This is a genomic window from Imperialibacter sp., assembly GCF_040222385.1.
Classification (GTDB): domain Bacteria; phylum Bacteroidota; class Bacteroidia; order Cytophagales; family Cyclobacteriaceae; genus Imperialibacter.
This window is the reverse complement of the sequence record NZ_JAVKDF010000033.1, coordinates 56,730-114,400: the sequence shown is the minus strand read 5'-3', so window position 1 is coordinate 114,400 and position 57,671 is coordinate 56,730. Positions and strand designations below refer to the sequence as shown.

General features: G+C 46.4%; 56 protein-coding genes (2 of these 56 cut by a window edge). 31 read left to right on the top strand and 25 right to left on the bottom strand.

The annotated features are described in order from the left end of the window. On the bottom strand, positions 1 to 945 hold the beginning of the coding sequence (locus tag RIG68_RS15720; RefSeq protein ID WP_350124142.1) for a zinc-dependent metalloprotease. It extends 1,605 nt beyond the left edge of the window; only the first 945 of its 2,550 coding nucleotides appear in the window; its start codon is at positions 943 to 945; its stop codon lies off the left edge, out of view. A gap of 187 nt (positions 946 to 1,132) precedes the next feature. Here RIG68_RS15720 and yiaK point away from each other — a divergent pair, with 187 nt between their 5' ends. The 4 genes from yiaK (at position 1,133) to RIG68_RS15700 (ending at position 6,044) form a co-directional block, all read left to right on the top strand. Then, on the top strand, positions 1,133 to 2,137 hold the full coding sequence (gene yiaK / locus RIG68_RS15715; RefSeq protein WP_350124139.1) for a 3-dehydro-L-gulonate 2-dehydrogenase: 1,005 nt from the start codon (positions 1,133 to 1,135) through the stop codon (positions 2,135 to 2,137). Positions 2,138 to 2,417: 280 nt separating this feature from the next. Beyond that, complete coding sequence (locus RIG68_RS15710; RefSeq protein ID WP_350124136.1) at positions 2,418 to 3,737, top strand: hypothetical protein; 1,320 nt, start codon at positions 2,418 to 2,420, stop codon at positions 3,735 to 3,737. 182 nt (positions 3,738 to 3,919) lie between these two features. Continuing rightward, positions 3,920 to 5,407 carry a hypothetical protein gene (locus RIG68_RS15705; protein WP_350124133.1) on the top strand — a complete coding sequence of 496 codons (1,488 nt, stop codon included), beginning with the start codon at positions 3,920 to 3,922 and terminating at the stop codon, positions 5,405 to 5,407. An 88-nt stretch (positions 5,408 to 5,495) separates the two neighbouring features. Next, positions 5,496 to 6,044 (top strand): GNAT family N-acetyltransferase, encoded by a 549-nt coding sequence (locus tag RIG68_RS15700; RefSeq protein WP_350124130.1) that lies wholly within the window; start codon positions 5,496 to 5,498, stop codon positions 6,042 to 6,044. A 241-nt stretch (positions 6,045 to 6,285) separates the two neighbouring features. Here RIG68_RS15700 and RIG68_RS15695 read toward each other — a convergent pair whose 3' ends face one another. Then, a complete protein-coding gene (locus RIG68_RS15695; RefSeq protein WP_350124127.1) occupies positions 6,286 to 7,185 on the bottom strand; it encodes a helix-turn-helix domain-containing protein in 900 nt (299 codons plus the stop codon). A 232-nt stretch (positions 7,186 to 7,417) separates the two neighbouring features. On the opposite strand from RIG68_RS15695, the gene RIG68_RS15690 reads away from it, so the two are divergent. From RIG68_RS15690 to RIG68_RS15650, 9 genes are all read left to right on the top strand, one after another. Next, a complete protein-coding gene (locus RIG68_RS15690; RefSeq protein WP_350124124.1) occupies positions 7,418 to 7,870 on the top strand; it encodes a nuclear transport factor 2 family protein in 453 nt (150 codons plus the stop codon). A 48-nt stretch (positions 7,871 to 7,918) separates the two neighbouring features. Then, positions 7,919 to 8,365 carry a nuclear transport factor 2 family protein gene (locus tag RIG68_RS15685; RefSeq protein WP_350124121.1) on the top strand — a complete coding sequence of 149 codons (447 nt, stop codon included), beginning with the start codon at positions 7,919 to 7,921 and terminating at the stop codon, positions 8,363 to 8,365. A 171-nt stretch (positions 8,366 to 8,536) separates the two neighbouring features. After that, positions 8,537 to 8,995, top strand: a complete 459-nt coding sequence (locus tag RIG68_RS15680; protein ID WP_350124118.1) for a (2Fe-2S)-binding protein — start codon at positions 8,537 to 8,539, stop codon at positions 8,993 to 8,995. Positions 8,996 to 9,016: 21 nt separating this feature from the next. Then, on the top strand, positions 9,017 to 11,278 hold the full coding sequence (locus RIG68_RS15675) for a xanthine dehydrogenase family protein molybdopterin-binding subunit (RefSeq protein ID WP_350124115.1): 2,262 nt from the start codon (positions 9,017 to 9,019) through the stop codon (positions 11,276 to 11,278). A 236-nt stretch (positions 11,279 to 11,514) separates the two neighbouring features. Beyond that, on the top strand, positions 11,515 to 12,147 hold the full coding sequence (locus tag RIG68_RS15670) for a hypothetical protein (protein WP_350124113.1): 633 nt from the start codon (positions 11,515 to 11,517) through the stop codon (positions 12,145 to 12,147). Between the two features lie 154 nt (positions 12,148 to 12,301). Continuing rightward, positions 12,302 to 12,604: a nucleotidyltransferase family protein gene (locus RIG68_RS15665; protein ID WP_350124110.1), complete on the top strand. Its 303-nt coding sequence runs from the start codon at positions 12,302 to 12,304 to the stop codon at positions 12,602 to 12,604. 191 nt (positions 12,605 to 12,795) lie between these two features. Next, positions 12,796 to 15,048, top strand: a complete 2,253-nt coding sequence (locus RIG68_RS15660; RefSeq protein ID WP_350124107.1) for a xanthine dehydrogenase family protein molybdopterin-binding subunit — start codon at positions 12,796 to 12,798, stop codon at positions 15,046 to 15,048. Between the two features lie 111 nt (positions 15,049 to 15,159). After that, positions 15,160 to 16,146, top strand: coding sequence for an aldo/keto reductase (locus RIG68_RS15655; RefSeq protein WP_350124165.1), 987 nt, complete (start codon positions 15,160 to 15,162; stop codon positions 16,144 to 16,146). A 163-nt stretch (positions 16,147 to 16,309) separates the two neighbouring features. Then, complete coding sequence (locus tag RIG68_RS15650) at positions 16,310 to 16,651, top strand: hypothetical protein (RefSeq protein WP_350124104.1); 342 nt, start codon at positions 16,310 to 16,312, stop codon at positions 16,649 to 16,651. A 12-nt stretch (positions 16,652 to 16,663) separates the two neighbouring features. Here RIG68_RS15650 and RIG68_RS15645 read toward each other — a convergent pair whose 3' ends face one another. The 8 genes from RIG68_RS15645 to RIG68_RS15610 form a co-directional block, all read right to left on the bottom strand. Then, on the bottom strand, positions 16,664 to 17,302 hold the full coding sequence (locus RIG68_RS15645) for an acyltransferase (protein WP_350124101.1): 639 nt from the start codon (positions 17,300 to 17,302) through the stop codon (positions 16,664 to 16,666). Beyond that, the gene (locus tag RIG68_RS15640) at positions 17,262 to 18,515 is read right to left on the bottom strand and encodes a glycosyltransferase (RefSeq protein ID WP_350124098.1); all 1,254 of its coding nucleotides are present in this window, start codon (positions 18,513 to 18,515) and stop codon (positions 17,262 to 17,264) included. Before RIG68_RS15640 ends, RIG68_RS15645 begins: the two co-directional genes overlap by 41 nt. After that, positions 18,515 to 19,450, bottom strand: coding sequence for a hypothetical protein (locus RIG68_RS15635; protein WP_350124095.1), 936 nt, complete (start codon positions 19,448 to 19,450; stop codon positions 18,515 to 18,517). The genes RIG68_RS15640 and RIG68_RS15635 overlap by 1 nt, the downstream gene beginning before the upstream one ends. Before the next feature lie 4 nt (positions 19,451 to 19,454). Then, the gene (locus RIG68_RS15630) at positions 19,455 to 20,375 is read right to left on the bottom strand and encodes a glycosyltransferase family 2 protein (RefSeq protein WP_350124092.1); all 921 of its coding nucleotides are present in this window, start codon (positions 20,373 to 20,375) and stop codon (positions 19,455 to 19,457) included. Then, a complete protein-coding gene (locus RIG68_RS15625; protein ID WP_350124089.1) occupies positions 20,372 to 21,283 on the bottom strand; it encodes a glycosyltransferase family 2 protein in 912 nt (303 codons plus the stop codon). Before RIG68_RS15625 ends, RIG68_RS15630 begins: the two co-directional genes overlap by 4 nt. A gap of 2 nt (positions 21,284 to 21,285) precedes the next feature. Beyond that, positions 21,286 to 22,464, bottom strand: a complete 1,179-nt coding sequence (locus RIG68_RS15620; protein ID WP_350124086.1) for a glycosyltransferase family 2 protein — start codon at positions 22,462 to 22,464, stop codon at positions 21,286 to 21,288. A gap of 107 nt (positions 22,465 to 22,571) precedes the next feature. After that, positions 22,572 to 23,255, bottom strand: coding sequence for a LytR/AlgR family response regulator transcription factor (locus RIG68_RS15615; RefSeq protein ID WP_350124083.1), 684 nt, complete (start codon positions 23,253 to 23,255; stop codon positions 22,572 to 22,574). After that, positions 23,252 to 26,143, bottom strand: a complete 2,892-nt coding sequence (locus RIG68_RS15610; protein WP_350124080.1) for a PAS domain S-box protein — start codon at positions 26,141 to 26,143, stop codon at positions 23,252 to 23,254. Before RIG68_RS15610 ends, RIG68_RS15615 begins: the two co-directional genes overlap by 4 nt. Before the next feature lie 274 nt (positions 26,144 to 26,417). Here RIG68_RS15610 and RIG68_RS15605 point away from each other — a divergent pair, with 274 nt between their 5' ends. Further along, the gene (locus RIG68_RS15605; RefSeq protein WP_350124078.1) at positions 26,418 to 28,847 is read left to right on the top strand and encodes an ABC transporter permease; all 2,430 of its coding nucleotides are present in this window, start codon (positions 26,418 to 26,420) and stop codon (positions 28,845 to 28,847) included. A gap of 69 nt (positions 28,848 to 28,916) precedes the next feature. Here the strand turns inward: RIG68_RS15605 and RIG68_RS15600 are convergent, their stop codons facing one another. The 4 genes from RIG68_RS15600 to RIG68_RS15585 all read right to left on the bottom strand — a co-directional run bounded on the left by RIG68_RS15600 (position 28,917) and on the right by RIG68_RS15585 (position 33,813). Further along, the gene (locus tag RIG68_RS15600; protein ID WP_350075517.1) at positions 28,917 to 29,330 is read right to left on the bottom strand and encodes a DUF1573 domain-containing protein; all 414 of its coding nucleotides are present in this window, start codon (positions 29,328 to 29,330) and stop codon (positions 28,917 to 28,919) included. A gap of 140 nt (positions 29,331 to 29,470) precedes the next feature. Next, positions 29,471 to 30,568, bottom strand: a complete 1,098-nt coding sequence (locus RIG68_RS15595; protein ID WP_350124074.1) for a mannonate dehydratase — start codon at positions 30,566 to 30,568, stop codon at positions 29,471 to 29,473. Positions 30,569 to 30,646: 78 nt separating this feature from the next. Further along, positions 30,647 to 32,320 carry a sensor histidine kinase gene (locus RIG68_RS15590; RefSeq protein ID WP_350124071.1) on the bottom strand — a complete coding sequence of 558 codons (1,674 nt, stop codon included), beginning with the start codon at positions 32,318 to 32,320 and terminating at the stop codon, positions 30,647 to 30,649. Positions 32,321 to 32,406: 86 nt separating this feature from the next. Then, positions 32,407 to 33,813: an ATP-dependent DNA helicase gene (locus RIG68_RS15585; protein ID WP_350124068.1), complete on the bottom strand. Its 1,407-nt coding sequence runs from the start codon at positions 33,811 to 33,813 to the stop codon at positions 32,407 to 32,409. 97 nt (positions 33,814 to 33,910) lie between these two features. Between RIG68_RS15585 and RIG68_RS15580 the strand changes: the two genes are divergently transcribed. The 4 genes from RIG68_RS15580 (at position 33,911) to coaD (ending at position 36,471) form a co-directional block, all read left to right on the top strand. Next, a complete protein-coding gene (locus tag RIG68_RS15580) occupies positions 33,911 to 34,429 on the top strand; it encodes an NUDIX domain-containing protein (protein WP_350124065.1) in 519 nt (172 codons plus the stop codon). A gap of 71 nt (positions 34,430 to 34,500) precedes the next feature. Beyond that, positions 34,501 to 35,091: a hypothetical protein gene (locus RIG68_RS15575; RefSeq protein WP_350093691.1), complete on the top strand. Its 591-nt coding sequence runs from the start codon at positions 34,501 to 34,503 to the stop codon at positions 35,089 to 35,091. A 6-nt stretch (positions 35,092 to 35,097) separates the two neighbouring features. Then, positions 35,098 to 35,985 carry a DUF3822 family protein gene (locus tag RIG68_RS15570; protein ID WP_350075527.1) on the top strand — a complete coding sequence of 296 codons (888 nt, stop codon included), beginning with the start codon at positions 35,098 to 35,100 and terminating at the stop codon, positions 35,983 to 35,985. 30 nt (positions 35,986 to 36,015) lie between these two features. Next, positions 36,016 to 36,471 (top strand): pantetheine-phosphate adenylyltransferase, encoded by a 456-nt coding sequence (coaD, locus tag RIG68_RS15565; RefSeq protein WP_350124061.1) that lies wholly within the window; start codon positions 36,016 to 36,018, stop codon positions 36,469 to 36,471. Here the strand turns inward: coaD and RIG68_RS15560 are convergent. Further along, on the bottom strand, positions 36,459 to 37,145 hold the full coding sequence (locus RIG68_RS15560) for an NUDIX hydrolase (protein ID WP_350093696.1): 687 nt from the start codon (positions 37,143 to 37,145) through the stop codon (positions 36,459 to 36,461). The genes coaD and RIG68_RS15560 overlap by 13 nt on opposite strands. 204 nt (positions 37,146 to 37,349) lie before the next feature. On the opposite strand from RIG68_RS15560, the gene pyrE reads away from it, so the two are divergent. From pyrE to RIG68_RS15535, 5 genes are all read left to right on the top strand, one after another. Further along, on the top strand, positions 37,350 to 37,994 hold the full coding sequence (gene pyrE / locus RIG68_RS15555; RefSeq protein ID WP_502880651.1) for an orotate phosphoribosyltransferase: 645 nt from the start codon (positions 37,350 to 37,352) through the stop codon (positions 37,992 to 37,994). Positions 37,995 to 37,998: 4 nt separating this feature from the next. Continuing rightward, positions 37,999 to 38,871, top strand: a complete 873-nt coding sequence (locus tag RIG68_RS15550) for an aldose 1-epimerase family protein (RefSeq protein WP_350124058.1) — start codon at positions 37,999 to 38,001, stop codon at positions 38,869 to 38,871. 90 nt (positions 38,872 to 38,961) lie between these two features. Continuing rightward, entirely contained in the window at positions 38,962 to 39,426 is a 465-nt protein-coding gene (locus tag RIG68_RS15545; RefSeq protein WP_350124055.1) for a YHS domain-containing (seleno)protein, read from the top strand. Between the two features lie 231 nt (positions 39,427 to 39,657). After that, positions 39,658 to 40,059 carry a response regulator gene (locus tag RIG68_RS15540; RefSeq protein ID WP_152000997.1) on the top strand — a complete coding sequence of 134 codons (402 nt, stop codon included), beginning with the start codon at positions 39,658 to 39,660 and terminating at the stop codon, positions 40,057 to 40,059. Positions 40,060 to 40,182: 123 nt separating this feature from the next. Continuing rightward, positions 40,183 to 41,160 (top strand): calcium/sodium antiporter, encoded by a 978-nt coding sequence (locus RIG68_RS15535; RefSeq protein WP_350075539.1) that lies wholly within the window; start codon positions 40,183 to 40,185, stop codon positions 41,158 to 41,160. Between the two features lie 219 nt (positions 41,161 to 41,379). Here RIG68_RS15535 and RIG68_RS15530 read toward each other — a convergent pair whose 3' ends face one another. Both RIG68_RS15530 and RIG68_RS15525 read right to left on the bottom strand, forming a co-directional pair. Further along, positions 41,380 to 42,345 (bottom strand): calcium/sodium antiporter, encoded by a 966-nt coding sequence (locus RIG68_RS15530; protein ID WP_350124050.1) that lies wholly within the window; start codon positions 42,343 to 42,345, stop codon positions 41,380 to 41,382. A gap of 92 nt (positions 42,346 to 42,437) precedes the next feature. Continuing rightward, positions 42,438 to 42,770: a hypothetical protein gene (locus RIG68_RS15525; protein ID WP_350124047.1), complete on the bottom strand. Its 333-nt coding sequence runs from the start codon at positions 42,768 to 42,770 to the stop codon at positions 42,438 to 42,440. Between the two features lie 116 nt (positions 42,771 to 42,886). On the opposite strand from RIG68_RS15525, the gene RIG68_RS15520 reads away from it, so the two are divergent. The 4 genes from RIG68_RS15520 (at position 42,887) to RIG68_RS15505 (ending at position 45,440) form a co-directional block, all read left to right on the top strand. Continuing rightward, on the top strand, positions 42,887 to 43,477 hold the full coding sequence (locus RIG68_RS15520; RefSeq protein ID WP_350124044.1) for a TetR/AcrR family transcriptional regulator: 591 nt from the start codon (positions 42,887 to 42,889) through the stop codon (positions 43,475 to 43,477). A 66-nt stretch (positions 43,478 to 43,543) separates the two neighbouring features. Further along, entirely contained in the window at positions 43,544 to 43,777 is a 234-nt protein-coding gene (locus RIG68_RS15515) for a hypothetical protein (protein WP_152000992.1), read from the top strand. Positions 43,778 to 43,795: 18 nt separating this feature from the next. Continuing rightward, the gene (locus RIG68_RS15510) at positions 43,796 to 45,049 is read left to right on the top strand and encodes an MFS transporter (protein ID WP_350124041.1); all 1,254 of its coding nucleotides are present in this window, start codon (positions 43,796 to 43,798) and stop codon (positions 45,047 to 45,049) included. A 76-nt stretch (positions 45,050 to 45,125) separates the two neighbouring features. Then, positions 45,126 to 45,440 carry an antibiotic biosynthesis monooxygenase family protein gene (locus RIG68_RS15505; protein WP_350124039.1) on the top strand — a complete coding sequence of 105 codons (315 nt, stop codon included), beginning with the start codon at positions 45,126 to 45,128 and terminating at the stop codon, positions 45,438 to 45,440. Between the two features lie 36 nt (positions 45,441 to 45,476). On the opposite strand, the gene RIG68_RS15500 is transcribed toward RIG68_RS15505, so the two are convergent. The 5 genes from RIG68_RS15500 to RIG68_RS15480 form a co-directional block, all read right to left on the bottom strand. Then, positions 45,477 to 46,253, bottom strand: coding sequence for a TIGR02757 family protein (locus tag RIG68_RS15500; RefSeq protein WP_350124036.1), 777 nt, complete (start codon positions 46,251 to 46,253; stop codon positions 45,477 to 45,479). Further along, positions 46,250 to 46,561 (bottom strand): PIN domain-containing protein, encoded by a 312-nt coding sequence (locus RIG68_RS15495; protein ID WP_350124033.1) that lies wholly within the window; start codon positions 46,559 to 46,561, stop codon positions 46,250 to 46,252. Before RIG68_RS15495 ends, RIG68_RS15500 begins: the two co-directional genes overlap by 4 nt. Continuing rightward, positions 46,545 to 46,760 (bottom strand): hypothetical protein, encoded by a 216-nt coding sequence (locus RIG68_RS15490; RefSeq protein ID WP_350124030.1) that lies wholly within the window; start codon positions 46,758 to 46,760, stop codon positions 46,545 to 46,547. The genes RIG68_RS15495 and RIG68_RS15490 overlap by 17 nt, the downstream gene beginning before the upstream one ends. Before the next feature lie 82 nt (positions 46,761 to 46,842). Then, positions 46,843 to 47,910, bottom strand: a complete 1,068-nt coding sequence (locus RIG68_RS15485) for a LysM peptidoglycan-binding domain-containing protein (protein WP_350124027.1) — start codon at positions 47,908 to 47,910, stop codon at positions 46,843 to 46,845. Then, positions 47,888 to 48,694 carry a DUF4905 domain-containing protein gene (locus tag RIG68_RS15480; RefSeq protein WP_350124024.1) on the bottom strand — a complete coding sequence of 269 codons (807 nt, stop codon included), beginning with the start codon at positions 48,692 to 48,694 and terminating at the stop codon, positions 47,888 to 47,890. The genes RIG68_RS15485 and RIG68_RS15480 overlap by 23 nt, the downstream gene beginning before the upstream one ends. Before the next feature lie 37 nt (positions 48,695 to 48,731). On the opposite strand from RIG68_RS15480, the gene RIG68_RS15475 reads away from it, so the two are divergent. The 4 genes from RIG68_RS15475 (at position 48,732) to RIG68_RS15460 (ending at position 53,710) form a co-directional block, all read left to right on the top strand. Continuing rightward, positions 48,732 to 50,084 (top strand): NfeD family protein, encoded by a 1,353-nt coding sequence (locus RIG68_RS15475; RefSeq protein WP_350124021.1) that lies wholly within the window; start codon positions 48,732 to 48,734, stop codon positions 50,082 to 50,084. Positions 50,085 to 50,113: 29 nt separating this feature from the next. Next, positions 50,114 to 50,857 carry a 3-deoxy-manno-octulosonate cytidylyltransferase gene (gene kdsB / locus RIG68_RS15470; RefSeq protein ID WP_350124018.1) on the top strand — a complete coding sequence of 248 codons (744 nt, stop codon included), beginning with the start codon at positions 50,114 to 50,116 and terminating at the stop codon, positions 50,855 to 50,857. 84 nt (positions 50,858 to 50,941) lie between these two features. Beyond that, positions 50,942 to 52,072, top strand: a complete 1,131-nt coding sequence (locus RIG68_RS15465; protein WP_350124015.1) for a DUF3667 domain-containing protein — start codon at positions 50,942 to 50,944, stop codon at positions 52,070 to 52,072. A gap of 63 nt (positions 52,073 to 52,135) precedes the next feature. Next, positions 52,136 to 53,710: a serine hydrolase domain-containing protein gene (locus RIG68_RS15460; RefSeq protein ID WP_350124012.1), complete on the top strand. Its 1,575-nt coding sequence runs from the start codon at positions 52,136 to 52,138 to the stop codon at positions 53,708 to 53,710. 45 nt (positions 53,711 to 53,755) lie between these two features. Here the strand turns inward: RIG68_RS15460 and hemL are convergent, their stop codons facing one another. The 3 genes in view from hemL to guaA are tightly spaced (at most 4 nt apart) and all read right to left on the bottom strand, a layout consistent with a single transcriptional unit that may run on beyond the window. Next, positions 53,756 to 55,054, bottom strand: coding sequence for a glutamate-1-semialdehyde 2,1-aminomutase (hemL, locus tag RIG68_RS15455; RefSeq protein WP_350124009.1), 1,299 nt, complete (start codon positions 55,052 to 55,054; stop codon positions 53,756 to 53,758). A gap of 4 nt (positions 55,055 to 55,058) precedes the next feature. Next, positions 55,059 to 56,903, bottom strand: coding sequence for an ABC transporter substrate-binding protein (locus tag RIG68_RS15450; protein WP_350124006.1), 1,845 nt, complete (start codon positions 56,901 to 56,903; stop codon positions 55,059 to 55,061). Beyond that, positions 56,894 to 57,671, bottom strand: partial view of a glutamine-hydrolyzing GMP synthase gene (guaA, locus tag RIG68_RS15445; RefSeq protein WP_350124003.1) — the 3' portion only. It continues 752 nt past the right edge of the window; 778 of the gene's 1,530 nt are visible here — the last part of the coding sequence; its start codon lies beyond the right edge, outside the window — the gene reads right to left on this strand; the stop codon is at positions 56,894 to 56,896. The genes RIG68_RS15450 and guaA overlap by 10 nt, the downstream gene beginning before the upstream one ends.

Here is a 57,671-nt window from a genome sequence, read left to right as displayed (position 1 = left end):
ATCGGCAGCATTTTTTGGTTCCAATCTCCAGCGAACTGCGAAAATATCCTCATCGGCCTTTTGCGACTCCTCTTCAAACAGCGAGTACTGGTTGTAGAAATAACCCACCCTGTAATCGAATGGTCGCTTACGCATAGGATTGGAAGGAAGCAGTACAAACGAGGTGTTCAATTCAAGCGTGACCACTCCTACCCCTACCGAGGCCGGGAAATAGGTGGTGCGTGGCCCTGTCGACGGCCCTGACTCCCGCTTGGGTGGATTAACGCCAAAGGTCTTTATCGTGCGAATTTCTGTATTAGTCGGGTAAGTCGATATTCTTTCAATGAACGAGGCTTCCTTTTTGATGCTGGAAATATTGTATTCCTGCTTCGTTCTCGGGTCGACCGAAAAGGCTTGATTGTCGCCATCGAAAGTCGAGGTCACGTCAATCACGTAAACCGAGTCTTTCTTCAGCGCTTCTATCTTGAATGCCCCAATGATGGGTGCTGCATTGGAGTTGTCAACCGCCCGAAACATCGGACTTAAGCTGTCGGGGCTCATCATCACATAAGTAATGGAGCGCAGCAGAATGTTGTCGTCGGGGCCTTTCTCCCACCTCACTACCTGCTCGTTTACCTCTTCGCCGCCGAACACATCGCCACCAGCGGCAGTCTTTGTGTAGCGGGTAATCGCCATCAGCTCCTTACCGAAAAGTGCCTCAGGAATTTCGAAGTAATACTTGTCTTTCTTCTGATGCACCGTCATCAAACCTTTACTTGTCGTAAAAGTGCTGTCGATGAACTTTGCATAAGGCTTAGGGCCCTTGTCTTTGTCATCGTCCTTTTTGGCAGGCGTCACCTTTTCTGTGTCTTTGCCCTTGTTTTTTTTCTTGGATTTCTGAGCGTTGGCGGTGCCAAAGCCTATGGCAAGCACAGCTGCCAGCATGAGCGGGAGTAATCGTTTCATTTTGGGTTAATTAGATTAGTCTTATTTTGAAGAGGGGAAGATAGCGACAAAAGTCTTTTTGTCGCTACTATATTTTACTAAAAGGGGCCAGGAGTTGTATCTTGGGGACTGCAATCTCAGTGTTTTCTCAGTGTTTTCAGATGTCTCAAAGCCCTGGATTCACCGCTAACAAAAGTCAGAAAAAGCTATGCGAATACCATCAGGGCAAATGCAGGAAGTGCTCCACAAGCTGTTCATCAAATACCAATTTTCAGAAGAAAAAGCCCACATCTTGGCAAAAGCCCATACCGACAGCACACTCTGCGGCGTCAATTCACATGGCATCAACCGGGTGCCGCTGTTCATTAGCTACGTTGAAAAAGGATTGGTAAAAGTGGGCACCGAAGCCGAAAAAGCAGAAACTTTTGGCAGCATCGAAAGGTGGGATGGCCACTTTGGCTCCGGCGTCATTAATGCGGCAAGGTGCACCAACCGGGCCATTGAGTTGGCCAAACTTCATGGCATGGGGCTGGTGGCGTTGCGCAACACCAATCACTGGATGCGAGGCGGCACGTACGGCTGGCAGGCTGCGGAAGCCGGCTGCATTTCTATTCTCTTTACCAATACCCAGCCCAATATGCCACCCTGGGGCGGTAAAGACAGCCGAACCGGTAACAATCCCTTCGTTGTATCCATACCAAGACAGCAGGGGCACGTGGTGCTGGACATGGCGCTGTCTCAGTTTGCCTTTGGTAAGATCAACGACTACAAACTCAAAGGCGAAAAGCTTCCTTTTCCCGGAGGCTGGGACGACAACGACGAGCTATCGAACGACCCGGAAAAAATCCTGGCAAAGGAACGTGGACTGCCCATAGGCTACTGGAAGGGGTCGGCGCTCTCCATGGTTTTAGATATGCTGGCCACGCTGCTATCGGCAGGAGATTCTACCTGCAGGGTAAGCCAGAGGGACTATGAAACCGGAATTTCGCAGGTGTTTCTGTGCATCTACCCTGAAGTGTTCAATGACAAAAGCCTACAGGAAAAGCTCCTCAACGAGATCATTGATTACACCCATGATGTGGAGCCTATGCATACCGGAGATAAGATCTACTACCCAGGGGAACGGGCCTTACAAACCCGAGCCAGCAATTCCAAAGATGGGATACCCGTCAGCGACGAAGTTTGGCAAACTGTGCTGGAGCTGTTGGGGTAGACAAGGCTCTTAGCGGATGAACACTGTCGGCAAAAGGTAAGTGAAAGCTAATCGGCAGTCGCACCATGATCGAACAACTTTGGCAATCCATGCGAAATCCACTGCCTATGCCAAATAGCGAAAACTAATAAGGGTAAAAAACCTTCTCGCTTGTTTGCTACTAACCTACTTCTTTTAATTCAACCTTTGATGGAATGCAAATAACTAATTTTTCTCCCAAAAATAGCATTTGCGATCACTACTTATTAGAGAATCCTCTACCGACTAACTTTAACAGAGAATGGCGATAAAAACCAATCCACTTTCGACGGTCTTCAGTATCGTTTTTTTATTTCAGCTTACAATGTCGAGCTGCTCAAGTGATGATCCGGGCCCGGAAAATATCACTCCTCTGAAAAGCATTTTTACATTAACTATCAAAAACGGAGGCATATCCCTTCCTGCAGGGGCGACAGAATGGATAATAGCATCGGATGTAAGCGGCAAATTACTAGACTACGAGAAACTGGAAACAACTGGCAAGTTCAATCTGGCAGCTCCTGAATCATTCGATGAAGAAAAAATCAGAATCTCTTTTCTTAGAATCGTTGAAGGCACAGACACCTATCAATATTATTTGAGGTCCTACAATCATATTGGCGTCAACAGTTCGTGGAATTTTGTGGCTAGTCAGATGCCGGCAACAGACCCTGAACTTCCCTTCAAGGTAAATATTAGCCACTATCCAAAAACGGCTTCTCATAATATATCCATTTCACAAAGAGGTGGGGAAATAACCTCATTTACCACTCAGCGAGACCAGGAGGTACTTTCATTGGATTTCCATTTGTTCAAAAGTAGTAAAGACCTTATCATAAGTTTAACACAACCGGGTTCGGAACCACTTTTCTATAAAATAGACTCCCCCTCGGGCGAGACTATTGATTTGGACTTTGCTGCAGACTTCAAAAGCTTCGACAATGCATTCAACGTTCCCCTGCCAGGCAACAATTCCTACCTGGCCTCCATAAGAGGCGTCGACGATCTGAACGATGAGGTTATAGAGGCCTTTTCCGGCAACTCATTTGTCACTACCAGCGGAGGCGGCGCAGACAATTTTGTGACCCTTGGCTACTTGGATGGCTATAATTACTACTACTCTCTACTTCTCGGCACCAAAAACTCTACTCCCTTCAACCAAAGCTTTCACTATGAAAAAATGGGGGCAAAACCAACCTTTGAAGACTTTCAAATTCCCGACTCAAAGGTGGCCATTTCCAATTTCTCAATCGACAATTTTCAGGCTTCCTTGCTCACTGAATTTCAGTATTATGGCATTACATGGGCGTTATCGTTGGCAAAGCCGGGAATTAGCCATGAATTTATTGTCAGAAACTATGGCCCGGCCGACGCTGAATTTGTCGGCGTGATAGAGCTGCCAGAGACAATCACCGAAATGTACGTTGACCTTGGCCGTATTTTCGAGGCGGAGTTCCTGAGCGGAACCTTCACCAAAAGGCTCGACGGCAAGGGCTTCGGCGACTATATCGGGGAGCAGTTTGGGCATGAGAACTACACGAAGCTTGAAAAGGAGTTGTACTCCTACACGCTGTCCAAATAAGGTTGGTTAGTTTATTAATTTGGGAGTTGTGAACACGCATGCGCTAACGAAATATGAACAGGTAATGTCAGCTTCACCACCTTCCAAGAAAGCTTCAAAACAAAGCTTGACTTTTATTACATTTTGAGTGAACTTATTAAATGGAACAGTCCCTCCAACCGGCCAACAAAAGTCCGCAGTAGATGAATAAACTAGCACCGCTTGTTTTGTTTTGCCTGCTCCCGCTCAGCGGCGCAATGGCGCAGCTTTTTCCCCTAAAAAAAGAAAAACGAACCAGCACCCGAATTGAACAGCCCGGAAGAATTGAATTCGAAATTACCAACGCCAACTACCAGAACTACATCGTAACAGGATGCGAAAAAGAAGGGCTTTTCATTTGTCACAAAACAGAGCATAAAGACAAGGACGGTTACAATTGGGAGTTCATACGGCTCGACACCACACTAGGTACTGTTTGGCAAAAAGACATGCATTTGCCCTTCGGTAGCCGCATTACCGACTACGACTACCAGCCGGGATTTATCAATTACCTGATCAGAGAAAAAGAATACAAGCAGGAGGAGCTGGTGTTGTTGAGAATCAACCTGGAAAATGGCGACACGTCCCGGTTCTACATCAATACTTTGATACCAATGGTTCCCACGCAATTTCATGTGGTAGGCAACACACTGTTAATGGGTGTGTACACTGACTACAAACCATTTATTTTCAGGTATAACCTTATTGATAAGTTACCACAGATCATTCCGGGCCTTTATAACGACTACGGCGAGATTCTAAGAATTACTACCGACGACAGGCTAAGGATTTTCACGGTGACCATGAGCGAGCGCATGCCAGATTTTCGAACGACGGTCTCTGTCAGGTCTTTTTCCGAGGGCGGCGACATGATGCGCAATATTCACCTGGAACCAGATGAATCGAAGAGCTTGCTAAACGGAGCACCCACCAACCCAGAGCTGGATCGCCAGTTTGTGGCCGGCACCTATGCACATCAACGACTAACCTATTCGAGCGGCCTTTACATCGCCAGGTTGAGCAACAGCAGCCAGCAGCACATCGACTATTTCGATTACAGCGAGCTTGATCACTTTTTTTCCTATTTGTCGGCTGGAAGAGAAAGGCGCATCAGACAGAGGGCCAACCAGAAAAAAGCCCTGGGCCAGCAACCACGATTCCACTATCGACTACTCTTGCATGATATTATCCCAAATGGCAACTACTACACCGTCTTTGGTGAAGCCTACTACCCCAGCTACTCCTTCGGATACCACTACACCCATGCTGTGGTGATGACATTTGATCGCCTGGGCAATTTCCTCTGGGACAGCTCGTTCGAGATCAACGATGTCACCACCTTTGGAGCCAGAGACCTGGTGCACGTAGGCATCAAGGGCGACGAAACAGTGCTCTTGTACCTTTACGACAATACCATCCGCTCAAAAGTGCTAAAAGAAGACAAAATCATTGAGGGCAAAACCTTCAACGACATCTCCCTGACCTTCGAAGATGATGAATCGTGGGGCGGCAGGAATCAAGTAGGAAACCTGAGCAGGTGGTTTGGCACGACCTTTTACACTTATGGGATTCGGGACATTGAAAACCTGCATAGCGAAGAAGCAGGCTACTACCGGCAGGTGTTTTACATCAATAAAGTTGCTTACAGATAATATGCTCAAAGTTGCCTGCCCTGGGCACATTGAGTGAACACCACATGAAGCCCCGCCGGATCAACCCATTCTTCAACCAAAAGTATAGATGTCCGCAAGAATACAGAAAAATCACTATCGAATGACTGAAAGAGGCCACCTAAAGCTCAGAATCGCCACCATACAAGACCTCCCTCTCCTGCTCCACTGGGATGAACAACCGCACGTAATAGCCTCCGACCCCGACGATGACTGGGCGTGGGAAAACGAGTTGCAGAACTACCCTTCCTGGCGGGAACAGCTCGTTGCCGAACTGGATGGCAGACCCATTGGCTTTGTTCAAATCATCGATCCTGAGAAGGAAGAATCACACTATTGGGGCGATGTGCCACCCAACCTTCGAGCCATTGACATTTGGATCGGTGAGCAAGACGATTTGGGAAAAGGACACGGCACCGAAATGATGAAGCAGGCTATTGATCGCTGTTTCAATGATCCGGAGGTAACGGCTATTCTAATAGACCCTCTGGCGTCCAATGTTGCCGCCATTCGCTTTTATGAACGCCTCGGCTTTCAGTTTGTGGAAGAACGAGTCTTTGACACCAGCCACTGTAAGGTATATCAGCTAACGAGGGAGCATTGGCCAGCAATATCTTGATCAGCCTCCCGGTAAGAAACCGTCTGCCATCTTAGCTTTGTTGTTTGATTTTCGTAACTATTGCTTTAATTTGTATTATCCGGTGTTCCTGGTTCGAAGTACCTTTGCATCAGACAATTCCCAACACCCCTATCCTACCAATGAATTCTATCTACTTGAGGAAACATCAACGGATCGGTGGTTAACACACGCAAACCAGCCAATTGAATTATCGGAATTTTTGAATGACGGATGTATACGGCTAATTCACCGACGCCCGATACTCCTGCGGCGTCACCCCTACCTGCTGTTTGAATACACGGGTAAAGTGCTGAGGATACTTGAATCCCAGTTCATAGGCGATTTCGCTCACTGACTTACTGGGGTCGAATATTTTCCCCTTGGCCACATCGATCAATTTCAACTGGATGAATTCGTGTGCCGATTTGCCAGTCTCCTTTTTGATCAGGTCACCAAAATAGTTAGGAGACAGGTTTAGTTCATCGGCACAGTACGCTACCGAAGGTAAGCCCAGCTCTGCCGGTTTACCTGACGAAAAGAAGTCACCAAGGAGCTTTTCAAACCTTTCCAAAATCCCCTTGTGAACATTGTCACGTGTAATGAACTGCCGGTCGTAGAATCGCAGGCAATAGTTAAGAAGTAATTCGATGTTGGTAGCGATCAATGATTTGCTGTGCTTGTCGACGGCGTGCTCCAGCTCGTATTTAATTTTCGACAGGCTGTCCATCACGAGTTGCCGCTCCCGCTCCGAAATATGGAGGGCTTCATTCACATGATAGCTAAAAAAGGTATACTCGTCAATATGGCGACCCAACGAGGTTCCCCTGATCAAATCCGGGTGAAAAACAACGCCGTACCCTTTCGGTTGGTAAAGTTCGTCACCAGCATCGCTGCCAAACACCTGACCTGGACCGATGAACACAAGCGTTCCTTCCTGATAATCGTAGGTGTTTTTGCCGTAACGCATGTCTCCACATTCCACATCCTTCAGCAACACCAGATAGAACCCAAAATAAGTTCTTCTCAATCGTCTGGGGGAGGCCTTTGAAAAATCTATCACGCTCACCAGCGGATGCAATGTCTCGTGGTTGTTGAAAGCATTGTATTGGCTAATGGTCTCAAATCTCGATATCTCTTCCATGACATTTTTCATTTCCAGTTAAAAGTACAGTGTTACATCATCGGTTCCTTATCCGAAAAGCCAAATCGTTGAATTTGGTAGGTGAAACAGTAATCTGTATAAGCTAAACTCAAAAACGCAGGATCATCTTTGTATCGCAAGCCCAAAGCGAAAAGTCAATTTGAACTCTGGATCCACATTGCTGCCGGCTTCGCCGACAATCACAAGAAAGTATGACTAAACAATTTCTAAAATGAAAAGATTAATTATTGCCCTGTTTATCACCCTGTTTACCGCACAAATCTCCTTTGCACAAAATGCGGCAACTGAAAAGGAACTCAAGGAACTATCACAGTTGAAATGGCAGTGGATGGCAGACAAAAGCGTGGACAAGCTGGCCGGGCTTTTCGACGACAGGGCAAAATTTGTCCACATGAGCGGAAGCTGGAAGAAAGCAAGGGAATTGGAAATCATTGAAACCGGAAGTATCTGGTACAAGAATGCCAAAGTGCATGATGTGGCGGTAGAGGTTTTTGGGAATACAGCCATCGTGTGGAGCAGAATTACGCTTGATGCCGTGGTGCGAACCAACGAGGTATCGACTGAATTTACCGTGACCGAAATTTTTCAGAAACAAAGTAGCGACTGGAAACTCCTCGACCTGACCTTCAGCAGCGTGCGGGATACGCATGAAATTGAGAAGTAGGAAGCATAGGTATATTGACTGGAACGTAAAATCTTACTTATCAATAATATGAAAAAGACACTTCTTGGACTGATAATGCTTCTTATAGGTGCGCAAAGCTCCTTGGCTCAAAACACTCCTGCCGAACAGGAAGTCATTGACCTATCGAAAGACAAATGGCAGTGGATGACCGACAAAAATGCGGACAAGCTGGCAGCCCTGTTTGATGAAAAGGCAGTTTTCGTTCATATGGGTGGAAGCTGGGGAACGGAGCAGGAGCTTAACATCATCAAAAGTGGTGGCATTTGGTACAAGCAAGCCGATATTCATGAGGTATCCGTGAAGATCATCGACAATACCGCTATCCTGCTTAACAGGATCACCCTGATAGCTGCGGTAGGAGGCAATGAAGTGACCAACCCCTTCATTGTGACTGAGGTGTATGTGAAGCAAAATAGCGACTGGAAATTGGGCTCGCTATCATTTACTAAATTGCTGACACCGGGGGGCCGTTGATCCCCTCTGGCAACACAGCAGACCCAATCAGGGTAATTTGGCGCAAGTAGCACCGGGTAAATAACTACTGATTATCAAAATGTTATATTGTTTGAAGCTTGTAACCAATTGCTTGGATTTCGTAACTTTAAGATAGAGGAAAACCCGAAATTGTAAAAAAACTTCAAAATCATGGCAGTATTCAATTTAAGCGTAAATGGAAAGAAACAGCAGGTAGATGTTGATCCGGCTACTCCCATGCTGTGGGTGCTGAGGGATCACCTCGACCTGGTAGGCACGAAATTCGGCTGCGGTATTGCCCAGTGTGGCGCCTGCACCATTCACCTCGACGGCACGGCGATTCGCTCTTGCCAAATGCCGATATCAGCGGTGGGTGACAAAGCAATTACCACCATAGAAGGTCTGTCTGAAAACGGCGACCACCCTGTGCAAAAAGCCTGGCTGGAGCACGACGTGCCTCAGTGCGGCTACTGCCAGGCTGGGCAAATTATGACGGCATCGGCGCTGCTTGCCAGTAATCCCCAGCCCAGCGACGACGAGATAGAAGCAGCTATGAACGGCAACATCTGCCGTTGTGGCACCTATCTGAGGATAAAAGCAGCAGTTAAGACGGCCGCCGCTAACGCTTAAGGAACCTAAACCATCATCAAAATGACACTTATCAAGAAAAATATAGATAGACGTTCCTTCATGAAAGTTTCCGCCCTTGCGGGTGGTGGCATGATGCTGAGCTTTAGCTGGCTGGCTGGGTGCAAGCCTGAAACCCAGGCCGAAGCCATGGCCCTACCCGAAGAGTGGTTTGAAATGAACGCTTATATCAAGATCGGCGACAACGGACTAGTGACCCTCATGTCACCTAATCCCGAATTTGGTTCCAATGTCAAAACCTCTATGCCGATGATCCTGGCTGAGGAGCTGGATGTGAACTGGAAAAACGTCATGGTGGAGCAGGCCAACTTTGTCATAGGTCGATACGACAGGCAGTTTAGTGGTGGCAGCCAGGGCATACGCATGGGCTGGAAGCCGCTGAGAACGGCCGGTGCCACAGCCAGAAAAATGCTGATAGAGGCGGCGGCGAAAAGCTGGCAGGTTCCAGCCTCGGAAATTACTACTGAAGCAGGTTTGCTTGTTCACACCTCCACAGGCAAAAAAGCCGGCTATGGCGAAATGGCCTCCCTGGCCGCCACGCTGGAGGTACCCGGCGAAGTGGAAATGAAGAAAGTAAACGACTTCAAGATCATAGGCCACTCCAAAAAGAATGTAGATGGCAATAAGATTGTCACCGGCAAGCCCATGTTCGGGATTGACCATAAGGTGGACGGCATGCTGTATGCCATGATTGTGCATCCACCTGCCTTTGGTATGAGGGTGAAGTCGGTGGACGAGGCCTCAGTGAAGTCAATGCCCGGTATTCAGCAGGTATTTAAGTTTGAGACCCTGAAGGACGACTACGAACGGGGCGCCTTTGACGTCACCACCTTCACAGAGCTAGTGGCCATCGTTGGCAACTCTACCTGGGAGGTGCTTCAGGCCAAAAAAGCCATCAAGGTGGATTGGGAGGAAGCCACTGATAAGACAGTCGTGGTGCAGAACTGGGGCGGTGGCACGCAAAATGTAACCATACCAGCCGGACTAGAAAGCACAGAAGGCCACAAGGCACGGATGGCTGAAATGACCGGCAAAAAGGTGGATGTGCTACGAAAAGACGGCGATCCTGAAGCTGCCTTCAAAAAGGCCGCCAAGGTGCTCGAACGCACTTACAATGCCCCTTACCTGGCGCACAACTGCATGGAACCCATGAACTGCTTTGCCAACGTAACGGCCGACGGCGTGGAGATATACGGGCCAATCCAGGGCCCTGAGGTAATCCAGACCACCATCGCCTCTACCCTGGGCATTCCCAAAGAAAAAGTGCAGATAAATTTGGCCAGAATGGGTGGTGGCTTCGGCCAAAGGGCCTATGGGCACCACCTGGTGGAGGCGGCTGTGATTTCGCAGATAGCGAAAGCCCCTATTAAGATGGTCTATACCCGGGAGGATGACATGACCTACGGCATTTATCGCCCTACCTATACTGCCACCTACAAAGCTGGTCTGGATGAAGACAACAACCTCATCGCCTTCCACGTGCGTGGTGGTGGTATCCCTGAGCATCCGGTAGCAGCCAACCGTTTCCCGGCAGGTGCAGTGGACAATTACCTGGCCGAAGGCTGGTCGCTGGCTTCTAACATTACCATCGGCGCTTTCCGGGCGCCCCGTTCTAACTTCATTGCCGGTGCCGAGCAGTCGTTTCTTGATGAATTGGCAGAGCTCGCAGGCAAAGACCCCATCGATTTTCGTCTCGAGTTGCTGGAGCGGGCCAAGACCAATCCTGTAGGTGAGCGCAACGACTACGAAGCTGACCGGTATGCTGGCGTGTTGAAACTGGTCAGAGAGAAATCGAACTGGGATGAGTCTACCGCCCCCAACAAAGGGGTGTCGGCCTATTTCTGCCACAACTCTTATGTAGCAGAAGTTATAGAAGTGGATATGCAGAACAATATGCCTGTGTTCCAAAAAGTGTTTGCAGCTGTAGACTGCGGCATTGTTATTAACCCAGATGCAGCGGCCAATATGGGTGAAGGTGCCATTGTGGATGGTATCGGTAATGCCTTGTTTGGGGAAATGGATTTAGTCGATGGTGTGCCTCAGAAGAACAACTTCCACCAGTACCGCATGATTCGCCAGAAAGAAGCTCCGAGACAAGTAGAAGTACATTTCGTGAAAAACGACATTGATCCAACAGGGCTGGGTGAGCCACTCTTTCCGCCAACCTTCGCTGCTGTGGCCAATGCCATGTACAAGGCAACAGGGCAACGGTTTTACAACCAACCTTATATGAAGGAACTGGAGGTGTCAAGGTCGAGGATTTAATAAGAATAGTGTGAAAGTTTAAAGGCTTCAGGGAGTATTCTCTGAAGCCTTTTTTTGTAGTGGAAAAACAAGCGAAAATTCACCCCTAAACAAATGAATCTGGCACATTTTATGCTTGGAATTATTAATCCATTGCATAACTTCAAAATATCACTATTGAAATAGGCGCAATAAAAATAAAATAAATTCACAATCAGGTATTTTTCCATTCTTAAACACCTCGCAACCAACTAACTATGAAAAGACTAACCTCACTATTAACCCTGCTGTTATTGGGCGTTCCTCTCTTGCATGCGCAAGACACTATTACAACGGTGGACGGTCAAACCATCAGTGCCTACATACTTAAGGAAGGCGTTAATTTCATTTACCTGGGTAATTCCCAGTATGCCGATCAGTCGAACCTTCGACTCAGAAAGAGCGAAATCGACAGCATTCAATATCAAAACGGGTATGCAAGAAAATTTGGCAATGCCGACGATATAAGAATTTTGAGGCCCTACGGCGTATCCGCCGGGTTAGACGTGACAAGTAAAAATAAGTATGGAAATCTCTATGCGAAATTTGACTACTTCATCACCCCCAGGATAAACTATGAAATACATGCCGGTGTATCCTGGGCGGCTACTGGCATCAATTACTATTTCCACAAACCCAATAAAGATGGAAGTGTATTTCCGTACGTGGGTCTGCTTGGCGGGTATGACTACAGCGACTATGGCTCTCCGATGGCATTAATCCCGGTGGGGGTTTCCAAAATATTCTCCAACGGGCTCAATATTAGACTAGGCATTAACGGCGCATTGTTCTTTGACCATCTGGAAAGCGATGTTTTTGGGCAGGTCATGCTGGGGTACAGGTTCAAGTAAACAGTGATGAGCAAATTGGGAAATGGAGCTCCCCCAATCTCCCTCGTTTGCAACGAGGGTGCCTGAGAAATGCGTTTGCAACGCATCGAAAAACAAGGCTTCATCAGAAAACTACCGAAACACTTTAAAACCCGGAAATATGTATATTTGAATAATGGGACTTATTGATATTCACAAAAACCAGATTCAGCAGCTTTGTCAGGATCACAAAGTCAGGACGCTCTATTCTTTTGGGTCGGTGAACACGGCAAGGTTTACACAAGAAAGCGACGTCGATCTGGTGGTAGATTTGAAAACTGATGACCCACTCGAATACACGGACAACTACTTCGACTTGAAATTCGAACTTGAGAAAATCTTCAACCGACCAGTTGACTTACTCGAAAGCAAAGCGATTAAGAATCCCTGCCTGAAAGATAGTATCGACAAAACCAAGGTGCTGGTGTATGGATATTGATAACAAAATCAGGGCCTGACCAACGCCCCGGTTCGTGTCTCAGGAACAGATTTATTAATTTCACCCGACCTCCCTGGTTCGCAACGGGGCAAACAACAGATGCGTTTCTAACGTATCATCAGTCCACCAACAAAAGGTTGCCGATCCGGCCATTATTGGGTATCTTAAAGTCTATTCCAAACCCCCATCAAATGGCTAAAATACGGACATCCCTCAACAGACGTTCCTTCCTCAAAACCTCCGCCCTGGCAGGCGGCGGCCTCATGCTCAGCTTCAGTTGGCTGGCTTCTTCCTGTGAGTCGGGCTCCAAAGCAGCCCTAGGCATTCCCGAAGAGTGGTTCGACCTGAACGGCTTCATCAAAATCGCTAACAACGGACTCATCACCATCATGTCGCCCAACCCAGAAGGCGGCCAGAACATCAAAACTGCCTTCCCCATGATCGTAGCCGATGAGCTGGATGTAGATTGGGAAAAAGTAATAGTGGAGCAGGCGCCGCTGGATACGGAAAAGTACACCCGCCAATTTATTGGTGGCAGCCAGGCCATCCGCCAGGGTTGGAAAAGCCTTCGCATGGCCGGTGCAACGGCAAGGTACATACTGAAAGAAGCCGCAGCCAAAGCCTGGGAAGTTCCTTCAGGAGAAATCACCACTGAAGCAGGGGTGATTTACCATAAAGCCAGCGGCAAACAAGCTGGCTATGGAGAGATGGCAGCCGCTGCAGTGTCCATTCCAGTTCCTGAAGAAGTGCCACTCAAACCCATCAAAGACTTTAGCATTATTGGCACCTCCCGCAAAAATGTGGATGCCAAAAAGATCGTCACCGGCCAGCCACTCTTCGGCATCGACCACAAAAAAGAAGGCATGCTCATCGCCATGGTGGTACACCCACCAGCATTTGGTTTGAAACTAAAATCAGTAGATGATAGTGCTACTAAAGCCATGCCGGGCATCGTCGACGTGTTCCCCATCAAAAACATGCAGGACGACTACCAACGACAGTTTTTTGATACCTGCGCTTTTACCGAGCTGGTGGCAGTAGTGGGCAAGTCTACCTGGGAGGTGATGAATGCCAGAAAGGCCCTCAGAGTGGAATGGGAGCCATTCTCCGATTATTCCGAAACCAGGGACAATGGCACAAGACTTTTCCCGGCCGGACTGGAAAGCACGGAAGGTCACAGAGAACAAATGGCAAATAAAACAGGAAAAAAGGTTAGCGTGCTTCGCAAAGATGGAGATCCGGAAAAGGCATTTAAGACTGCTGCAAAAGTAATCGAGCGCACCTACACCGCTCCCTTTTTGGCACACAACTGCATGGAACCGATGAACTTCTTTGCTGATGTAACCGCTGATGGCGCAGTGTTGGTTGGGCCACTCCAAAAACCGGAGTTTACAGAAAAAACAGTGTCGGCCCGCTTGGGCATTCCGCTCGAAAAAATCGACATACAAATGACCCGCCTGGGCGGTGGCTTCGGTCGCAGGTCTTATGCGCACTGGCTGGTGGAGGCTGCTGTGATTTCTGATCAGGTCAAAGCACCGGTGAAGCTGGTCTACAGCCGGGAAGATGACATGACGTCGGGCATCTACCGCCCTACCTATCAGGCAACCTATCGGGCAGCCCTGGATGCTGAGAACAACCTGATTGCCTTCCATGTGAATGGCGGTGGCATTCCCGAAAGCTGCATTTATGCCAACCGTTTTCCGGCTGGTGCGGTCGACAACTACCTCGCCGAAGACTGGGTGCTTGACTCCAACATCACCACCGGTTCTTTCAGAGCACCACGGTCCAATTTTATCGCCGCAGCCGAACAATCATTCCTCGACGAAGTGGCGGAAACGGCAGGTAAGGATCCTATTGATTTCAGACTGGAGCTGTTGGAACGAGCAAAGAACACCCCGGTCGGCGACAACAATGACTATGATGCTGACCGGTATGCTGGTGTGCTCCAACTGGTGAAAGAAAAATCAAACTGGGGTGAGAAGAAAGCGGGCGTGCACCGGGGTGTTTCTGCTTATTTCTGCCACAACAGTTACGCTGCCAATGTGTTAGACCTTGTATTGGAGAATGGCAATGCTAGGGTAGAAAAAGTCACTTGCGCCATCGACTGTGGCATAGTCGTGAATCCTGATGCAGCCTCTAACCTGGCGGAGGGTGCCACAGTGGATGGCATCGGCACTGCCATGTTTGGCGCTTATACTTTCAAAGATGGTGTGCCTGAAAAGTCCAACTTCGACAAGTACCGGATGATCCGTACAAAAGAAGCACCCAAGACTATCGATGTCCATTTCGTCAAGAATGACATTGACCCAACTGGCATGGGAGAACCGGCTTACCCCCCTGTTTTTGCCGCCCTGGCCAATGCTTTATATCAGGCTACTGGCAAACGACTGTACGATCAGCCATTTGCGCCGGCGCTGGAGGAGTTGTCGAGGTCAAGGATTTAAAGTTGTTTGATTTTCGTAGCTCTTTATTTGTTTTTCATTACTCAAACAGCCTCCATAACCCTACCTTTGATTTGTTAAACGTAATAAACGTAAACAATCATGAGTATTACTTTGCCAACACGCACCCTAGGAAAAAACGGGCTGGAAGTATCTGCCCTTGGCCTTGGCTGCATGGGTATGAGTTTTGGCCTTGGTCCTGCCGGAGAGAAAAGCGAAATGATCAAAGTGATACGATCTGCTATAGAGCAGGGCGTCACTTTCTTTGATACTGCGGAGGTCTACGGGCCCTACACAAATGAAAGTCTTGTGGGGGAAGCCCTTCAGCCTTTTAGAAACCAGGTAACTATTGCCACCAAGTTTGGCTTCAATATCGTCGACAGAAAAATGGCTGGTGTCAATAGCCAGCCGGAAAATATAAGGAAGGCGGTTGAAGCATCGCTCAAGCGACTGCGGGTAGACTCAATAGATTTGCTTTACCAGCACAGGGTAGACCCCAATGTGCCCATTGAAGATGTAGCCGGCACCGTGAAGGATCTCATCCGGGAGGGAAAGGCCAAACACTTCGGCCTCTCAGAAGCCGGAGCCACCACGATCAGGAAAGCACATGCCGTGCAACCAGTTGCTGCCTTGCAAAGCGAGTACTCTTTGTGGACAAGACAACACGAAAAGGAAATCATTCCTGCCATTGAAGAATTAGGGATAGGACTGGTGGCATTCAGCCCCCTGGGAAAAGGTTTTTTGGCAGGCAAAATTGATGAAAACACGAAGTTTGGCGAAGGCGACATCCGCAATATGCTGCCAAGGTACGCCGAAGAAGCACGGATGGCTAACAAAGCACTGTTGGACATGATTGCAGCGTTTGCCGAAAGAAAAAATGCCACCAATGCCCAAATTGCTCTGGCCTGGGGGCTTGCACAAAAACCATGGATCGTGCCGATTCCAGGCACCACTAAACTCCACCGCTTGACTGAAAACATTGGCGCCGCCACTATTAAGCTAACAACTGATGAGTTGCAGGAAATGGAAGCAGCATCGGCTAAGATTGAAGTAGTTGGCAGCCGCTATACAGAAGCGATGGAGAAAGCGACGGGGTTGTAAAACACGAGACTTTGCGAAAAAGCAACAATAAAGGCAAAAGTTGAATGAAAAATTTAGTTGGCCGGGATCACCAACGGACAACTGACGTATTACCCCTTCAAACATGACGGATGTCCTGTTTTCTCAGCATCGCTTTTGCGATTTTTGATAAAATTGTCTGCGCATGAGCAACAGGACGCCCCTTACCATTATCAGAGCAATTCACACCTTCATTTGGGGTTTTTTCAATGTTGTGATTTTCTACATGCTCTACGCAGTCATCACCAATAGAATTGACAAATGGCTATGGATCGGTTTTGCACTAGTGGCGTTGGAGGGAATCACCTTATTAACATTTAAGTGGGTTTGCCCACTGACCATTGCCGCCCGAAAGTACTCCTCCTCCACAGCCGACAATTTTGATATTTTCTTGCCAAATTGGCTGGCCAGGCACACCAAACTGATCTACACTTCCATAGTGTTTTTCATTGCAATTCTGACCTTGATTAGGTTGTTACCGCTTTGAAGGCTTGTCAAACTATTTGGTCGTAGCCAATGGCTTCACCCACTCCTTCTTCTCAAAATCCCATACCCTGACCACTTTGGCCGGATTGCCCACTGCCACAGAGTAGGGAGGAATATCGGTCATTACCACCGAGTTAGCACCAATGCGACAGTATTTGCCAAGCACCAGCGGTTCTCCGTTCTTTTTACCCATGATCACAGTGCCTGTGCCTACGAAAGCATCCTCTTCGAGAATCACTGGTGCTTTCTGGGAAGGCTGGTGGTGGTGGGGCAGATCAGGATCAATGCCATGATGCATGCCGAGAATTCGCACGTACTGCGAAAGCCCCACATGCTTGTGTAGTGTTACCGGGCCAATGATCACACAGCCAAGGCCGGTGTGAACCTCGTCTCCAATAATTACATCGCCCATGCCATTGTTGATCAGCACCCCTTTTTCAATACGGGAGTACTTGCCCATGCTGAACTTATTGAAAGGCACCAGGTCGAGGCGGGAGCCCCAGCTGATGCCCCGTTTAAAGTAGCGGGGAAAGATCAGCCACAGCCAGATATACCACCGAACCCTGGCACTGTAGGGCTTGCGCTGGAAGATCAGCGTAAGAACCAAATGCTTAAGCTTCGGGCTGCTTTTGATCTTTTCTTTGAGCGACATTTCCTTTTGGTTGTTTTTCCAGAGCAGAGCGGATAAGTGCTCCAAACTGCTTTGCCCTGTGTGTCCATGTATTTTTTGATGCGACGAGTGCTCTCTGCTTTTGCTTTTCATCATCGTCAGAGGCGTAAGCTTTTAACACTTTATCAGCAAAGTCTTCGGGTGTCAAACCAATCTCAACCACTTCACTGAGACTGTCCAGCACTTCAGGATTAAAATTGGTACTTACTACTGGCTTACCTGCTGCCAGATACTCATAAAGCTTCAACGGATAAATCCCCTGGCTTACTTCGTCACATTTGAATGGAATAATGGCCACGTCAAACCGAGCCATCACCGAGGGTGCCTCTTCATGATTGCAAGAACCTGTAAAGTGTATTCTGGGATGATCAAAAACTTGTTCTGGCACGTACGCCGCCTCTACCGGACCTGCCATCACGAGATGCCAGTCGCTCAATAACTCCAGCGCATCATGCAACAAATCAAAATCTGTTCTCCGCTCTATGTTCCCCAGGTAGCCCATCACCTTGCCCTCTATACCAGAGAGACTCTTGTGATACGCTCCTTTGATGGCCAATGCTTTGTTGAAAAGCTTATAATTGGCTGCATTGGGCACCAGGAAGCTGTTCTCAATTCCCTCGTCGGTAAATTTCTTTTGAAGGGCTGGCGCTGTTGAAATCACCATATCCGACTGTTCGACAGCTTTTTGTTCCAAGTAAGGGCCATGGCGCAGTGTAAATGGCTTCACCATTGGATCGATACAGTGGTACACGTTCAGGCCAGGTTTTACCACCAATTTTTTTGCAAGGCTGGGGAAATAGAAGTCGAAGGAGTTGACATACACCAGTGACTCAATATCGTTTTTCTTTAAAAACCTATTGATTCTTCTGGCCAGCATTTGATGATTCAGCCCAGAGAAGAAATTGTACAACCCTCCTTTTGGAAGTGAGTTAACGGGCCAAACAAAGGGAGGAAGGAGCACTTTCACTCCTTCCTTTTCAATCACAGGTCTTTTGAAGTAAGCCAAAATCCTTTTGCGAACCTCCGGTTTGTGGAACCCCTTGAGCAACTCAGTAAATGTAAAAGGGTGATCGACCAGGATCACATTATTGTCCAATGCCAACTCTCTCGAAATCTGCCAGGTAGTCGAAGTATATCGTTCGTCGTGCCGGGGAAGGGAAAGCACCAGTATATTAGTATTTGCAAGTCTGGTCATCAGGATGCCATTTGGTTAACCGGCTGTTTCGCCTCCAGGCCTTTCCGAAGCTCCACCGCTAAATCCGGGTGACGATCGTACTGATGCACTACGGCCAGCGGCTGCCCGGCAAGGTTCTCTATTCTTCCATTGGATACCGAAAATTCTGTTAAATCCGAAAAGTGAAGAGTTGCGATTGAGCCTGATCCGTTGGCTTCCAGGTGTCTGGTAAGTCCACGCAAGCGGTAGTAGAACAAGCGGATATGAATGGCCTGATCGGCACCAAGCATATCGATGATCTTCGGAAGGTTTGCGTAGGTCTCTTCCAGCATTTCTTCAATATACTGATTGATGGCCCGGCGTGAGCCATAGGTTACCCCAGCGCAAGCCACATTTTTGTCGGCCATTTGTTCGAAAACAGCATCAGAGTATGTCCTCCTGATCCACTTCTCGTTCATCTCACTTTCACTGTTAGCCACTGGCTCAATACCTGTAACTATCGCATCGCTTTGAAGGGTTGCAAATGGATCGTATTGAAAAATAATATCCCGCACATCGGCAATCATCACTTGCTCATGAGGAAGCTGCGACAAGAGCTGCTTGATCAGGAAAAATCTTTTGACCATAAACTGTGTCAGCGGAGAGGTCAATGCCTCAATTCTCGTTCTTCTTAGCGGATCCCGTTCCCATTTTGTTGACAGGTACTGCGCATATTTCTGCTGTAGCGAGGGCATCTTGCTGAGTACCTTGGCTATAACCTTGCCTGTAAAATTCTCCCTGAAGGGGATAAAATGAACACCTTGAATATGGCTGTAGTCTGCCTCAAGCTGAGGGATATTTTTGCCTGCAAACATGTAAATATCCGTGTCTGGTATGAACTTTTTGCAGCTCAAAACAAAGTGTTTGATATGCTCAAAGCCATAGCCCACCCCAAAAGTGATTATTGCCTTTCTCATCATCTTACGATTTGGTGACGAAATCATCGGTAGTATGCTTTAATTTTTTAGGTCCGAAAGCATATTCAATTAGCTTTCCTGACTCTTTCTGAATTCTTTTTATAAACGCATTGAACAGCGTGCCATCCTTCAACAGCCTTCTTGAACTGGTCCACATCCTGGCTTTGCTGTTGCGCACCAGCTTCAGCTTGCCAATCTCCCCAAGCTTCCGGCCCATCCTGCCATCTTCTCCAAAAACAACGAAGTTGGCACTCGACTCATCGTTGTCAAACACCCGGGTCACAGGCATTTCAAAGCCTTTCGCAGCCAGTCCCTGCTCTATGCGGAACCCAAAGTTGGCTCCACGCACATTCAAAAACTCTCTTCTAATGCGTCTGTATTCGAAAAGAACCTCTGCTAAAAGTTCATAGAAACCGAGCTGAATGCGGCCAGCCTTGCCAAAGGGCAGAAAGCTGTAGTTCGCATACACACAGGTGATTTTCTCATTGTCCATGAGTGGCTTTACAAGGGTTTCAACCCAATGCGGAGGGTACAACGAATCGCCGTCCCCACAAAGCTGGTACTTGCCTTTGGACGCTTTCAATCCCGCCAACCTGGCATGGGCAATACCTTGCTTAGTTTCGAGCAGTGACCTCACTCCCAGCCTATCCAATAATGCCTGGGTGCTATCAGTTGAGTTATTGTTAACGATGATCAATTCAGTTGGGTATTTCAGCTCCATGGCTGAAAAGGAAGAAAGTGTTCTTAGCAGGTTTTTCTCCTCATTCCACACTGGTATCACCACCGAAACTATCGGGTTTTTGCTATTGAACTTTGAAAGTCCCTGTTTGATGGCATCAAGCTTAGCGGCCGAAGCCTGCGTCCAGTCACCATCACTAAAATTATGTTTTCTCACCCAGCCGGGCACTTTGAATCGTGAGCTCATGAGTACCTTAGATTATTAAATTTGTAACCAATTTTTTGGGAGTAAGTGGGCGACTGAAAATTCCAGCCAATGCCCGCTAAATGAGCCTTAATATTGCCCCACTGATTCTTCAAAGCGTAAGAAACCAGGCTCTTCGGTGTAGCCACAAAAAGAAAGTATATCCAGAACAAAGTCAGATAGAAAGACCTTGAGTTTCGACGCATGAACAAAATCCGGTTTCTGCTCATGAAATAACTCTTCAGCTCACTGATAGGGCCTACAGTTTGTGATTCTTTGTGAAACAGTGTCGATTGCGTGTCTACTGCGACCTTAAATCCTTCTTTCTTGATCATCTCGGCCCAGTCGTGTTCCTCATAGTAGAGGAAATATGTCTCCGGCATCATGCCAACTTCTTCGACGACCCGCTTTGGAATCATCATTGCAGCTCCGTGTGGAAAACTTGTGTAGCTTAATCCCTCTTCATCAGCTGGAGCCGTTGCCGTCAGGCATTCATTGCGGCAGGTCACTTTATTGAACGGTGTGAAGCCTGCATACTGCATTACGTCAGGCGTATCGAAATAGTAGAGCAATGGACACAGGACGCCAATAGCGGGGTGGCTCTCCATCAGAGAGACGAGCCTGGGCAAAATATCTTCTTTGAATTCAGTGTCGTTGTTGATAAAGAAGTAGTAGTCTCCTTTTGCTTTTCTGATACCCAGATTGTTGCCACCTGCAAAGCCGAGGTTGATGTCGCTTCTTACAAACGTGATCCACGGGTGCTGAGCCTTCAACAACGGGCCGGGGTTCTCCCGGGACCCATTGTCTACCACCACCATCTGAATATTTTTTATCCCCTGCTTCTCAATGCTCCTAAGCAGTTCCAGGGTGACTTTTGTATTGTTATAATTAACTGTGATGATCGATACCATGCTTATACTGCTAATTTTCTTTGTGCCTTTTCCCACACGGCCGATTGCTTACCATTTATTAGTCGCCATAGGCCCCGGAAAACAGAAACATTCATGATGGTGAAATACAAGGGGATGTACAGAATCTTCAGTCTTGTTTTGCGCTTTTCAAGTATGTAACCCAGCGCCGCCATTACATAAAATACTATCTGGGCAATGAAGAGAACCGTGCCTGGCAAGTAGCCCTGGAGAGCCAGCATAAAGCTGGTGACGAGAAGAAGCGGCAACATCAGCGGTGTGAGCGTCCAGCGGAGTGCCCGGTGCGATACATATTGAAAGGTCAGTACAGGGTTTGGGAACGGATTAAGTAACCCGCTCATGCGCACTACTGCCTGAAGTCCTCCGGCGGCAATTCTCACCTTCCGCTTTATTTCTTCTGTAATAGAAAGGGAAGCCGTTTCAAGGGCATATGACTGTGCCTCATATACTACCCGATGCCCTTTAGCGGCTATTCCCATTGTGAGCACAAAATCTTCGATCAGGGTGTCGGTCGGCACGGGCTCATAAAGGGATGTTCTCACGGCAAAAAGCTCACCGGCAGCGCCCACCACTGAGTGTAGCTCTGAGTCCCATTGCTTAAGCTTTGATTCATATTTCCAGTAGATACCTTCACCAGCGGCTGAAGCATCGTCGGCATTGGTTTGCTCGATCCTTTTCTCTCCAGCCACGGCACCCACCGATGGGTCAGCAAAATGGCGAACCATGTTGGTGATCGCCTCTTTGTTGAGCAGCGTGTTGGCGTCAGTGAAAATAGTGATGGGCGACACAATGCCTTTCATTACCCTTTCAACAGCAGCCAGCTTTCCTTTGCGTTCGGGTCTGTGCTCCAGGGTAATGGCTGGGTATTTCGTAATAATCTCATTGGTCTTATCTGTACTGCCGTCAGTGACAAACAGAAACTTGATCTTATCTGACGGGTAGCTAAGGCTCAGGGAATTCCTGATTTTGTCTTCTACACAGTCCTGTTCGTTATAGGCGGCCACCAGCATCGTAACTTCAGGCCATTCTGTCATCTCGACCGGCTTTCTAGGCGCAAAAAATCTCTTAATCTTCACCAGGGCAAACAGCACAATACCATAGCCCAGGTAGCTGTAGAAAAGAATACTTAGCGCAACAATACTGATTACAATGAGGATTTCCATTTCTGATCTTTTCCACCAAATTAGCGGGTGACCAGTGCTTGGGGCCTAAGTATTCGATAGTTGGGGACGAACTGTCGATTTTTGGATTGAATCGGTGGAAGAGGGAATCAGAGAGTTTTGATATGGTTCATCAAAACAGGCTTATGTGCCCTGCTGATAGGTATTACTTTGTCTTTAATCACCAGGTTAGTTTCCTCGATATCCACAATCTTGGAGAGGTTCACTATATAAGACCTGTGCACTTTCAAAAACTTGCTGTTGTCTATTTTTGCATCAATGTTTTTTAAAGTGGAATGAACAATGAACTTTTCTTTTTTCTCGGTGTGAAAAACGACGTAGTCGCCAATAGATTCGATGTACAAAATATCATCCAGGCTAAGCCTTACATGCCTCCCATCTACTTTTACGTAGAGTTCGTTGATCTCTTTGGATGTCTTTTTACCATGCACCTCTCTTGCCTTATCAATGGCCTTTAAAAGCCGACTCAAAACAATGGGCTTGTGAAGGTAATCGGTCACCTTGTATTCAAATGCTTCAAGAGCGTACTCTTTGAGGGTGGTGGTGAAAATCACCTGCGGAATGTCGGGCTTCATTCGAACCAGCTCCATGCCGTTCAGTTCGGGCATTTCAATGTCAAGCAGAATCAAATCGACTTCTTCCTTGTTCAAAAAATTGAGTGCCTCCAAACCATTAACACACATTCCCACCACGGTGAGATCTTCAATCTTTTCGCACATGAGCTCCAGCGACTTTCTCGCCATTTCATCATCATCAACTATCAGACACCTCATTGTATTAAGTGTTTTTTGATTCTGGCCAACTCGTTTTGTACAATTTGCAACTTAGGATCAATATCCCCAATAAATTTTGCGAACTTCTGTTTGAGCAAATCAGTCATTCCCGATGCTTTTCCTTCGGTTTCTATTTCAACAAGGAGCTCTGAAACTTTGGTAAGTCCCACCATAGCAAAGTTGGGAGATATTTTGTGCACTTTCCGAATGAATTCAGCCTCGTTCCCTTCTTTTTCCAGCTGTTTTAAAAGCTCAATCTCGCTGGCAATACCATCAACAAAAATCTGAAAAATGATGGAAGCCCTTTCTACATCATCCTCATACATCAAGTAGAGATGCTCGCTATCCAGGGAGGCTGAAAACTCAAAATCAGCCGATTTTTTTTCTTTCTCCTGCATTTTCTGATCCTTTAGGGCCTTGAGCAATTGCTCAGGAGTAAACGGTTTAGTCAAATGGTAGTTCATGCCTACTTCAAGGGCTCGGTTGCGCTCATCTACCAAAGCCGAGGCAGTCAATGCTATTATCGGAACGTTGCTATTTGGGTTATTTTCCATACTCCTAATCCGTATGGTTGTTTCATAACCATCCATTTTAGGCATCCGAATATCCATTAAAATATAATTATAAACATAATTTTCAACGAATTCGAGTGCTTCAACCCCATTATTAGCCATATCACAGGGAATTTTCCATTTAAAAAACAACCCCGAAAGGTATTGCTGATTCATTTCATTGTCTTCCACTATCAGCACCCTGCCAAGCTGGGGAGGAGTACTACTATCATGGCTTGGCTCCACAGCTGGTTGGGCTTCGCCCACCCTTACCTCAAGAATGACCCGAAAAGTAGTTCCCTGGCCTTCTTCACTTTCGAGCTGTATGGTGCCATCCATCATCTCCACCAGATGTTTCACTATCGAAAGCCCAAGGCCGGTGCCACCATACTTAAGTTTGGTTTCCTTGTCGGCCTGTTTAAAAGACTCAAAAACCATCGCTTGCTTGTCGGCCGATATGCCTATGCCAGTGTCCCACACAGAAAATTCCACTCTAACCGAGTCTTCTATTTTCTCCAGCACCTTAGCAGCGATTACAATGAAGCCTTTTTCAGTGAACTTGGCAGCATTACCCACCAGGTTGATAAAAATCTGATTCACGGCGGTAGGGTCGGCCAAAAGGATCTCGGGAACCTCAGGAGATATGTCGGTGAAGAAATTGATATCGCCCTTGCCCGCCTTCACCTCAAATGTCTTCATGACCGATTCTGCCACCTCCCGGATGTTAACAGGCTCCTCGGCCAGCTCATACAGCCCCGCTTCTATTTTAGACAGGTCAAGGATACCGGATATCAACCCGAGCAGTATTTCAGTAGAGAACTTGATTGTTTTGAGGTAGTCGCTTTGCTGCTGATCCAGCATCGTATCTCCCAGCAGGTTCGACATCCCAACGATCGCATTGATTGGGTTGCGGATTTCGTGGCTCATGTTGGCCAAAAACTGCTTTTCTGCCAGCATGGCCTTTTCTGCTTTATTACGGGCGATTCGCAGCTCTTCTTCCAGTCGCTTCCTATCGGTGATGTCGTAGTGAATGCCCAGCGATCCCTGAATAACGCCTTTTTCATCATAGAAAGGCGCTCCGCTAATAAGCACCCATATTCTCTCTCCACTTTTATTCAGTATTTCTATTTCGTAAATATTGGCCTTACCCTCAAGCCTTTCTGCGTCTTGCTTTTCGATAGTAGCCAAAGACTCAGGAGGAACAAGCAGGTCATTGGCTTTCTTGCCGACGAGCTCCGCCGAAGTGTAGCCAGTCATTTCACAGAATCTGTGGTACGCTTTTACTATTCGCCCAGCTCTGTCTACTTCAAGCAAGCCCAGCTCCATGTTTTCAATGAGGCCTCTGTACTTTTCTTCGCTGAGCTTTAATCGCTTCTCCTGGTTTTTCTCTTCTGTAATATCCAAATAGTGCCACAAGTGGCCCAGGTAGGTTTCGTCCTCAAAAATAGGGGTGTAGTCACGGAGTAGCACAGTTCCGTCATTCATCAGCAGCTCTTCCCGGCTCACTGGCTGTTGCTTGTTCAGTAGTTGTTCTATGCGTTTGGTAAAAGCTGCAGGATTGGCAAACAAATGTTTAGTCTCTTCTGCAGAATTACTGCAGTCGGCACCAATCAGGTCATTGGGCACTGCAGAAATATTGAAAATGGAGCAAAATTTCTCATTCACCAGCACAATTTTACGGTGCTCATCTTCCACCAAAATGCCTGCATTGAGGCTGCCAATTAACGAGGTGAGCCTTAAACTTGCCTTCAGCAATTCCTGCTCCGAGTCTATTCGCTTCGTGACATCCCTTCCAACGGCACTTACCTTGAGCAGCTTGCCAGAAGGATTGTAGAAATACTGTACATTTTGTTCAATCCAAATCCATTGGCCATTAATGCCGACAACTGGCACCACACTGAAACTGCGTTTCTCCTTCTCAATTCTTTGCTGCTGGTAGAAAAACAATACTTGTTTTTTGTATTTTTCGGGCACAAAGTCGACAAACTTCCGACCGATAATTTCCGATTTATTCTTAAAACCTAAACTACTGACAGCCACCGGGTTCACAAGGGTGATGATACCTTTTCCTGTTGTTTCGTAGATAAAGTCGCTGGCTGAATCAATAATTTGCCGATACCTCAGCTCACTTTCCTCTGCCTGTTTGGTTCTCTCCTCTATCTTCACCTCCAGACTCTCGTTTAGCGCAATAAGCTCCTTGTTGGCACTATCAAGTTCCGTAGTTCTCGACACAAGCACAGCCTCCGCCTGCTTCCGCAAAGCTATTTCTCTCTCCAATTGCTTCCTTAAGTCTTCCAATTCGCCCATTCCAGCTACCAGAGGTTTGTGATGATCCATGGATTAATCCAAAAAATACAACTTCTTCAGCTTTTTTGATAATAAGAAAGGAATATCATTCACTGCTATCTGCTTTTTGAAGGCAACCTCGCTTTTTATTCATTCACTAAAAGCAAAAACAAGTAGAGCTCGAGCCTGTGCCTTACTCTACGCAGCATTGCTACCAAGGGCCGCCTACACAAACCCCACCTCATATCAATTAAAAATTTACCACTTCCACGCAACCTGACCGCAGTTTGTCGCATCTAACCAGCAAGTTCAAAACTAACTTACTATGCTTAAAAACTTTTTTAATGTCACCTTCAGGAGCATTCTGAAGCACAAATTCTACTCCTTCATCAACATTCTAGGGCTCTCCATCGGCATCACATGTTTTTTGATGATCACGCTCTACGTGCAGGATGAGCTGAGCTACGACAAACACCTGCCAGCCATTGAAAGGCTCTACCGGCTCGATTTCACGGGTACTATTGGTGGCAACACGTTCATCACTTCCCTTTCGAGCGTGCCCGCAGCACAAGCGCTCATGAACGACTACCCGGAAGTGGAGTCGGCAGTGCGGATGCGGGATAGAGGCAACGAAATGATCAAGCCAGAGGGCCAGATGCAAATCTTCAACGAGGAGAAAATACTTTTGGCTGATTCGAATTTCTTTGAGTTTTTTCAGCTACCTCTGCTCGAAGGAGACCCTGCAACAGCGCTGGCAGCTCCTAAAAAGGCAGCCATAAGCGAAGCCATAGCAAAAAAGTATTTTGGTGATGAGCCAGCCGTTGGCAAAACAATAGAAGTGCAGGGCTGGGACAACTTTGAGGTTACAGCCGTGTACAAAGAAATGCCCAGCAATCAGCACTTTCATGCCGACGTGCTACTCTCAATTACCAGCACAAGCGAAGCTTTCAATACGCAATGGATGGGGTTCAATTTTGTCACTTACCTCAAAATAAAATCAGAGAACGCTGCTTCTACCCTTGAAGCGAAATTCCCCGACATGATCGCCAAATACATTGGGCCTGAAATTCAGAAGTTCATGGGACAGAACATGGAGGAGTTCAAGGAAGCTGGTGGCCAGCTGGGTTACGCCTTATATCCTGTAAAGGATATCCACCTCAACTCAAGCAAACTCGGAGAACTCGAGGCCAATGGCGACATCACCTATGTGTACCTGTTTTCGGTCATTGCTTTCTTCATTCTTCTTATTGCCTGCATCAATTTCATGAACCTGTCAACCGCCCGCTCTGCAAACCGGGCCAAAGAGGTTGGCGTTCGAAAAGTGTTGGGCGCTCAGCGGCCCCTCATCATTCGTCAGTTTCTGGCAGAGGCACTTATCCTGAGCTTCTTTTCATTTATGCTGGCCTACGGATTATGCTTTCTACTCCTGCCCTCGTTCAATACACTGGCCGAAAAGCAACTAGCCATCAGTGCCTTGCTTACACCAGTGTTTATTATCACCATTTTGGGATTGATCATTGCGGTCGGTTTATTGGCTGGTAGCTACCCCGCCTTCTACCTTTCTGGCTTCAAGCCTGTAGAGGTACTTAAAGGCAAGCTCAACCTCGGCATGAAGAGTGGGGCCATTCGTAGCTTTCTTGTTGTCTTCCAGTTCACGCTCTCCATTATCATGATAGTGGGCACCATGGTTATTTATGATCAATTGAATTTCATACGAAACAAAAAGCTTGGCTACCAGAAAGATCACTTGATCATTATCAACGATCCCTGGCTTTTGAAAGACAACCTCAATGCCTTCAAAACTGAAGCACTGCGAAATTCGGCTGTCGTCAGCGGCACTCTCAGTAGCTTTCTGCCTGTGAATGGGAACACCAATAACAACCTTTACTTCAAAGGGAAAAATCCTCAAAACGAATCCCACATAGTCAGTGACTGGCGAGTCGATCAGGACTACGTGCCCACATTTGGTATTGAAATAAAAGAGGGGCGAAACTTCTCTCGGGAGTTTCCAAGTGATTCTTCTGCCATAGTAGTCAATGAAGCATTTGTAAAGCAGTTTGGCCTTGAAAACCCCATTGGCGAATTCATCTCCACTCATGGTGATGACGAAGATGGAGCCAGCATTGTTTCCTACAAAATCATTGGGGTTATGGGGGATTTTCATTATGCCTCTCTGAGAGAAAGTATTTATCCTCTGATGATGAAGCTGGCTAGCAGCAGGGGAAATATCACTTTCAAAGTGGCTGGCGACAATATTGATCAAACCATCGCCACCCTGAAGAGCACCTGGGAGCAGTTTGGCCCCGGGCAGCCTTTCAGCTACAATTTCATCGACCAGCAATTTGAGGAGGTGCACAAGTCGGAAATGCGGATAGGCTCCATCTTTATGGTATTTGCCTCGTTAGCCGTATTTATTGCCTGCCTGGGACTATTTGGGTTGGCGGCTTTCACAGCCGAACAACGCAACAAAGAAATTGGCGTACGCAAGGTGCTTGGTGCCAGTGTTTCCAGTATCATGAGCCTGCTGTCCAGGGAGTTTGTGAAGTTGATTGGTATTTCCTTTGTCATAGCTGCACCTACAGCCTACTTTGCTGTCGGCAAATGGCTCGACAACTTTGCCTACCGCACCGAGCTCAGCCTGGTTACGATATTCATCGCCGGTTTACTTTCGTTGGTAGTGGCCTGGCTTACCATGAGCTTTCAAACATGGAGAGCAGCACGTGCCAACCCGGTAAACTCCCTCAGAAGCGAATGACATAAAGAAAAAGAGGCCAGCCCAATAAAACTTGAGCTGGCCTCGTCCTTTCAAAAAGAATCTCTTTTTTTACTCGCCTGCTTCTTTCTTAGGCAACACATTTGTGGTAATGCTGATCCTCTCGCTGCTATTGGTAGCGTTAGAAATAATGGTAATTACCTTGTTTTGCATTCCCATTTTTCCAGTGCTATTGAACGATACCTTCACTTCTCCTTTTTCCCCGGGAGCAATAGGCTCTTTTGGCCAGCTAGGGGCTGTGCATCCGCATGTTGTGAGCACCCTCGATAGAATTAGGGGCTCAGTGCCCTTATTTGCAAAGGCAAATACATACTCCACCTTGTCGCCTTGTGTAATGTCACCAAAATCGTGGGTGGACTCTTCAAACTTAATTTCAGGACCTTTCTTTTCTGCAGCCGCATCCTGCGCTTGTACAGCTACTGCCGATGCCAGCATGAAAACTACTAACCAAGCAAACTTTCTCATATCCAATTATATTTTGTAAAACTCATTTTTAATACACAAACAACGGCGTAGGTAACCAATAGTTCCCTTACTAACACCAGAGAAGCGTTTTTATTCACCCTCTTCAACAAAAGTAAATAAATTTCTCAGAGCAAAGAAACTTAGTTGCTCTTCGACACAGCCTCCATTAACCCCCGCATATACCCTATAGCATAAAGGTTGCCAAGAATACCATAACCAGGGTGATTGTTTTCCTCTCCCTCCATCGTCGGCACATGATCCGGCCTGATAGGCCCCTTGAAGCCAATATCATAATATGCCTTCATGGCTTCGTACATGTCAGTTTTGCCATTATCATGGAAGCTTTCTTCAAATTTCCATTTGTCGCCAATGATGTCCCTGAAGTGCACAAAGTAGATGCGGTTTCTGTTGCCAAAGTACCTGATGGCCGACGGAATATCTTCCCCCATAGTGGCAAAGGTGCCCTGGCAGAAAGTGAGCCCATTGCTTGGGCTGGAATGCATATCCAGCATACGTTTGAAGGCCTCCACCGACGTCATGATCCTGGCAATGCCCCGAATATTGGGTATTGGCGGGTCATCAGGGTGCATGGCCATTTTAATACCTGCTTTTTCCGCTTCCGGCATAACGGCCTTTAAGAAGTAGTCGAGGTTACTCCACATTTTCTCCGCAGAAATTTCGCCGTACTCCGTAAGAGGCTGGTCTTTTACGTCTTCGTAGTTAAAAGCGGTAACGAATGCATCTCCCCTACCTCTCTTGTCGACCTGACTCCGGTGCCAGCTAATCACCGGCATCCAGTTATAACAAACAGTATCGATGCCCGCCCTGGCACTGCTTTTTAAGAATGTGATAAAATTATCAAGCTCCTCGTCTCGCCCCGGCAGTCCCAGTTTGGTTTTCTCAAGTGTTGGTGGCCCTTCCAATACCCGCAGCACCAATCCTTCCTTCGCAAATACGTCTTTCAGCCCCTGAATAGTCTCATAGTCCCAGGGCTTTTTGCCAGGCACGCCAGCCATGCTGGGACTCACAGAGCAAACCGCTCCATCCACGCCCATTTGGCGCTGTAAAGCCAGTTTCTGAGGTTGCATCCCGTAGAAGTAAGACATGCAAATTTGCAGTTCGTCTTTCACTTCCGGGTCCCTACGGCCTACTTCAGCAAATGCATGACTGCCTCCCAGACCGGAGAGGGCTGCCAGCGAGGCTGTACCCTTTATAAACTGTCTTCTCGACTTTTCCATGTTTGTAAAACTATTAGCTGCCAGCTTGGCTTAAGCTGTTAGGAAAGATAAGAAAAAGAAGAAACTTAGAAAGGTTAACTACTTATGAACGGTTCGCAGGTGAAGCGTGAAAACAGAACCCATACCAAATTCAGATTGAACAGTAATCTTCCCTTTGATCTTTTGTGCCGCTTCGCTGGCGATATAAAGCCCAAGCCCCGATCCTTTAGAGCTGGTAGTGCCTCGATAAAACATCTCAAAAATTCTTTTTAGAATCTCTGGCTTTATTCCCTCACCGTTGTCACTCACCATGATAGATACCTCGCTGCCTTTCTTTCGGGAGGTGATGGTAATTTTAGCCGGATGGTTCTCATTTTTTTTTCTATACGCAATGGCATTTCCAATCAGGTTGGCCAAAATCACCCGAACGCTTGTTTTATCATTGATAATCTCACCCACGGTAAGCGACGAGAAGTCAATCTCAACAGCATCGAATCCATCCATATAGCGAACGTCTTCAATGATATCAGCAATGAGTTCCTGCATGTCTATGCGTTGGTAGTTAGCCTCCACTCGCTTAACGTGCGAAAAATCGAGCACCTCCACAATGAATTGTTCGAGTTTCCTGACACTGTCCTCAATCTTATTGAAATAGGTTCTATGTTCCGCCTGGTCCCGAGTGAGGGTACTGAGGTTAACCAGCCCTTTTATTGATTTAAGAGGTGCCGTAAGGTCATGAGAAACACTGTAAACAAAGTGGTCCAGCTCCTTATTGGTTGTTTTTAGTTCACTGTTGGCCCTTTCCAGCCGAATAACCTGATCGGTGATTTGCTCCCTGGCGAAATTTATGTCATCAATCACTCTGCCAGTTATCGCTGAAAACACGTAAAGCAAACTGGTGCCGAGGTAAATATTGATCAAAACCGGATCAATCGTGTACTCCCCCATCGCCTCAATCTCCCTGACGACCGGAATAATATAGGCAAGTATAAAGATGAAGGAGTTGGTGAGCACCGCCATGCCAAACCCAAAACGCAAAGCAAACCAGAGTGAAAAAACACCATACACAAACCAGTATTGATCCAGACCGACAAAAAATGACATCATGAAGATTAAAAAGTAGATAGCAATTACCAGAAGTCTATCCTTACCAGGGATTTTAGGGCTGTAGTCGTTGAAGTCGAAATGAATAGCGAGCAGGCCATGCCTCCCCATCACAGGTGTCAAAAAATATAAAATTGGCAGGGTTAGTCCAAAATTACACATAAACTCCCTGAGCCAGCCAAGTACAGCAGTGCTGGAAAACATCACAATCGGGAAATGGAACGTCAAATAGAATAACACCTTCAGAAAAAGGAAGGAAATGAACAGGGGAATAATTATTCCCCACAGCAAAAACAGATTGAGGTTGTGTGTATCCGGTATCCAATACTTCCCATGGTTTTTTACAGAAAAGAGGTACCATGAAAGGAAGACAAATGATGTTTCAGGCAGAGCAAACAAGGGGCGGAAATACCAGGGATCTACACCCCACAGGTACCCGCAAATGACCGCATTGATGTACACCATTGGAAGTACCCTGACTGGCCCCCACCAGTTGACAAGTATTATTCCGATAGCAGTTGGCAGGTAGATCAGAGCAGCCGTGGAAGAAATTCTGTATATCGACGACAGGTAGCTTGCAGCAAAAAAGATAATAAGAGGAGCTACCCACGTCCACCAGGGCAATATATTTCTCAGCTGACTTTGGCTGACTTTGTTATCAGTTTTCACACAATGGCCCAGGTTGATTGCTAACTAATATACCGAAAAGATACTATAATAACACACATCAGGCACCTCAAAAAGGCTTATGGTTCTTAGCCACCAAAAAATTTAGCGTCAAAGTTAACAAGAAAAACTTCATCGGTGGCCCGTGTGACAGCCGTATACAACCACCTGACAAAATCCTGGTTTATCATATCGTCTTTTACGTATCCCTGATCGACAAACACTGCCTTCCATTGGCCGCCCTGCGACTTGTGGCAAGTGAGAGCATATGCAAACTTAACCTGAAGCGCATTCAGGAAGGGATCCTTCTTCAAAGCTTCTGCCCTTTCTTTTTTGTTGGCCAGATCCTCATAGTCCTTCAGCACCTCCTCGTACAATTTCTTATGATCCTCCGGGCCAATGGAGGGCGTTGGCGCATGCAACGACTCCAGCAACACCTTCGCTTCAAATTTGCCTGCATCATAGTCGATCATCCTTAATTCCAGGTCGGCAAACCGAAAGCCATACGCCTCCTGAAAACTGATGATTTTCATGATTTCCACGAAGTCTCCATTGGCCAAAAATCCGCCTGGAGCATCCTCAGGGAAATAGAAATAATTGTTTCTGGTAGCAAGAAGTATGTCGCCGGCATTGATCTCGTCTTCCATAAAGTGGATTTGCCGTCTGATGTATTGATTGTACATCACTGCTGACTTATTTGATCGACAAATGATGATAGTATTTTCCTGGCCGAACTTGTCATATGCATACCTCAACCCCTCCTCCAGTTTCTCGGAGGTCATCCGGAAGATGTCTTTGAACGGCCTGGTTATGAACCTGGGAGTGTAATTCTCAGCCTTTATCAGCTCTCGAAGAGCGGTGGCGTTTTCCAAAATACCGGACGCCTTTTCCTGCCGAAGCACTTCGGTGAGCTCCACTTCCTTCACATCCACGTGAAATTGACTGCGCAGGTAAGCGCTACTCATGGCCGGCGACTCAATTTGGCCAACAGGTGGTAGCTGTGCCACATCTCCTACCAAAATAAGCCTGTTGGTCTCCTTTTCAAAAACATACTCCATGAGATCTGCCAGCAGCCCATTTTGCCCAAAGTCGCTTTCGTTGGAGAGCATTGACGCTTCATCCACGATGAAGATGGTATCCTTTTGATAGTTTTTCTGTCGACTGAACTTCAGGTTTTGGCTGCCTGGCTCCGAGGTTTGTTTGTAAATCACTTTGTGGATCGTGAATGCCGAGCGTTTAGCATAGCCGCTCATCACTTTTGCGGCCCGGCCGGTAGGTGCAAGCAGAGAATATTTCCGGTTGAAAAGTGGAAGAACATTAACTAGTTGGCTAACCAGGGTAGTCTTGCCCGTTCCCGCATAGCCTCTCAGCAGCAGGATCTGCGGGCCCGGCTTTTCATCGTTCAGCAACTCATCGAGGAGGCCCATAAACGCTCTTTGTCCATTTGTGGGTGCAAATGGAAACCGGCGTTCAAGTACTTCGGAGGGTAAGGGCAAATGAGTGGGTGGTTAGCTGTAAAAGCCGAATTTCCTCAATAGCCAACTTAAATCAAACATTGAAATGAATTGCTTACACAAAACCCGGCAGGTGGGTGTGGAATTTTCCCTAAATTTGAAGATGGATGTTAGTCAGGAAGTAGAGCGCCTGTATGGGCACGAAGTAAGAGCGAGGGTGTGTGGCATTTGCTTCAGTGCAGACAAGCTGCTGTTAGTCAAGCACATGGGTCTTACTTCGGTTGGCTTTTTGTGGGCACCACCTGGCGGTGGTGTGCAATATGGCACCAGTCTGGAAAGCAACCTCATCAGAGAATTCAAAGAGGAAACTGGCCTTTCTGTAAACGTGGCTAGATTTCTTTTTGTCTATGAATATGTGGGCCCGCCCCTGCAAACAATAGAACTATTCTTCGAAGTTCAGCCCACAGGCGGAGACCTGTGCAGAGGCCTCGATCCCGAAATGTCTGATTCACAGCAGATAATAGATGAGGTTCGTTTTGTATCTTTGAAGGAGCTGAACGATTTTGCACCGGAAAGTCTCCATCATATGTTAAAGGGTGTTCACAACAAGGAAGACCTACTTCGTAAAACAGGATTTTTTAAATTTGAAAAGAATTAATAAAATAGCGTTTTCTATTAAAATCATATAGTTTCGTAAACTAATAACTTAAGCACTCAAATAGTCAAAAGATGAATACCACCAAAATTCTATCCATTGTAATTCTAGTTATTGCTCTAGCTTTAGGATATTATCTTTTCAGCAGTATCAAAACTGATATTGATACCACTGAGAGAATTGCCAAAACTGAGGCGAGAGTTATTAACAAGCTTAAGATGATCCGTGAGGCTCAGGTAGCTTTCCAGAAAGTGAATGGGAAATATTCTGGCAACTGGGATGAATTACTTGCATTTGTGGATACCGGTAGTTTCTACATCACAAACAAAACGGAGATTATTATCCCCCTTGACTATGGTGCTGATAGTATTTATGTGGAAATTGACACAATAGGAACAGTTTTGGTGAGAGATTCGATTTTTAGCCCAAGCAAGTTTCCTAATTTCGACCTTGCTACGCTTCCTCTTATTCCCGGAACAGACGGTAAAAGGTTCGATATGTGGGCTGACAAGATTGACAAAGCAGGCGTGATGGTTGATGTAGTTGAAGTAAGAGACATCGCCCCCGTTGATCCGGCAAGGAAAGAATCAAACGAAATCACTAACCGTAAACCACTACGTTTCGGTTCCAGAACGAATATTACTACATCGGGAAACTGGGAATAATTGCCTTTGGAGACTCTCGTAGCCAACTACAAGCTTTTAAAAAAAGTCAAAGACGCCAAGTTCGATGTCGATGACCTTCATCACTATGGCTTGTGTCTTCAGATTGGCATTCGTGACTTCCAGTTTTGTGTAATCGACAACAGAGACAATCGGTGTCTTCTTTATGAAGACTTTGCTTTTGAAAACGTGAAGACGGTCAATGCCCGTCTTCAAGTCGTTCAAGACCTCTTCGAGAATCATCACCTGCTCATGGCAGGCTTTTGGAGTACTATCAAGCTTTCGATTAAAAGTCACAAGTTTGCCCTTGTACCTCAGCCGGTCTTCTCAAAGGAGGGGCTTGTGGACTACCTGTCGTTTAACACCCCTTTTAATCCCAGATACGAAGAAGTATATTTCTATAAGCACATTGGCACCGATGCTGTTAATGTATTTTCGGCTGACAAGAAGCTGATAGATTGGATCAGGGAGTTGTATAGCCAAAAAGATGTGATTGTGGTTCATCAGGGAAGCGCATTCATTGAGGGGATCCTCAAATACAACGACCACTCAGGCGAAAAATCAATGTTTTGTCTGGTTGACAAAGGCATCCTCCATGTGGTGATCACTTCTGACAAAAAGCTTCACTACTACAACCAGTTCGCAGTAAGAAAAACTGCTGATTACCTAAAATACATCATGCTTGTGTTTAAGGAAATGAAGCTGTCGCAAAAGAAGAGTAAAGTACTATTCTGGGGTGGTTTAACCCCACAGTCTCCGCATATTCAGGAGCTCAAAAAGTATATCCGTGACATTTCGTTTGGAAGTCGGCCTTCCTATCTCGCTTTCAGCTTTGTGTTTGACGAGATTCCCGATCATAAGGGTTTCGACGTGTTCAACATTTTTCTTTGCGACTAATCTTGGCTAACTTTTAGCGAGGATCTTTATATGTCAAACAAAACCGCTGTCTTTCCTGGTTCCTTCGACCCCTTCACACTGGGGCATTTCGACATTGTGGTGAGGAGCCTGAAGCTGTTCGACGAGGTAATCATCGCTATTGGCCATAATAGTCAGAAAAAAAGGTATTTCCCGCTTGAGACTATGCTCAGCAAAATAGAAAGTGCCTTTGTAGAATACCCTCAGGTAAAAATAGTGACCTACGACGAGCTAACAGCAGACCTCGCCAAAAGACTGGGCGCTAAAGTACTACTCAGAGGACTCCGAAATACGACGGACTTTGAATATGAGAATAGTATTTCGCAGGTAAACAGGTACCTGAACGACGAAATAGAAACCATGTTTTTGATTACTTCCCCCAAGTACGCCCCCATTAGTTCCACCATTATCAGGGAAGTTCATAAGTATGGCGGCGATGTAAAGGCCTTTCTGCCCTACGAGTTGTAAGCTTCTCTTTTTACCTTGTAGAATTCCCGGGCCACGTGCCTGATCGATCGGTAGGAGTTGTAAAGTGAGGCCCTTACATCTCTTATTTCCATCCACCTAAGCTCATCAATGTTCTCCTCTTTTTGAGGAGTCATTTGGCTATCATCTATAAGATCCATGCGGTACCAATGGGTCTTTTTCAAGATGTACTTCTCGTTCATGATATAAGTGTGGTAGGTAGCGCAAATCTTCTCACCCAAAAGCACCTTCACTCTGCACTCTTCTTCTACCTCCCTCACGGCAGCCATTTCAGGGGTTTCCTTCTTCTCCAGTTTCCCTTTTGGAAAATCCCATTTACCAAGGCGGTGAATGAGTAAAATCTGATCTCCCTTTTCTACCACACCACCAGCAGCCTCAACAATATTGAATTTTTCCTTAAGGTGGTTGATGGTCGCCTTACGCTTGCTTACAGCAAATGTAACCGCATCGAGGTCTTTCAACTTCTTTTTTGTCATCAACTGAAGAAGCTTGTCAATGTCTTCCTTCGAAGCATTGACCACAAGCACATCGTCTTGCAGCTTTTTAGTATCGATGCCGTCTCGTTTTCCGTCAACGATATGGTTGTATTGCTCGAAGTTTTGAACTTCATCGAGTTTTTTTATGGAGACAGGAATATCGTTGATGAAAATCTTCATGTTGCGATCTTAGAAGAGCCAATAATGTAAATTCTCTCCAATATGAAAAAGTTTTTTCTACGAATTCATTAAAAAAATCTGCGAACCCGGACACATTGAATCAATACTGCAAGGTGCCTTTCAGCTATTTCCTACAAGGGTCAATATTTAACTTAGACCAGAAATGGCAATTTTATCGAGTATGGTTACTTTTGAAGCATGAACATTAAAATTGCAGACCCTTCCGTTGCCGCCGCAACTGCCAAACACCTGCTCAGCATTGGGGCGGTAAAGCTCAGCCCCGACAAGCCATTTACCTGGGCTTCTGGTTGGAAGTCGCCTATTTACTGTGACAACAGGATGACGCTCTCTTATCCTGAAACAAGAAGCTTCATGAAGGAGCAGCTAGTGAGTCTCATTAAGAAGGAATTTCCCGGCGTCGGGGGCATTGCTGGTGTGGCCACCGCAGGTATTCCACAAGGGGCACTTTTGGCTGATAGCCTTGACTTGCCTTTTTGCTACGTGCGCTCCAAGCCGAAAGACCATGGCATGGAAAATCTCATTGAAGGAAGGATAGAAACTGGCCAGAAGGTAGTTGTTGTCGAGGATTTAGTCTCGACTGGCGGCAGCTCACTGAAAGCCGTAGACGCCCTTAGAGGAGCCAAAGCGCAAGTGCTGGGCATGGCAGCCATTTTTACCTATGGTTTCCCACAGGCGGAACAAAACTTCGTCAAGGCCGGCGTAAATCTGGCTTGCCTGTGCGACTATGAGTCGCTGATTAAAGTAGCCAGCGATAATGGCTATATCAATGCCTCCCATGTGGCTTCACTCGGAGCATGGAGAACAGACCCTGCCAACTGGAAAGTCTAACTCAATGGATTATAGCCTTACTTCCTCCGACCTCGTCGTCGGCGTCAAAACACTTGGCGCAGAACTCTGTAGCATCAAAGGTGTGAACAATGGTGTGGAGTACATCTGGCAGGCTAACCCAGCTGACTGGGGCAGACACGCCCCTATTTTGTTTCCCATAGTGGGCAAGCTCAAAGGAGACAGCTATCAGTACAAAGAGAAAACATACCACTTACCACAGCATGGCTTTGCCAGAGATCAGGAATTCAGTCTGATAGAATCAACCGAGTCAAAGCTGGTGTTTGGGCTTACGTCAAATGACGATCTAAAGCTCGTGTATCCCTTCGACTTTTCATTGTCAGTAACGTATGAGCTCTCAGGAAACTCGCTCCAAATTTCCTACGCTGTAAAAAACCCAGGCACTGATCCCCTCCTCTATTCCGTTGGTGCCCATCCTGCCTTTCGTATTCCTATCCATCCCGAAGCAAAAAGGTCGGATTACGAAATCCTTTTTGAAAAAGGAGAGTCCGTGGTTGTCCACTTGATCGATGGAGGACTGCTTTCTGGCAAAACGGAGCGGCTTTCTCTTAAGCAAAACAGGCTGGTCATAAGCGACTCTCTCTTCGACAAAGATGCGCTCGTATTTAAGGGGCTTGCTTCAAAAAAATTATCATTGGTAAAAGCGGGCGAAGCACCGTTCTTAAATTTCTATTTCGACGCCCCCTACTTTGGCATCTGGTCTAAGTCAGGCACGTCTGAATTCGTTTGTCTTGAGCCTTGGAACGGCATTGCTGACAGTGTCAACCACAATCAGCTTTTGGTAAAAAAAGAGGGCATTCGACGTTTGAATGGTGGAGCGTCAGAGACGTTTAACTTTTCCGTGGAAATCATGGGGTAAAATGTCTGCCGACTGACTAACCAAACACTAAAGCGAACCAGAAACAAACTCCAGAAAGAGAGACACGTTTGAGTTTCTATACAAAAAAAGATGAAACTCTTAACACTCACTCTCCTCCTATTTGTTTTTCACACTGGCATAGCTCAAGATGTTACACAAAGAAAAAACAACTACAACCTGAGTAAAGATGGTGTCGCCCTATCTGGCTATGATCCCGTGAGCTACTTCAAAAGTCCTGAGCCAAAAAAAGGCGAAGCGAAATGGTCACATACCTACCAGGGAATTACTTATTGGTTTAGCTCGGCCAGCAACCGCACCGAGTTTATCAATTCACCAACCAAATACGAGCCTTCATATGGTGGATGGTGCGCCTATGCATTAGGCACTTCAGGCGAAAAGATACAGGTGGATCCGCTCACCTACAAAATCTACCAGGGTAAGCTGTTGCTTTTCTATAACAGGCTTTTCACCAATACACTCACACTTTGGAACAAAGACGAAAACACATTTTTTAAAACGGCAGAGAAAAACTGGCCTACTATCATTAATCATTGATTTTTTAGAATATTATTTAGGCGAAAAAGGTGTAAAGGCATGACTCTCACTTTTTCCTCTACAAAATAGCAGTGGTCGTCGAAATAAGCCGCACACAAAACCCTAATTCCTTAAGATTGTACATGATCAATGGAGATGGCTCCAGTATCCCGGTCGTATTTTCGAAAAAGCTATGGATGGGAATAGAGAATGTCTTACCAAAAGTTGTCCTATGGCCTCTAGCTTTACATCATGAACCGCAGAATAGAGATTATCTATGTTGTTGACGACGACGATATTTATCAATATGCCGTCAAAAAGAAAATCCTGAAGCGTAAACTTTCTGCTGAGGTAAATACTTTCAAGAACGGGAAGGACGCCATCCTGCATTTAGGTGAGGTAGTGAAGACCGGCGGCCCTTTGCCAGACGTCATCTTCCTTGACCTGAACATGCCCATTATGGATGGATGGGATTTTTTAAACGAGTATGCTCGACTTAGGCCTCTTGTAAAGAAGAAAATTCTACTTTACATCGTTTCAAGTTCAATACAAGACTCCGACATTGACCGTGCAAGAAGCATGTACGGTGTAACGGACTATATTGTAAAACCCATTGATGATGAACGCCTGGACGATATTTTGATTCCAGTCTAGCAAATTATATTTTCGGGTATAACTGATTTTCTCTTTACATAAAAGAGAGAAAAGAGAAAGAATGTTTATTTTTCATTGCTCTTGAAAAATACATATTTCTAAGCTTACTGATCGAACCTAACTATGATACTGAGTTTTTTCCTCCTCATTGTCGGATTTTTTGTCTTAATAAAAGGAGCTGATTTACTGGTAACGGGTGCCTCATCACTAGCCAAAAGATACAATGTTCCGGAGCTGGCCATTGGACTCACTATAGTCGCTTTTGGCACCTCTGCTCCTGAAATGGTGGTCAACGGAGTCGCCTCTTACGAAGGCCACACCGACGTGGTGTTGGGTAACGTAGTTGGCAGCAACATCTTCAATACTTTTTTTATCCTGGGTATAGCGGGTGTGGTTTATCCTCTCTCGGTACAAAAAAGTACGGTTTTTAAGGAAATACCCTACTCTCTTTTTGGAGGTTTGCTCATCTTGTTTTTCGCCAATGATGTGCTCTTGAACCTGGGAGAGGAGAATATTATCAGTGTAGTAGAAGGAATCATTTTGTTCGCTTTTTTTCTACTGTTTTTGGGCTATGTGTTTTTCTCAATGAAGAAAAGCCAGGATTCCCAAAGCGATGAAGAAACAAAGGTGATTGCCATGCCTAAAACCATTCTTTTTATGCTTCTGGGGCTTTTTGGGCTCACCGTTGGCGGTAAGCTGGTAGTAAGCAATGCGATCGACATCGCCAGGTACCTTCAGGTAAGCGAACAGCTCATCGGCCTCACCATTATGGCTGCGGGAACATCGCTGCCGGAGCTGGCTACCTCAGTAGTGGCAGCTACTCAAAAGAAAAGCGATCTGGCAGTGGGTAACATTGTTGGATCCAACATCTTTAATATGTTTTTTGTGCTGTCCATCAGTTCAATGATCAACCCAATTCCCTACCCGACCATTTTCAATGTGGACATGATCACCTTCATGGCTGGCACCGTCATTTTGTTTATTGCCATGTTCACCGGCGAGAAGAAAATCCTGGATCGCTGGGAAGCACTTATACTGCTGATGTTCTTCGTTTTTTACAACATGTATCTGGTGTATAGAGACCACCTGATTGCGGCATAGGTGGTACTTGCCCGACGGCATAAGCATTTAATTTTGGTAATCCTGCCCATGGAACCGGTTTGTATCGAAGTAAACTGTGTCAGAAAAGGGCAATATTTCCTGACAAGGGCAAAACATGAGAATCAAATAGTTCGAAAATAAGATAGCAGAGCGACCTTCCGGCCAATATTCCTGCACCAGCGCTAATGGAGGGCCGCATCTGCCAATCTTAATAACCAATCAGTTTCTCCAGAAAAGGTAAACCGAGTATAGGACATAGGCGGCCAGAAAAACCCCTGCTTCAACCCTGTCCAGTTTGTTCCTTTTGAAAGTAAACATGGCCAGAAGGAGAGCCACCGTTCCAAGCATCAAAACAAACATGTCGGCATTCATTGTGGCATTGTACGGTACCGGCCTCACAGTTCCGTTGATCCCTAAAATGAAAATGATGTTGAAGATGTTTGAGCCAACCACATTCCCAATAGCGATGTCGGTATTTCGCCGGTAAGCCGCCATAGCTGACGTCGCCAATTCCGGCAAAGAAGTGCCTGCTGCGAGCACTGTAAGGCCGATTAACTTTTCGCTCATTGAAAATGCCCGGGCAATATAGACGGCACTGTCGGTCACCAATTTCCCTCCTAGCACGAGCGCCACAATACCTGAGACTACATAAACCACCGACAGCCATGTCGACAATGTTTTTGCTCCCGTTTTGTCGCTTTCAACATCTTGCTCAAGTTTGGCCGTTTTGAGAATGTAAAACATAAAAAGGCCAAATAAAAGCAATAGAACTAACGCCTCCATACGGCTCAAGCTGTTCTCCGGGGAGCCAAAAAAAATTTCATCATTTACCAGAAAATAAAGGATTAGTGCGCAGAAGAGGGAAAATGGAATTTCGTATCTGACTGTTGTCCGTTGAACAGAAAGCGGGTAAATGAGCCCTGCTATCCCCAAAATGAACAATAAATTAAACAAATTGCTCCCGATAATATTACCGTAGATGGCATCGTTCATGCCCCTGACAGAGGAGAAAAGATTGACGGTCAACTCAGGAGTCGAAGTGCCGAAAGCAACAACCGTAAGACCGATGACCAGATTTGAAATTTTAAAGCCCCTGGCAAGAGACGAAGCGCCATTAACAAGATAGTCGGCACCCTTGATCAGCACAACGAAGCCAATGATCAGCAACGTGAAATTTAAAACCATGATATGATTGTTTAGCACTGCAAATGCAGCGTAGTTAAGAAAACTGACAAACGGGTGGATGGAGTAGCGGACAGGCAACTCCGTCTACTGAGCTATGGTGCCTTGGTCAGTGAGGAAATAAAGACACCCTTATCGACATAGACACGTGAGGCCTCTACTTGAAACAATGCAGTAAAGTACCCGTCGAGAGAAAGCTTCGCCGCTTCATCTTCCTTTGACCACGTTCCCACGGGAAATGAGGACTTTTGAATGGCATGCTGGCCTGTAGAGTAAGCCACAAAATTATAATCCACCGCTACCTTATAGTGCTCCCCCGCACTTCGGCTTGCATAATAAGAATGACTGAGAAATACAGGGAATATTATAACCTGCAGGAAGAAAAAAAGAAAGACAACTACTGAAGTAACCCGAAGAATGGTCTTCATACAATCAAAATAGTGAACCAAATGTACTTGGAAATGCCCGATAATTTTGTCGTCACAAGAATATTTATTTCAATGAATATATTAAATGAATGAACATTCATTTATATTTGTAACGTATGCGAACAAGAGACGAGACAAAGGAAAAGTTGATACGGGAAAAAGCTCTTGAAATGGTCGCTAAGCAGGGATTTGAGGGTTTAAGCATGCAAAAGTTGGCCAAAGAGGCGGGCGTATCTCCGGCTACAATCTATATCTACTTCAAAGACAGGGATGACCTCATCCTTCAACTTTGTAAGGAAGAAGGCACAAAAATGATAGAAGCCACCTTCGATGGTTTTGACCCTGAGATGCATTTTGAAGAAGGACTGAGCATTCAGTGGAAGAACAGGTGCCGCTACTGGCTCGAAAACCCAATGAGTGGGCAGTTTCTGGAGCAAGTGAAGCATTCTCCGCCTTACGAAGCATTTTTTGGTCAGGACAAGGTGTTTCCGAGGCTAATGGGGCATTTTATGGCGAATGCCATCGCCAAAAAAGAAGTGATTCCGCTGCCAGCTGAAGTCTATTGGTCGGTTGCTTTTGCTCCCCTGTACCAGCTCATCAAATTTCATCTGTCCGGAAAAGGATTGGGCAATAGAGGCCCGTTCGTTCTAGATGAATCAAAACTGGAGATGACTTTGTCTCTGGTGCTGAAAGCGCTTAAACCATAAAATGAAACTGATTTAAAGTAATTATTAACAACAATCGTCTATCATTCAGAGGACTAATTTTTTTCTATGAATTCTACTGTTACCAACGAGGTTCTTGTTTTCAAAACCAACATCCGCTACAAAAAGGATGTGAGCAAGATCATGCCGCTTTTGGAGTCGGACAATAGAGTGATGGAGTGGAATGTGGATCAAATGGATGTAGACAATGTGTTAAGAATTGCTTCGGGTGGACTTCATCCAACAGAGGTAATAACCATGATCCAAACAGCAGGGTACTTTTGCGAGGAGCTACCCGACTGACCCAAACTCCAATATTGAATGACAAAAGACTTATCTCCCAAAAAAAGGGTGTTCACGCAATACGAAACCTTTGTGATCGCCATATTGGCTATCATCCAATTCACAGTTATTCTTGACTTCATGGTGCTATCGCCATTGGGTGCGATGCTGTTGGTTGAGCTTGACATTACCACTTCGCAGTTTGGGCTAGTGGTGTCAGCCTATGCTTTCAGCGCCGGCATTTCAGGTTTGCTGGCAGCTGGTTTTGCCGACAAGTTCGACAGAAAAAAGTTGCTGCTTTTCTTTTACTCGGGCTTCATTATCGGCACATTGCTCTGTGGAGTTGCTCCCAACTATCATTTTCTCCTTGCTGCCAGAATCGTCACAGGCATTTTCGGGGGTGTGCTCGGCTCAGTGGTTTTTGCCATTATCACTGACCTTTTCAAGTTAGAAGTAAGAGGCCGGGTTATGGGCTTTGTGCAAATGGCGTTTGCCAGCAGCCAGGTACTTGGATTGCCGATAGGGCTGTATGTAGCCAACCTTTGGGGATGGCACTCGCCTTTCATCCTGATCGTCGGTTTGGCCGTCGGTACGGCCACCGTCATTATCCTTTTCATGAAGCCTGTTGATGAGCATTTGAAGCTTCAAACGCCTGGAAACCCATTCAAAAAACTTTATAAAACAGTTTCCCAGCCCGTTTACCTGAAGGCATTCGGTGCCACCGCCCTTTTGGCAACGGGTGGGTTTATGCTGATGCCATTCGGTAGCACATTTGGCGTCAACAACCTGGGCATCACACTCGACCAGCTTCCGTTGGTATACATGCTCACGGGCATCAGCACCATTATGGTAGGGCCACTGGCCGGGAAACTGAGCGACCTCTACGGTAAGTACAAAATATTTACTATCGGTACTTTCATCGGCATTGCTACGATCCTGATCTATTGCAACCTTGGCATCACTCCTCTTTGGATTGTGATCATTATCAATATCGCCATTTTCATAGGCATCACTGCCAGAATGATTTCTGCATCTGCTTTGATGACAGCCATTCCTGAACCAAGGGAGCGTGGCGCTTTCATGGGAGTAAATTCATCCATTCAACAGATTTCGGGAGGATTTGCCTCTGCACTGGCTGGCATTATCGTTATACAAACGCCAGCCGGGCCGCTTGAGCGATACGATCTGCTTGGCTATGTGGTTACCGGCACTATGCTTGTTACAATTTTGATGATGAGCGTGATCAACAAGATCGTGAAGGACAAGGTAAAAAGGCAAATGCAACCAGTCTAGCAGCGGAATCAACTTGGTCTTCCGCAAGGTTTACCGCCACCAATTCCCTAATTTGGCATAAACCAATGATGTTGTCATGGAAAGAATAGTGGTAGTTTGCTATCGGCCTAAGCCTGGCAAGGACAAAATCCTTGAAAAGCTGGTGAAAAACCATGTGCCCGCTTTGAAGCGAGAAGGCCTGGTGAGCGACAGGCTCCCAGTGACTATGAAATCAAAAGATGGAACTGTTATTGAAGTCTTTGGCTGGAAGTCGGCTGAGGCCATAGAGGCAGCCCATTCCAATCCGGTTGTGCAGGAGATGTGGAAAGAATTTCAGGAGGCTTGTGACTATGAAATACCTGTGAACATAGCAGAATTCAACGGCATATTTTCTGAGTTCAGCCCCCTGTAGTTACGCAATTTGGGACGGTTCGAGCGTTAAAAGAGCTTACGCATGCTCAATCACTCCCATACCAAACAAAGCAAAATCGTATTTGACTGGATCGCTTGGATCCATTTGCCGCAGGTTGTGAGTGAGCTCCAAAGCTGTTTGCCAATCGGTTTGCTTGCGGGTGATCAACCCGAAACTTCTGGCCACTCTGTCCACGTGCAAGTCGCAAGGACAAACAAGCTGCGATGGGCTGATGGTTTCCCAAAGGCCAAAATCGACACCCCGATCATCCTTTCTCACCATCCAGCGCAGAAACATGTTGATGCGCTTGCAGGCGCTTTTCCTTTTCGGCGTAGCGATATGCTTTCTGGTACGGGCTGGGAATTCGGGAAGGCTGAAGAATAAGTCGTGAAAGCCGATCAGACCATTTTCAATCGTCTCGTCACCTGGCTTCATAGAATTTGAGAAAGCGCTCTCAAGGCTGTCGTGGTTGGTATAGTGCTCACGAAAGAACTGAATAAAGTAGAGCAAGTCGGTGGTATTGAACGTGCGGTGTTTGAACTTTAGTAGTGTTTTTAAATCATTCTCGGAATGATTCAACACGAACTGATGAGGGGCATCATCCATCAGCGTGAAAAGCTCTCTGCACTTGTTGATGATGGTGACCCGCTGGCCCCAGGCCAAGGTTGCAGCAAAGAAGCCTGCAATCTCAATGTCCTGCTTAGTAGTGAAGCTATGGGGAATGCAAACCGGATCCTTTTCAATGAAAAAGGGGCGGTTGTACTCATCCACCTTTTGATCGAGTAGCGTTTTAAGTTCTTTAATGTCGATCATTCGACGCTCCGCTTATTTAGATAAGTCAAGAGGTTCGCTGTGGTCATTACATTGGAAACACCCTTCTTCAGTAGTCCTCCGTATAACTTCTTGTCTCTGGTCACGGTAGCAATCAGTTCGGACAATTCATCGCTACCAAGATCCGTCAATTTTAATAGCTTCGGGAAGTGGCTCTCAATTTCGACAAGCAAGTATTCAGAAGAGTAGAATTCAAGGATTCCTTTTGAGTGAATGAGAAGGCGGCCAATATTTCCTGATGAGTTTAAGATGCCACTAAAGACAATATTAGTATCAACTATTATCTTCATTTAGAAATTTTGACTTATTACTTTCAAACCAGCTTTTGTTAATCGACTTTGCCAATTTATTAACGTCAACCTGCTTAACTTTGAACTTTGAAGTAATTTCCTGATAGCGCAAATAGCGTAAAAAATCTTCTACCTCTTCCACATTGACGGTTGAAGGTAGCCTGATAATTAATTCGTCTTTTGTTTTTTCAATGACCATATCTCCAAATATTTATTAAGATAAGAGAATTAAAGACGAGAACTACCAGACTTCAGCCTTATTCTCACTATCAATCTTTCAGTTACGGAACATAAGACACTTCGACCGGCACTTTAGGGTCAACTGACTCAAGCCTTTGAAAAGCTTTTTCTGAAAGCCTGATTAGCACCTTGTTGTTGGTTCCAGTATCAGGAAGCTTGCCCACCACACGGACATAAATTGATCTGCCGTTCATTCTGTTCTTCACTTCCAGAATGGCACCGATGGGAGCAGTACGGTGTAGCGCCAGAAACTTCCTTGTTTCAGGTGAGTTTTCAATCACCATAGCAAAGCCCTCTTCCACCACTTTTTCGTAGCCTGCCACCGAGGCCGTATCTCTGGTGTAGCCTTGCTTGTTGATTTGCTTCAGCGAACCATTGCTGGCCTCGCTTACCACAAGTTCCTTTTTCTTCTCTCTCGCCGGTGTTTCTTCCGCAACCGCCACAGGTGCCTTAACGGTTGCCGGCTTCCCAATGGCCAGCTCCTGCCCTACCGACAGGCTGTTGCCTTTGAGGTCGTTCCACTTTTTGATATCGTCTACAGACACGTCGTATTTCTGCGAAATACTAAAAAGCGTTTCGGAAGGTGCTACGGTATGATAAGTCAGCTGAGGATTTTTCGGGGTGGCAGACTCAGGCTTAACAGGGGCTGTCTGCTCCACCGGCTTTTGGCCTTTCTTTACGACCAGCTGCTGTCCGGTACTTAGCTCGTTGCTTGTCAGGTTATTCAGCCGTTTGATTTCATCCACACTCACATCATATTGCTTCGAAATAGCATACAGTGTCTGACCCGCTTCAACGGTGTGATAAAGCAGTGCAGAAACTGAGCTTTGGTTCATACTTTTGGGGACGTCTCCCTTCCAGGGGATAGCGATTTCCTGGCCTATAGCTACACTATTGTCGCTAAGGTTGTTGGTTTTGGAAATTTCCTCCACGCTCGATTGGTATCGCCTCGAAATAGCATATAGTGTTTCGCCCTGCCCCACCCTATGAATAACAAACTGTTTACCCTCTCTCTTTTCCAGCCGCACGGAGTCCATCTCCGCTCCAAATGAGAGGTTGGTGATCATGGTCAATAAAAAGACGGCCTTAAGCACCCTCAAATAATTCATAAACAATAAGTTGCGTTTTGTTTGACACAAATATCAATCTATTCTTCAGTACAAAGAAAGTATCAGCCGCAAATGCATCCAATCCAGTGCCAATTTTTTCTTCGATCACAATATTCCCTTCAGAATCAATCACGGATAGCACATTGGCATAAGAGCCTCCCTCTGAATAAAACCATGAAATAACAATCAAGTTACCTACTTCCAGATAGTCGCAAGGACCAACCGATTTCATGTTGAAATAATTGGAAATGAATGACTTAACAGTTTCCAGATGCGATGATTCACTATCGTAGTGCGTTGGGTATTTGGCTTTTATCGACTGCTCCTGCACATTAGACTTATCAACCAAATCGGCCGCAAGTTCCTGCCCGGAATTAATTTCGTAGTGCTTGACAATACTTTCACTTTCACCATGCTGTTTACCAGACACTGACAGGCTATTCAATTGCAGCAGCTGAAAATTTTGCAGCCACCATTGTACCTCCATAGATTCTATGTTGATCGCTAAAAGCCCCTGCTTCTCCGGTTGCTGGCTATCATGGTACTGTTTTATCAACAACAAGTTGTCTTTTATCGTTACAATGCTCATCCACCATTCTTCCTCGAATGCATAACGATCAAACACCAATGTTTGTGTATGAAGGTCCAGCAAAGAAAAACTCACAAACGCCTCCTTCAGGTCACGTAGCTCCAGGGCCAGCAATCCTTTTTCCGGTTCCAGCGCCATTTGCCAAATGGGCTGTTCAAAATCATGGATAAAAATGGGTGATAAGCTTTGCGACACTTCTATTTGATTAACTTTACGTAAAACTATAGGTAATATGAACCTATTGAAATTGATGAACAAAAAAAGCGTATTTATCCTCCTGATGGCTTTGCCTTTTTTGGGGCTTGCCCAACAAAAGCAAACCAAGGTATTGAGAGTGCTATTGGCGGCAGAAATTGACCCACGCACCAACCGGCTGATGGAGCTTGCGCTCAATCAGGCCACCGAAGACTCAGTTGACTATGTGGTGATTGAAATGGACACCTACGGAGGTGCGCTTACCGATGCTGATGAGATCAGGACACGGGTGCTTGATTTCGAGAAGCCTGTTTATGTTTACATCAACAAAGATGCGGCTTCGGCAGGTGCATTGATTTCTATCGCCTGCGACAGTATCTATATGGCCAAAGCCGCCAGTATTGGTGCGGCAACGGTTGTGACTTCGGATGGTGCCGCCGCCCCCGATAAGTACCAAAGTTATATGCGCTCCATCATGCGGTCTACCGCTGAAGCCAACGGCCGTGACCCACGGATTGCAGAGGCAATGGTAGACGAAACACTGGAGTTTGACAGCATCACACAAGCAGGCAAAGTGTTGACATTTTCAACCAGCGAGGCCATTAAAAATGGCTACTGCGAAGCCCAGGTAAGCAGTATTGATGAAATAATGGAACGCTCGGGCGTAACCGATTACGAACTCATCGATTTCAAGCTGGATGCTACTGATAAGATCATCGCCCTTTTTCTCAATCCCTTTATTTCGGGCATACTTATACTGATCATTATCGGGGGAATCTATTTCGAGCTACAAACACCTGGTGTGGGCTTTCCTATTGTAGCAGCCATTATTGCGGCTACGCTCTACTTTGTGCCCTACTACCTCAATGGCCTGGCGGAAAACTGGGAAATTATTATGTTTTTCATAGGCGTGCTGCTTATAGCCGCCGAAATCTTCGTCATCCCGGGCTTCGGGGTGGCAGGTGTGGCTGGCATTATCTTCACCCTGGGTGCCCTTATTTTGGTGATGGTCAACAACGACAACCTTGATTTTTCTTTCGTTGAATTAGATAGCCTCCTTATTGCTTCCGTCACAGCCATTATTGGCATCATGGGGAGTATTGTCCTCATGTTTTTTGGCGGAGCCCGGCTCAGTCAGTCAAAAGTATTCAACAGAGTGGCCCTGGGAACCAGCATGGACAGAAGTGCTGGCTACACCTCGAGCTTTATGAAAGAGCCGATGGTGGGGAAGACCGGGGAGGCCCACACCATTCTAAGACCGAGCGGCAAGGTATTAATCGACGGCGATGTATTCGACGCCTTTACCCGGGGCAACTACATCGACAAGGGTGCGAAAATTATTGTAATATCTGACGAAGGAACTTCACTCAAAGTTAAAGAGGTTGAATAGTTTACCCGATAACTTCAAAAACCTGCTCTATGCCTAACATCCTCGGCGTCATTCCAGCCCGTTATGCTTCCACCCGGTTTCCAGGCAAGCCTTTGATTGACCTGGCCGGTAAGTCGATGATTCAACGGGTATACGAGCAAGCTTCCAAAGCCAAGCTTCTGAATAAAGTGGTAGTGGCCACGGATGACGAAAGAATTCTGCTGCACCTGCAAAACATGGGGCTTGAAGTGGTAATGACCTCGACTAACCACACCAACGGCACGGAAAGGTGCCTGGAAGCGTTGCAACTAACTGAAGGTGACTTTGAGTACGTGATCAACATTCAGGGCGATGAGCCTTTTATCGACCCGAATCAGATTGATACGTTGGCAGGTATTCTGAATGGGAAAGTGCAGCTGGGAACCCTCATCAAAAGAATAACTGATCCAGCCGTTCTCGATTCTCCTAATGTTGTTAAGGTGGTGTTTAATAGAAAAATGGAGGCGCTGATTTTCAGCAGATCATGTATTCCGCACCTGCGGGGAGTTAGTAACGAAGACCGGCTCTCACAATTCACTTTTTACAAGCACATTGGCATTTATGCCTACCGGGTCGATGCTCTTGCGGCCATCACGCACCTGCAGCCCTCCCCTCTCGAAAAAGCCGAATCGCTGGAGCAGTTGCGCTGGCTGGAAAACGGTTACAAAATAAAGGTGGTGGAAACCGACCTTGAAACGATGGGAATAGATGCGCCAGAGGATGTGGAGAAAGCAATGAAACATTATGATGTTTAAGCACATCAAGCCTTCGACAGGAGCAATGGTATTTGCAGGTTAAACACCCAGTCCCTATTTTAGGCATCGACTAACCCAACCAAAATGAGACGCAGACGTAAGCAAAACGCCTGTTTGAACTGCGGTTATCCGCTGGACACTGAGATATACAATTATTGCCCGTCGTGCGGACAAGAAAACACCAATACCAATATCTCTTTTGGTCAGTTGTTGTACGACTTTTTCAATAATGCCTTTTCCTTCGATAGCCGGTTCACCAACTCCCTGATTCCTTTTTTCTTTAAACCAGGCTGGCTTACACTGCGGTTTAACGAAGGAAAAAGAGCCTCCTATGCTAATCCGGTCAGGCTTTATCTTGTCATCAGCCTTTTCTACTTCTTTGTCCTCAACATGGTGGGCAAAAAGATAACACGGGATATTGAGACAAAGATGGCTCAGCAGGAAGCAGCAAACCCGGATCTGAATTTCTCTTTTGGCCCTACCTTGTTAACTGGTGCCGACAGCCTGCACGTGATGGATAGCCTGAAAGCTGAGCTTGCCCAGCTAAACCAGGAAGAACTTGACTCAAACACCAGTGCGGCCGTAGAGTCACTGGGGGCAAAAAGATCGCTCGACCCGATAAAAGTAAATACCAGTGGAGAAACTGATGGTAGTTTCTTGGGAATAAATGCTGAGAACTGGAATACTTACAATCGCCTGAAAGACGACAGAAAGCTAACCGACGAGATGCTTTATGACAGTTTGGACCTGACGGCGAATACCACCACAGAACAATTTTTGGCTCGACAAATAATTCGGATAAATAGAGCAGACAAACAGGCACTGGTAGAGTTGGTCACCAAAAACCTGCCCATACTCATGTTCATCATGCTGCCGATATTCGCTTTGATTCTCAAACTACTTTATATCCGGCGCAACATCCTTTACGTGAATCATATTATGCATGCCGTTCATTTGCACAGCTTCGCTTATATCATTTATGGACTGTCTCTAATTGTGATAATGTTAAGTGATGGAGAGAGCAGCCTTGGTGATTGGGCTGGTGGAATTGGCTTCACATTGGTCACCACCTACGGCTACTATTCTTTCAAGCGGGTGTACGGACAAGGTTGGTTTAAAACCATCACCAAGTTCATCCTTCTAGGCTGGATCTATTCCTGGTTTCTATTTATCGGAATCATGGCAGAGTTGGTGATTTCGTTTTTGCTTTTTTAGCCGTTCCATTTCAAAAACCTCCACGGTTTAGGTTAAATTGTCTCCAACCTAAACCAATCTTCAATGAAACCATTCGTTTTTTTCGCTTGTCTGTTTTTCGTGGCTTCATGCGAAACGACATCACCTCCGGCTAATCAGGAAACTACCTCGCTAAACGTCGTTAGTTTTGATCCCACCTTCAAGGCGGCAGCGTTCACCGAAACCGACAGGGTGCAAAAAGTAGTTGCCCTGGGGCCCGAGATCGAAGCAATGCTGCAACAAGCCGCCAAAGACAATCACTACCCCGGCATGGTGTATGGTATCGTCATGGAAGGGAAATTAGTTTGGTCAAGCTCTTACGGCATTGTTAATACTGAGAACAAGGTGCCTGTTTCGAACAAGTCTCTTTTCAAAATAGCCTCGATGAGCAAAAGTTTTACCGCCATGGGGATTATGAAACTGGTGGAAATGGGAAAGCTCAAACTAAACGACCAAGCGGCCATTTATATGCCAGAAATGAAAAGCCTGGTATACCTCACCAAAGACGCCACACCCATCACCATCGAAAACCTGCTCACGATGACTGCCGGCTTTCCAGAAGACAATCCCTGGGGAGACAGGCAGTTGGAAGACACACCAGAAGAGTTGCAAGCTTTGGTGGCACAAGGCCTAAGCTTCTCCAATATTCCGTCTTTTGGCTACGAGTACAGCAACACCGGCTTTGCAATTCTCGGACAAATCATCAGCAATGTATCAGGGCAGCCCTATCAAGAGTTCATCAACGAGAACATCTTTAAGCCGCTTGGCATGAACAACACTCATTGGGAGTTTGAGGGCCTGCCGGAAGACCTGCTGGCGCTGGGCTACCGGTGGGAAGATGAACAATGGAAGCCGGAGCCTCTGCTGCACGATGGTGCCTTTGGCTGCATGGGAGGGCTCATCACATCGCTGGACGATTTCAGCAAGTATGTGGCCTATCACCTTTCCGCCTATCCCCCAAACAACGATGACGAGTATGGCCCGGTAAAGAGAAGTTCTCTGAGAAACATGCACAAACCCAAGGAACCAAGCCTGATGGCTAACGCCAAAGATGCTGATGGAAATGCCTGTCCGATGATCAGCGGTTATGGATACGGATTGAGCGCCAGAAAAGACTGTAACGGCGTGGTGTATATCCGGCACAGCGGTGGACTCCCTGGCTTCGGCAGCGACTATCGCTTTTATCCTGAATATGACCTGGGCATTATTTCCTTTGCCAATCGCACCTATGCAGGCACAGGTTCGATCAATAATGAGATCGCTAACCTGATTTTCAAAAAAGCTGGTCTTCAGCCCAGGGTTCTCCCTGCTTCGGACGTTTTAGTGAAAGCACAGAGCGAAGTAGCCGCCTGGCTGCAAACGAACGACAGTTCTATCGAGGAAGAACTTTTTGCCGAAAATTTCTTCCTGGATTTTTCCAGAGACAGACGCATCAAAGAATACAATCAGGCCCTGGCTCCTATTGGTAATGTTACCAAAGTGGGTGAAATGAAAGCCATCAACCAACTCAGGGGAGTTTTTACCCTCACAGGCGAAAACGGTAATGCAGAAGTTTTCTTCACCATGTCTCCTGAAAAAACACCAAAAGTGCAGCAGCTGGATGTTCGGGCAAAGGAATGAAATAGGGATTTGATGCCACCAGTTACGCTGTGGGCACCAAATTTTTCAGGAATGGATTTCTTTCAAGGACTCTTTGTTGGCGGCAATAATCTTGTCTGCCAGTTCTTCAGTAATGGCAGTAGAGATAAACAGCGTTTCATACTGCGAGGGTGCCAGATAGATTCCTTTCTCAAGCATCTTCTGAAAGTACTTGCCAAACATAACCGTATCGCTGGTCTTGGCTGAGTCGAAGTTTACCACGTCAGAGTTGGTAAAAAACAGGCTGAACATGCTGCCAACATGGTTGATGGTATGCAGCAAGCCAAGTGACTCCAGATTGTGCCTGAATCCGTCCACAATTCGTTGCGTAATCTTGTTCAGGTAGGTGTATGTCTCTGGGTGCTCGTTCAGGTAGGTAAGCATTGCCTTGCCGGCTGCCATGGCTATTGGGTTGCCCGATAAGGTGCCTGCCTGATATACTGGTCCGGCCGGACTCACATAGTTCATGATTTCAGCACGACCGCCATAGGCACCAACAGGCATACCGCCGCCGATAATTTTACCCAGGGTGGTGAGGTCGGGCGTGATGCCGAATATCTCTTGCGCACCGCCCTTTGCCAGGCGGAAGCCGGTCATTACTTCATCAAATATCAATAGAATGCCTTCCTGATCGCAAAGCTTACGCAGACCTTCAAGAAACCCCTGTGCGGGCAGTACACAGCCCATGTTACCAACTACGGGCTCTAAAATAATGGCCGCAATTGTTCCCTTATTCTTAGCAGCAAGCATTTCCACAGCCGCCAAATCATTGAACGGTGCGGTTAACGTATCTTTGGCAGTCCCTTCAGTTACGCCAGGACTATCGGGCGTTCCCATGGTTACCGCACCACTTCCCGCCGCAATCAAAAACGAATCGCCATGACCATGGTAGCAGCCTTCAAACTTGACGATTTTGTCTCTCCCTGTGAATCCACGAGCGACCCTCACAGCCGACATGGTGGCCTCGGTACCGGAGTTGACCATGCGCACCTTCTCAATAGAAGGCACCATATGTGAAATCAGCTCCGCAATTTCCACCTCAGCCCTTGTAGGGGCTCCAAATGAAAATGATTTGCCTATGGCATTTCTTACAGCTTCTTCAATCATCTCATTGGCATGGCCCAAAATCATTGGCCCCCATGAGTTGATCATTTCAATGTACTTATTGCCATCTTCATCAAAAAGGTAGGCCCCCTTAGCTGACTTGATAAACAACGGGTTGCCCCCTACTGCTTTAAAAGCCCTCACCGGAGAATTTACGCCACCTGGAATTACTTTTTGTGCCCTGTCAAAGAGCGCTGCACTGCTAGATCTGTTCAACGTCATACTGCTACTTAACTTCCTTCACTAATTGGTTATTCTCTAACTTTAGAAAAGTCACCACTTGATTATCGTTGTGGAATCCATATTCAAAACCAGAAGTAAATACCCCTTCCACTATCTCTCCTTCCGGCAAGCCCGCCTGAAAGTAATTGCCATTGGCATGCATCAAGCCTCCAAAAACAATCGTCATTTCATAACCTAAGGAAGCATATACCGATGGTGGTGCTTTGTATTTTCTCATATAGTTTCCGCTAAACGACTGGTAGGTCGTCCGGCTCTTGTCTATGAAAACAGGTGATATGAATACCGCATTGATCCTTTCCACCTGATCATAATTTACCTGAGGAATATCCAGCCAGTCTTCCCTGCCAATCACGGGGATTTTATCAGGGCGAATTTCTACGGCACTTATTGTATTAGTGGCAAAAAGCGGATTAGACGACGCAATCATAATATGACCTATACTGTCTCTTTTGATGCCCCATACCTCGTGGTGATAAACCAATGAGTCCTTCCCATATGTTTTCTGCTTGGACTTTACAATGTATTTTTCAGGATGAAGCAGCATCGTATCCAGTCTCTCCTGCGTCTTTATCTCAACTTCCTTTTTGAAGCTCAGGGTATCGATAAGGTAGTGTGCTTCATTCGACCTCAAAGGCTTCACTTTCAACACATTGAACTCATTATCTCGCAACTGCTGCGCATAAAGCACTGCTGCAAGTGAGTCTCTGTTATCGTTGGGTTTATACTCATAAAACACCAATGCATTCTTATTCTCCTGAAACTTCTCCTTGGCGTATTCCGCAGCCTTTAAAGACTGGGTCAGGTAGGTGGGTCGGAGAAGGAACGAAAACGGATTACCTGCCATGACGTCGGGATTGGCCGACACCGGATTGATCATATTGATCTTATTGGCAAAGGAAAAGTCCGACACCAGCTTACTTGGCTCAGGGTAAAGCGGCCCAATAATCAAATCCATCCGCTTCAGCTCCGCTTTTTGCAGAAGTTTGGTTGTGACAGCTCCGCTCCTCCTGGTATCATAGGCATGGATAATCACCTTCTTGTTCTCAGCATTAAACTTTTCGGCAGCCAGAAGAATACCTGTATAGAGTTCGGTGACAAAATCAGCCCGTGGATTAGCTTTGCTTTCATCCAGTGAGGAGAACATAAAAGGCAGCATTACTGCCACGTGGTACTCGCTCTTTTTAACAGACCTGCTAAGATCAACCAGCCCGAATGATTCCACGGGCAGATCAAACTTCTCTACTATTTCCCTCACCATGGCCTGGTCAAGCGTATTGCCCGGATCACTCACGATTTTCCTTGCCAACCTGGAAGCTACTACGGTATCCCGGTCGTAGATGTTATACAATGCCTTTAGCTGGTTCAGACTATCGATTTTAGAAATGTATTTTGTCTTCAGTAGATTGATTTCGCTGGACATAGAAGGGCTTTTCACCCTCTTCAGATAATCAAGTGCAGCCGCAGGCTGATTTTGCTCAAAATAGCCAGTGGCCACCCAGTAGTAGGCTTCGTCCAGCTTTCCCCAGTCCGGGAATCGTTGTGTCAGCTCAAGAAACAGGCTGCGGCTGTTCTCCGACTGACCTAGCTTGTACGCCGACAGTGCGTTGTAAAATGAAGCATAGGGAGCGTACGGGTTATCTGGAGCAGGCATCATCACCTTCTTAAAGGACTGCATGGCCAACTCGTAGCGCCCCTCCCGGAAGAGCTCTTTGCCGAAGGTAAAATTAGTTTGGTGGTCCTGTGCTTGCGTAGAAGCTGCCCAGAAAAGCAAACAAATAACGCTCAGGCTTCTAAGAATAGCTGGATATCGCATGTTGATTATTCCCATTCAATGGTTGCAGGTGGCTTAGAGCTGATGTCATACACCACTCTGTTGACCCCCTTTACTTTATTGATAATTTCACTCGATATTTCTCCCAGGAATTCATAAGGCAGGTGACAAAAATCGGCAGTCATGCCGTCGACACTAGTTACTGCTCTTAAAGCTACTACATTTTCATAAGTTCTTTCGTCGCCCATCACACCCACTGCCTGAATCGGCGTAAGCATAGCGCCTGCCTGCCACACCTGGTCGTACAAACCATGGTCTTTCAGGCCCTGTACAAAGATATGATCCACTTCCTGCAGCACCCTGACTTTTTCGGCGGTGATCTCACTCAAAATCCTGATTCCCAAACCAGGGCCAGGAAACGGGTGACGGCCTAAAATATTAGGATCAATCTCCAGCGTGCGGCCAACATTTCTCACCTCATCTTTGAAAAGCGTGTTAAGTGGCTCCACGACCTTCATTTTCATTTTGTCAGGCAGTCCGCCCACATTGTGGTGCGACTTGATGGTGGCAGATGGCCCTTTTACCGAAACGGACTCGATCACATCGGGGTATATCGTGCCCTGGCCAAGCCATTTCACATCCTGAATTTTGTGCGCCTCTTCATCAAATACCTCAATAAACGCCCGGCCAATCGCTTTTCGCTTTTGCTCGGGCTCCGTCAGTCCTTTAAGCGCTGCATAAAAACGCTGTGAAGCGTCCACACCCTTCACATTCAAGCCCATGTGCTTGTAAGACTCAAGCACACTAATAAATTCATTTTTGCGA

Bases quoted from the DNA above. Each gene is read 5' to 3' on its own strand.
- yiaK (WP_350124139.1), top strand. From the start codon at position 1,133: ATGCGAATACCATCAGGGCAAATGCAGGAAGTGCTCCACAAGCTGTTC.
- RIG68_RS15710 (WP_350124136.1), top strand. From the start codon at position 2,418: ATGGCGATAAAAACCAATCCACTTTCGACGGTCTTCAGTATCGTTTTT.
- RIG68_RS15705 (WP_350124133.1), top strand. From the start codon at position 3,920: ATGAATAAACTAGCACCGCTTGTTTTGTTTTGCCTGCTCCCGCTCAGC.
- RIG68_RS15700 (WP_350124130.1), top strand. From the start codon at position 5,496: ATGTCCGCAAGAATACAGAAAAATCACTATCGAATGACTGAAAGAGGC.
- RIG68_RS15695 (WP_350124127.1), bottom strand. From the start codon at position 7,185: ATGGAAGAGATATCGAGATTTGAGACCATTAGCCAATACAATGCTTTC.
- RIG68_RS15690 (WP_350124124.1), top strand. From the start codon at position 7,418: ATGAAAAGATTAATTATTGCCCTGTTTATCACCCTGTTTACCGCACAA.
- RIG68_RS15685 (WP_350124121.1), top strand. From the start codon at position 7,919: ATGAAAAAGACACTTCTTGGACTGATAATGCTTCTTATAGGTGCGCAA.
- RIG68_RS15680 (WP_350124118.1), top strand. From the start codon at position 8,537: ATGGCAGTATTCAATTTAAGCGTAAATGGAAAGAAACAGCAGGTAGAT.
- RIG68_RS15675 (WP_350124115.1), top strand. From the start codon at position 9,017: ATGACACTTATCAAGAAAAATATAGATAGACGTTCCTTCATGAAAGTT.
- RIG68_RS15670 (WP_350124113.1), top strand. From the start codon at position 11,515: ATGAAAAGACTAACCTCACTATTAACCCTGCTGTTATTGGGCGTTCCT.
- RIG68_RS15665 (WP_350124110.1), top strand. From the start codon at position 12,302: ATGGGACTTATTGATATTCACAAAAACCAGATTCAGCAGCTTTGTCAG.
- RIG68_RS15660 (WP_350124107.1), top strand. From the start codon at position 12,796: ATGGCTAAAATACGGACATCCCTCAACAGACGTTCCTTCCTCAAAACC.
- RIG68_RS15650 (WP_350124104.1), top strand. From the start codon at position 16,310: ATGAGCAACAGGACGCCCCTTACCATTATCAGAGCAATTCACACCTTC.
- RIG68_RS15645 (WP_350124101.1), bottom strand. From the start codon at position 17,302: ATGTCGCTCAAAGAAAAGATCAAAAGCAGCCCGAAGCTTAAGCATTTG.
- RIG68_RS15640 (WP_350124098.1), bottom strand. From the start codon at position 18,515: ATGACCAGACTTGCAAATACTAATATACTGGTGCTTTCCCTTCCCCGG.
- RIG68_RS15635 (WP_350124095.1), bottom strand. From the start codon at position 19,450: ATGAGAAAGGCAATAATCACTTTTGGGGTGGGCTATGGCTTTGAGCAT.
- RIG68_RS15630 (WP_350124092.1), bottom strand. From the start codon at position 20,375: ATGAGCTCACGATTCAAAGTGCCCGGCTGGGTGAGAAAACATAATTTT.
- RIG68_RS15625 (WP_350124089.1), bottom strand. From the start codon at position 21,283: ATGGTATCGATCATCACAGTTAATTATAACAATACAAAAGTCACCCTG.
- RIG68_RS15620 (WP_350124086.1), bottom strand. From the start codon at position 22,464: ATGGAAATCCTCATTGTAATCAGTATTGTTGCGCTAAGTATTCTTTTC.
- RIG68_RS15615 (WP_350124083.1), bottom strand. From the start codon at position 23,255: ATGAGGTGTCTGATAGTTGATGATGATGAAATGGCGAGAAAGTCGCTG.
- RIG68_RS15610 (WP_350124080.1), bottom strand. From the start codon at position 26,143: ATGGATCATCACAAACCTCTGGTAGCTGGAATGGGCGAATTGGAAGAC.
- RIG68_RS15605 (WP_350124078.1), top strand. From the start codon at position 26,418: ATGCTTAAAAACTTTTTTAATGTCACCTTCAGGAGCATTCTGAAGCAC.
- RIG68_RS15600 (WP_350075517.1), bottom strand. From the start codon at position 29,330: ATGAGAAAGTTTGCTTGGTTAGTAGTTTTCATGCTGGCATCGGCAGTA.
- RIG68_RS15595 (WP_350124074.1), bottom strand. From the start codon at position 30,568: ATGGAAAAGTCGAGAAGACAGTTTATAAAGGGTACAGCCTCGCTGGCA.
- RIG68_RS15575 (WP_350093691.1), top strand. From the start codon at position 34,501: ATGAATACCACCAAAATTCTATCCATTGTAATTCTAGTTATTGCTCTA.
- coaD (WP_350124061.1), top strand. From the start codon at position 36,016: ATGTCAAACAAAACCGCTGTCTTTCCTGGTTCCTTCGACCCCTTCACA.
- RIG68_RS15560 (WP_350093696.1), bottom strand. From the start codon at position 37,145: ATGAAGATTTTCATCAACGATATTCCTGTCTCCATAAAAAAACTCGAT.
- RIG68_RS15550 (WP_350124058.1), top strand. From the start codon at position 37,999: ATGGATTATAGCCTTACTTCCTCCGACCTCGTCGTCGGCGTCAAAACA.
- RIG68_RS15545 (WP_350124055.1), top strand. From the start codon at position 38,962: ATGAAACTCTTAACACTCACTCTCCTCCTATTTGTTTTTCACACTGGC.
- RIG68_RS15540 (WP_152000997.1), top strand. From the start codon at position 39,658: ATGAACCGCAGAATAGAGATTATCTATGTTGTTGACGACGACGATATT.
- RIG68_RS15535 (WP_350075539.1), top strand. From the start codon at position 40,183: ATGATACTGAGTTTTTTCCTCCTCATTGTCGGATTTTTTGTCTTAATA.
- RIG68_RS15530 (WP_350124050.1), bottom strand. From the start codon at position 42,345: ATGGTTTTAAATTTCACGTTGCTGATCATTGGCTTCGTTGTGCTGATC.
- RIG68_RS15525 (WP_350124047.1), bottom strand. From the start codon at position 42,770: ATGAAGACCATTCTTCGGGTTACTTCAGTAGTTGTCTTTCTTTTTTTC.
- RIG68_RS15520 (WP_350124044.1), top strand. From the start codon at position 42,887: ATGCGAACAAGAGACGAGACAAAGGAAAAGTTGATACGGGAAAAAGCT.
- RIG68_RS15515 (WP_152000992.1), top strand. From the start codon at position 43,544: ATGAATTCTACTGTTACCAACGAGGTTCTTGTTTTCAAAACCAACATC.
- RIG68_RS15510 (WP_350124041.1), top strand. From the start codon at position 43,796: ATGACAAAAGACTTATCTCCCAAAAAAAGGGTGTTCACGCAATACGAA.
- RIG68_RS15505 (WP_350124039.1), top strand. From the start codon at position 45,126: ATGGAAAGAATAGTGGTAGTTTGCTATCGGCCTAAGCCTGGCAAGGAC.
- RIG68_RS15500 (WP_350124036.1), bottom strand. From the start codon at position 46,253: ATGATCGACATTAAAGAACTTAAAACGCTACTCGATCAAAAGGTGGAT.
- RIG68_RS15495 (WP_350124033.1), bottom strand. From the start codon at position 46,561: ATGAAGATAATAGTTGATACTAATATTGTCTTTAGTGGCATCTTAAAC.
- RIG68_RS15490 (WP_350124030.1), bottom strand. From the start codon at position 46,760: ATGGTCATTGAAAAAACAAAAGACGAATTAATTATCAGGCTACCTTCA.
- RIG68_RS15485 (WP_350124027.1), bottom strand. From the start codon at position 47,910: ATGAATTATTTGAGGGTGCTTAAGGCCGTCTTTTTATTGACCATGATC.
- RIG68_RS15475 (WP_350124021.1), top strand. From the start codon at position 48,732: ATGAACCTATTGAAATTGATGAACAAAAAAAGCGTATTTATCCTCCTG.
- kdsB (WP_350124018.1), top strand. From the start codon at position 50,114: ATGCCTAACATCCTCGGCGTCATTCCAGCCCGTTATGCTTCCACCCGG.
- RIG68_RS15465 (WP_350124015.1), top strand. From the start codon at position 50,942: ATGAGACGCAGACGTAAGCAAAACGCCTGTTTGAACTGCGGTTATCCG.
- RIG68_RS15460 (WP_350124012.1), top strand. From the start codon at position 52,136: ATGAAACCATTCGTTTTTTTCGCTTGTCTGTTTTTCGTGGCTTCATGC.
- hemL (WP_350124009.1), bottom strand. From the start codon at position 55,054: ATGACGTTGAACAGATCTAGCAGTGCAGCGCTCTTTGACAGGGCACAA.
- RIG68_RS15450 (WP_350124006.1), bottom strand. From the start codon at position 56,903: ATGGGAATAATCAACATGCGATATCCAGCTATTCTTAGAAGCCTGAGC.